Consider the following 55973-nt stretch of genomic DNA (forward strand, 5'->3'; position numbering starts at 1 on the left):
CCCGTCTCGTCCGTGGTCTGCACCTTCACCACACCATCGAGCAACAACAACACATGAGTGTCTTTCGCGTCCTGCTCCATCACCTCGCGGTCGGCCGTGTAGCGCACGACCGTCCCGATCTCCAGCAGTTCCTGCCTCGTGCTCTCCCGGAGCCGGCCCAGCAGGCTGTTGCCGGGCCACGACACACCCCGGCCCAGCGCCGCGGTCGGCGCCGGCAGCGGACCGGTGGCGCCCGCGGTCCGCGCCGCGCGGCCGGCGCCCCGGGCGGGGGGTTCGGTCGGCGGGTACGCCGCCGCGCCCGGCTGCTCCACCCGGCCCGTGATCGCCTCGGCGGGCCCGCGACCGCGCGGGTCGCGGGCGCCGGGCGGGAACCCCTCGACGAAGCCCTCGAACGCGGCCCGCCCCCTGCGGATCGGCTCAGGCATGGTCACCCCCCTCCCGGTTCGCGCGGCCGGCGTTGTGCCGGTGGCGCTGGAGCGCGCCCTTGACCGCGCCGTGCGTGGTGTTCAGCGGTTCCGCCGTCCCGGCGACGCCGCACCCGAGTGCGTGGACGACCGGCGCGGCGGAGGCGGTGGCCACCGGTTCCGCCGGGCCCGGTAATCGGGTGGGTTCGCGGGCGCGGCGCGCCGGCGGCGCCTTCCGCCGGACGTCGTCCACCGCGTTGACCGGGGTGTCGCCGGTGAGGCTGATCAGGCCGTCCTCCTCCCCGTGCGGCGGGGCCTGCCGCAGCCGGCACCCCCGGTCGACCACCCGGTCACGCATCCTGGTGCCCACCCGGCGGCGCTCTTCCCTGTCGTCCACGTCATCCACGGCGTACAAATCGCAACTCCCCGAGGCGCAGGTCGGCCAACGACTCGTTCTATGTCGGCTGTGGAGGCCCGCGGCACGAGGGCCCCCGCTCCCGACTACTTCGGTTCCGGTTCAGGTTCCGGTTCCGCCAACGGCGCCTGCCGCGCGGTCGGCAGTCCCGTCGGCAGCCCGGTGGGCAACCCCGCCGACCGCGCGGTCGGCAGTCCCGTCGGCAGTCCCGTCGGCAGTCCGGTCGACCGCACCGTCGACAGCCGGGGGGACACCGGTTCCCCGGTGTCCAGGCCCGCCGCCATCGCCACCGCCCGGTCCCACTCCGGGTCGGAGGCGTAGTCCGCGTGCCGGTTCACGCCGGGCGCCCAGCGGCGACCGGGGAACGGCCCCCGCTGCGGGTCGGGCAGCCAGTGGTCGCCGCCGAGCACCAGCGCGCCCGTCGGCCCCCGCCGCGCGGGCGGCAGCGCCCCGGTCGTGCCGTCCGCCCGGAAACCCACCCCGAGCAGCGCCTCGTCGAACACCTGGCGGTCCCACGTGGTCACCGCGCCGCCCAGCGCGTCGGTGCCCCGGCACAGCGCCCGCCACCGCCCGCCCAGCCGCCCGGAGAGCGAGGCCAGCGAGCTGTGCGGCACCACCGCCGGGAACGCCCGCGAGTACGCCCACTGGAGCTGGGAGCCCGCGGTGACCAGGCCCAGCCGCTCGGCCTGCTCCGGCGGCAGCTCCTCCAGCAGCCGGGCCGCCGCCACCGCGGTGAGCAGGCTGCCCTGGCTGTGCCCGGCGAGCACGACCCGGGTGCCGGGGTCGGCCAGGTGCTCCCGCACCCGCGCCACCAGCTCCGGCACCACCTTCAGCGCGTAGCAGGGCGGCACCACGGGGTGCGCCTCGCGCGGCCAGAACGCCGCCAGGTCGGCCAGCACCCCCACCTGCCGGGCCTTGTCCGGCCGCCGCGCGGCCAGGTGGACCGCCCGCAGCAGCGCCAGCGCCAGCAGGGCCAGCACCACCACGCCGAAGGTGGACACGGGCCGCGACCACTCCGGCGGGTCCACCTCCTTCAGCCGCAGGAACACCGCGGGCACCGCGCCGGTCACCAGCACGACCGCCAGCCCCAGCACGGCCTGGTGGCTGTGCCGCCGCTGCCACCGCGCCCACCACCAGGCGCGGGCCGCGCGCTTGACGTCCCGGGGACGCCCGGCGTGCAGCAGGGCCGCCTCGCGCGCCCACTCCTCCCGGCGCCGCAGCGAACTCCACCGCAGCATCCCGGTCGTCGCCGCGACCGCCAGCCCGGCGGCCAGCGCCAGCACCCCGGCCACGCCCCACAGCAGCACGATGTAGGAGTAACCGCGCGGCAGCCTGCCGAACCCGAGCACGCCCCGCAGCGCCAGCGCGAGCCCCGCGCCGAAGCCGCCGCCGAGCATCGCCGCCACCGCCACCACCGGCGCGGCCATCCAGCCGCCCGCCCACGGCCGCAGCCCGCGCGGCTGCGCCGACCAGGCGCGCCGGGCCAGCAGCGCGGCGGGCACCAGCAGCAGCCCGATCAGCAGGCACACCAGCGCCGCCAGCGCGGCCACCAGCTGCACGGACAGGTCCGCGCCGGGCAGCCGCGGCGGCAGGTCCGCGCCCTGGTGCCACGCGGGCAGCCTGACCAGCAGCGCGGTGGCGGCCAGGAGCAGCAGCCACGCGCCGGTGTGCAGCACCCGGCGCGGTTCCCGGCCGAGCGCGGCGCGCAGCCACCGCCCGCCCCGGTGCGGCGCGGCGCCGGTCGGGTCGTCCAGCAGCACCGCGCCCAGCGCCGCCACCGCGACCAGCGCGATCCCGGCCGCCCAGCACACCGCGATGGCGCGCCCGTGCCAGCCCGGCGCGGGCAGCGGCCCCGCCGGACCGCCCAGCGCGACCGCCACCCCCGTGCCCAGGCCCGCGACCAGGTGCAGCACCCGCAGCGCGGGCGTGTCCGGGTCGGCGGCCACCAGCGCGCCCGGCAGGCCGGAGGACGGGTCGGCCGCCGCGGGCGGCCCGGTGCGCCCGATCCGCCAGTCCACGCTCGACATCCGGTGCAGCACCAGCAGGACCAGCGCGATCGGGGCCGTGCCGACCAGCGCCCGCACCCACGGCGCCCCGCCCGCCCACGTCCGCCCCCACGGGCACCCCGAGCCGGGCGCGAGGCACTGCGCGGCCACCAGGTCCAGGCTGATCACCCCGAGCTGCGCCACCAGCAGCACGGTCAGCAGCAGCGCCGCCAACCGCAGCAGCGCGCGCAGGCAGGTGCCCAGCAGGCGCGCGGGCACGCTGCCGGCGGGCGTCGGCGGCAGCATCCAGTGCGCCACGTTGGCCAGCGCGAACGGGAACAGCAGCGCCCACGTCGCCTTGGCCAGGCCGCCGGAGGTCATGCGGCCCCACACGTAGCCCTCGACCACCCGCGAGACCGGCCGCCCGCCCGCCTGGAGCACCGGTCCGGGCGCGGGCCTGCGCAGCCGGTCGGCCGGGCGCACGACGCGGCCCAGCCCGTCGCCCGCCACGTCCACCGCCGCGACCGCGTCGACCAACGACTCCGGGGTGGTGCCCTGGACACCGTGCACCCGCAGTTCGACCACCCTCGTGTCGGGGCCGGGAATGAGCACCAAACCTCCAGCGAGCCTCAGGCCACCTGGCCATAGTGGTGCATCGGCCACACTTGGCGTCGACTTCCGGGGACCCGGCGTGGCGGGCGGTATGGTCGGACGAACCCGATATGGAGGAATCCACGATGACCGCCGAGAGGCTCCAACACCGCAACGGCGTCGACTTCGCCGTGGCGGACCTCTCCCTGGCCGAGTACGGCCGCAAGGAGATCCGGCTGGCCGAGCACGAGATGCCGGGCCTGATGGCGTTGCGCCGCGAGTACTCGGAGGTCTACCCGCTCAGGGGCGCGCGGATCTCCGGCTCGCTGCACATGACCATCCAGACCGCCGTGCTCATCGAGACGCTGGTGTCGCTGGGCGCCGAGGTCCGCTGGGCCTCGTGCAACATCTTCTCCACCCAGGACCACGCCGCCGCGGCCGTGGTCGTCGGCCCGCACGGCACCGTCGAGGAGCCGCGGGGCGTGCCGGTGTTCGCCTGGAAGGGCGAGACGCTGGAGGAGTACTGGTGGACCGCGGAGTCCATGCTGACCTGGCCCGACGGCACCGGCCCGAACATGATCCTGGACGACGGCGGCGACGCGACGCTGCTGGTCCACAAGGGCGTGCAGTACGAGAAGGCGGGGGTCGTCCCGGAGGCCGGGGCGGACGACCCGGAGGAGTGGCGGATCATCCTGGAGACGCTGCGCCGCTCGCTGGCGGCCGACCCGGGCAAGTGGACGGGGATCGCCGGGGGCATCCGGGGCGTGACCGAGGAGACCACCACCGGCGTGATGCGCCTGTACCAGCTGGCCGCCGCCGGCGACCTGCTGTTCCCCGCGATCAACGTCAACGACGCGGTGACCAAGTCGAAGTTCGACAACCGCTACGGCATCCGCCACTCGCTGGTCGACGGCATCAACCGCGGCACGGACGTGCTGATCGGCGGCAAGGTGGCCGTGATCTGCGGCTACGGTGACGTGGGCAAGGGCGCGGCGGAGTCGCTGCGCGGCCAGGGCGCCCGGATCGTGGTCACCGAGATCGACCCGATCTGCGCCCTCCAGGCGGCCATGGACGGCTACGACGTCCAGGTGCTCGACGACGTGCTCGACCGGGCCGACCTCGTCATCACCACCACCGGCAACAAGGACGTGGTGACCGCCGAGCACATGTCCCGGATGAAGCACCAGGCGATCCTGGGCAACATCGGCCACTTCGACAACGAGATCGACATGGCCGGCCTCCAGCGCTACCCGGGCATCCGGCGGATCAACATCAAGCCGCAGGTCGACGAGTGGGTTTTCCCGGACGGCCACTCGATCATCGTGCTGTCCGAGGGCCGCCTGCTGAACCTGGGCAACGCCACCGGCCACCCGAGCTTCGTGATGTCCAACTCGTTCTCCAACCAGGTGATCGCGCAGGTCGAGCTGTTCACCAAGCACGAGGAGTACGACCGGGAGGTCTACCGGCTGCCGAAGAAGCTGGACGAGAAGGTCGCGCGCATCCACCTGGAGGCGCTGGGCGGCCGGCTCACCAAGCTGACCAAGGACCAGGCCGAGTACATCGACGTGGACGTCGAGGGCCCGTACAAGGCGGACCACTACCGCTACTGACGCCGTCCGCTACCGACGCCGTCCGGGGCGGTCGGGACCCGCGGGTCCCGACCGCCCCGCCGCGTCCGCGCCCTCAGGTCCACTCGACGCCGATCCCGGCCACGCCGGGGCCGACGTCCTCGAAGTAGGCGCTGACGAAGCCGCCCAGCCCGCACACCAGCTCCTCCAGGTCCACCGGCGGGGACGCGGCGTCGGGCCGGAACTGCTTGGTGCACCGGGCGGGCAGGGTGCGGCGGCTGAAGGCGACCTGGAGCAGGTAGCCGCGGCACGCCCCGCGGAACGTGCGGTGGTGGCCGGGGGTGGGGCCGCCGGTGTCGTCGACCACGGTGAAGCTGAAGACGTGCTCCTCGCCCTCGGCGAGCCTGCGGTCGAACAGCAGCTCGAACGCGAGCCCGCGGGCCGAGGGCTGCCGCCGCGTGCGGCCCAGCCGGCAGCCCTCGCCGGGGCGCACCAGCGCGTTGTCGACCAGGCTGCCCTCGTCGCCCCGGTGTACGGCCAGGAACCGGTCGGGCCCGGCCTTGGCCGCGCGCACCACGAGCCGCGTGGTGATCGACCGCTGCTCCCGCTCGGGCCCGACCAGCACGGTGTCGTGCACGGACAGCACGTCCAGGTCGGTGTTGGCGCCGATGTCGGTGACGGCCGCGAACTCGGCCGGCAGCGGCGCGGGGGACAGCCACGTCGGCCGGGCGGGCCGGGGTTGGGGGCGGTGGCCGACGAGCGCCACCAGGGACTCCGGCGGCAGCTTCAGCACGGTCTCCAGCGCCCGCACGGTGGCGATCGCGCGCGGCACCTCGGGGTGTCGCAGGCCGCGCTGCCAGTAGCTGAGCGTGGACTGCCCCACCTGCACGCCCTGCTGCTCCAGGTGGGCGCGCAGCCGGGCCAGCGAGAGCCCGCGGTGCGCGATGGCGTCGTGCAGGGCCCGGTGGAACGGCCCGTAGCGCAGCGTCTCGGCGAGCGCGTTCGGCAGGCCCCCGGTCGACAGCCCTCCGGTCGGCAGCCCTCCGGTCGACAGGCCCCCGGTGGGGTGGCCCCCGGCGGACAGGCCCCCGGTCGGGTGGCCCACCGGTTCGTCCACCGGTCTGGCGTGCCCGGAATCCGCGGTCACCGCGGCACCACCCTTTCGCGCAACCGGAAATGGGCTTCACCGTAGTCACTCGATCTGGTGATCGAAAGGATCTCTCATCACCCGACTGGGCGACATGATGCCGCCGAACGTGGAGGAGCACTGCCCCTTAGGGTGTTCTTCGTGGGAAAACTCGTCGTGATCGAGGGCCTGGACGGCGCCGGCAAACGCACCCTCGCCAAAGCCCTCACCGACGCGCTGGACGCCCGCGGCCTCCGCGTCGCGACCGGCGCGTTCCCCCGCTACGAGCAGGACGTGCACGCCGAACTGGTGCGCGACGCGCTGCACGGCAGGCTGGGCGACCTGACCGACTCGGTGCACGGCATGGCCGTGCTCTACGCCCTGGACCGGCGGGCCGCGGCCGACGGCATCCGCGCCGACCTGCGCGGGCACGACGTGGTGCTGCTCGACCGGTACGCCGCCTCCAACGCCGCCTACGGGGCGGCCCGGCTGCGGCAGCCCGCGGACGGGGGGTTCGTCGAGTGGCTGCGGACCCTGGAGTTCGACCGCTTCGGCCTGCCGGTGCCCGACCTCCAGCTGCTGCTGCGCGTGCCCGCCGACGTCGCGGCGGACCGCGCCGCGCGGCGGGAGGCGGAGGAGGCCAGGGACCGCGACCTCTACGAGACCGACGGCGGCCTCCAGGCCCGCTGCGCCGCCGCCTACGACGAACTGGCCGCGGCGGGCTGGGTGTCGCCGTGGGAGGTGCTGGACGGCACCGCTGACCTGCGCGTGGACGCCCTCGTCGACCGCTGGTTCACCCGTTGGTCGGACGACGGGGGAGCGGTGTAACGAAACGTGACGGCCAGGCCGATGACCCGCTGAAGATCCGGGTTCGGCGAGGCGAGGCGGTCACGTGCAACGGCGACACAGAGTGGTCACGGACTGGACCCGTCCGGCGACCAGCGGCGATGACCACCGGTCGGTGCGGGGGCTGCCGGCCGTTAGTGGGACGATGTCGGGTATGAAGGCACGCGTGCTCGTCGTGGACGACGACCCCGCCCTGGCGGAGATGCTGACCATCGTGCTGCGGGGCGAGGGCTTCGACACCGCCGTGGTGGGCGACGGCGCCCGCGCCCTGCCCGCGCTGCGCGAGCTCAAGCCGGACCTGGTCCTGCTGGACCTCATGCTGCCCGGCATGAACGGCATCGACGTCTGCAAGGCCATCCGCTCCGAATCGGGTGTGCCGATCGTGATGCTGACGGCCAAGAGCGACACCGTGGACGTGGTGCTCGGCCTGGAGTCGGGCGCCGACGACTACGTGGTCAAGCCGTTCAAGCCGAAGGAGCTGGTCGCGCGCATCCGCGCCCGCCTGCGGCGCACCGAGGCCGAACCCGCCGAGGTGCTCCAGATCGGCGACCTGACCATCGACGTGCCCGGCCACGAGGTGCTGCGCGAGGGCAGGCCGATCCAGCTCACCCCGCTGGAGTTCGACCTGCTCGTGGCGCTGGCCCGCAAGCCGCGCCAGGTGTTCACCCGCGAGGTGCTGCTGGAGCAGGTCTGGGGCTACCGGCACGCCGCGGACACCCGCCTGGTCAACGTGCACGTCCAGCGGCTGCGGTCCAAGGTCGAGCGCGACCCGGAGCACCCCGAGGTGGTGCTGACCGTGCGCGGCGTCGGGTACAAGGCGGGTCCTCCGTGATCGGCGGCGCGCCGACCGGGTGCGGATGACCCGGCCCGCCCGGCGCAGGCTGCTCGACCCCGTGGTGCGCGAGGCGCGCCGCGCGGTCGAGCGCGCCCGCCGCCGGGCGGTCGCGTTCGGCGAGCTGTGGCGCCGCTCCCTCCAGCTGCGGGTCGTGGTCAGCACCCTGGCGCTGTCCTCGGCCGTGGTGTTCGTGCTGGGCATGGTGCTCCAGGTGCAGATCACCGACCAGCTGCTCCAGGACAAGATCCAGGCGGCGGTCCGGCAGACCGACGCCAGCGCGGCGGCCATCCAGCCCGAGATGGCGGGCCTCAACCCCGGCCCGGACAGCGTCAAGGCGCGCTTCACCCTCGCCCTGACCAAGCTCACCAGCTCCGGCGTCGACCTCGACCCCGCCGGCTCCGGCGCGGGCGCGTTCGAACCCGTGCTGTGGGACCCGGAGCAGGTCGGCGCGGACGGCCTGCCGGTCGCCGTCGGCCCCTACCGCGAGGTGCCGCGCGGCCTGTTCGACATGCTCGGCGAGGCCAGCACCGGCTACCAGATCACCACCGTCGAGCGGGAGACCGGGCCGACGACGTTGCTGGTCGTGGGCAAACCGGTGAGCACCTCGTCCCGCGCCATGCACCTGTACCTGCTGTTCCCGCTGACCGGCGAGCAGACCACCGCGGAGGTCGTGCAGAACACCCTCGTCGTCGGCGGCCTGGTGCTGCTCCTGCTGCTCGCCGTGATCGCGAACCTGGTCACCCGGCAGGTCGTGCGGCCGGTGCGGCAGGCCGCCGAGATCGCCGAGCGCTTCGCCGACGGCGACCTCGACGAGCGGATGCCCGTCATCGGCGAGGACGACGTGGCGCGGCTGGCCGAGTCCTACAACGAGATGGCCGCCAGCATCCAGCGGCAGTTCCACCAGCTGGAGGCGTTCGGGCAGCTCCAGCGCCGGTTCACCTCCGACGTCTCGCACGAGCTGCGCACCCCGCTGACCACCGTGCGGATGGCCGCCGACGTGCTGCACGCCTCCCGCGAGCAGTTCCCCGGCGGCCTGGCCCGCTCCACCGAGCTGCTGGTGGACGAGCTGGACCGGTTCGAGTCGCTGCTGGGCGACCTGCTGGAGATCAGCCGCCTGGACGCGGGCGTGGAGGAGCTGGCCGCCGAGCTGGTCGACGTGCGCGTGCTGGCCCGCCGCGCCCACGACGCGGTGCGCGCCATCGCCAACAGCAGCGGCTCGGCGATCGTGGTGGACCTGCCCGACCACGAGGTGCTCGCCGAGGTCGACGCCCGCCGGGTCGAGCGCATCCTGCGCAACCTGCTGGCCAACGCCGTCGACCACGGCGAGGGCCTGCCGGTCGAGCTGACCATGCGCGGCGACGACCACGCGATCGCGGTGACCGTGCGGGACCACGGCGTGGGCCTGCGGGCGGGCGAGGCGGACCTGGTGTTCAACCGCTTCTGGCGCGCCGACCCGTCCCGCAACCGCCGCACCGGCGGCACCGGCCTGGGCCTGTCGATCAGCCTGGAGGACGCCCGCCTGCACGGCGGGTGGCTGGAGGCGTGGGGCGAGCGCGGCCACGGCGCGGTGTTCCGGCTGACCGTGCCGTGCCGGCGCGGGCACGAGGTCACCGGCAGCCCGCTGCCGCTGGTGCCGCCCGGCCTGCCGGTGGTCGACCCGGTGCCGGAGGCCCCGGAACCGGTCGAGGAGGTCGAGCTGACCGAGGAGGAGATCACGTGGCAGCCCGCCCGGCCGGTCACCGGCGAACGCGAGGAGGTCCGGTGAGGCCGCGGCAGGCGCTGCTCGCGCTGCTCGTGCTGCTGACGGCTTCGGGCTGCGCGGCGATCCCCACCGCGACCTCCCCGATCGCGGTCAACACCTCCGCGGGCCGCGCCACCAAGACCGCCGCGATCCAGCCCGCCCGGGACATCGACCCGCTCACCCTGGTCCGCGAGTTCGTCAACGCCACCGCCGACCCCGAGGACGGCTACGCGGCGGCCAAGGCGTACCTCACCGACGCGGCCAAGGAGAGCTGGAACACCAGGAGCACGCCGACGATCATCGACCCGACGTTCAACACCGTGCCGACGGGGCTCGGCGCGGAGGACGACGACGGGGCCCGCACCGTGCTGCTCCAGGGCAAGAAGGTCGGCCGGCTCCAGCTGGAGGACAACTCGTTCGTCGAGCTCGTCGGCAACGTCGACACCGCCATCGGCGTCGCCCGCGACGCGGACGGACAGTGGCGCATCTCCCAGCCCCCCGACGGCATCTACGTGCCGCAGGGCGGGTTCAACCAGCACTACCGCCGGGTGACGCTGTTCTTCTGGAACTCCGACTTCAGCGTGCTCGTGCCCGACCCCCGCTACGTGGTGGTCGCGCCCTCCACGTCCATCCCCTACCGGGTGACGCAGTTGCTGCTCAAGGGGCCCGCGGTGGCCCTGCGCGGCGCGCTGGTGTCGGCCGTCCCGAACGGCGCCGAGCAGCGCAACAACACCACCGAGGCCGACGACGGGGCGCTGGAGGTCGACCTGACCAAGGTCGGCGACATCACCGCGGCGGTGCGCCGGAAGGCCGTGGCGCAGGTGGTGAAGTCGCTGACCGGGGTCAGCAGCAGCCGCATCCGGGTGCTCGTCGAGGGCCAGCCGATCCTCGCCGAGCGGGAGGAGTGGCGCTCCGCGGACGTGGACACCGGCGAGGCCCTCACCACCCCCGGCGCCGGCCTCACCGGGATGCTGCTGACCGGCGGTCGGCTGCGGCGGGTCAACGGCGAGCAGGTCGCCGGCCCCGCGGGCACCGGCGAGTACCAGGCCGTCAGCGCCGCCCAGTCCCTGGACGGCAACCGGCTGGCCGTGGTGGGCCGGGTGGGGGAGGGCTCGGTCCGGCTGCGCGTGGGCGGCGTGAACGACGGGCTGGGCCAGGTCGACCTGGCCGCCACCTCGATGACCAGGCCGACGTGGGTGCCCAGCGGGCAGCAGGACGAGCCCAGCGGCGAGGTGTGGACCGTCGTCGACCGGACCAACGTGGTGCGGGTGGTCGCCACCGAGACCGGGTGGACCGCGCGCACGGTCAACGCCTCCGAGCTGGCGCTGCACGGGCCGATCACCGAGCTGCGGCTGTCCCGCGACGGGACGCGGGTGGCGGCGGTGGCGGGCGGGCGGCTGCTCGTGGCGGCCGTGGTGCGCGGGCAGGACTCGGCGGTGACGCTGCGCTCGCCGCGCAACCTCCAGCCGTCGCTGGTCGGCGCGACCGCGCTGTCGCTGGACTGGCTGGCGCAGGACGTCCTCGTGGTGAGCACGTCGCTGGCGTCCTGGCCCATCGCGAAGATCACCGTCGACGGGCTGGGCATCGAGCGCTACAACACCTCGAACCTGACCGCGCCCGTCACCTCGGTGACCGCCGCGCCGGGGCGCAACGTGCTCGCGGTGGACCAGAGCGGGCTGTGGAGCGCCGGCGACGTGGCCGACGTGTGGCGGGCCTCGCCGACCGAGGTCGACCGGGCCACCCAGGTCTTCTACCCGGGCTGACCACCGCTTTTTTCACCCGATCGGGAACCGCCGGGGCGGCTCCCGACCCCCCTTTTCCGTCGGTGGTCGCCGGCACGCTCGTTCCATGCTGATCACCCTGCTGTTCCCGCCCCGCTGCCCCGGTTGCCGCGCCTGGGGCGCGCTCGTGTGCGCCCGCTGCCTGGCCTGGTTCGGCCCGCCCCGGCGCGTCCGGGTCGCCGGCGCCGGCCCACCCGTGTACGCCCTGGCGCCCTACGCGGGGGCGGCGCGCGAACTCGTGCTCGCCTTCAAGGAGCGCGGGCGGCGGGACCTGGCCGCCGTCTTCGGCGCCCTGGTGGCCGCCGCCGTACCCGCCCTGCCGCTGACCGCCCCTCCGCCTGCCCCCGCCTCTTCCCCCTCGCCTTCCCGCACGCGCGCCCCCACCTCAGCGACCCCTGCTCCCCCTCCCCTCTACCGCTCTCCTCCCACGTCCCCCTCGCCTCCCTCTCCGGTCTCGCCTCCCTCTTCTCCCTCTCTTCCCACTTCTCCCGCTTGCGCGCTGCCGTGGCTGGTGCCCGTCCCGTCCCGATCATCGGCGGCCAGGGCCAGGGGCGGTTCCCACGTGCTGAGAATGGCACGCGCGTCCGGCTTTCCCGTGGCCCCCGCACTGGGTTTCGCGAAAGGGGTTCGCGATTCGGTCGGGTTGGACCCGGCGGCCCGACGGGCGAATCTGGCGGGTCGCGTGCGGATCGTTCCGGGTGGGCTGCCACCGCCCGGAACAGCGGTTGTCCTGCTGGACGACGTGGTCACGACAGGTTCGACGGCACGAACCTGTATTTCGGTGTTGGAATCGGGCGGGTTCCGGGTATCCGGTGTACTCGTACTGACGACTGCGCGATGAAGCCACCCGGTCGAGTGATTCACGTCGGGAACCTCCCGACCCGCTCGTCCGTTAGGCGGATGTGAGGGCCATGCAGGGGCTGTTCGACGTAACCGCGCTGCCGGTGGATGTCCGCGACCGGCAGGGCCGTTCGGGTGAGCCGTTCTCGTTGTGGTGCCTCGAAGCGCCTGTCAGGCGCGCGGCCGGTGCCGATTTTTCGTCGCTCTGCGTCACCGCGGGAAAAACTTGGGTTTCCCCCGCCCCGGGGGGTGTCGCAGCGGCGAATACCGGGCTAACGTCCACCGCTATCAGCGTTCCCGGCACGCGGGGAGGAGGCGAACAGCCCATGTCCCCGGCGCCGGTGGGACGCTGGGGGGCAACCCTCAGCGACAAGTCCGCGAAGCAGATCGCGAAGTAGATCGCGTATCCGGTGCCGAACGATCCAAAGCCACAGCTCGCCCCTAAGCGAGGGAGTCGTGTATGGACATCGTCGTTAAGGGCCGCAACGTCGAGGTGCCCGATCACTACCGGGTTCACGTCGCCGAAAAGTTGGCCCGGCTTGAGCGTTACGACCGCAAGGTCATCCGCTTCGACGTGGAGCTCTTCCACGAACCGAACCCCCGGCAGGCGAAGAACTGCCAGCGGGTGGAGATCACCGGCAAGGGACGGGGCCCGGTGATCCGCTCGGAAGCCTGCGCGGGCGACTTCTACGCCGCGCTGGACCTCGCGGTCGCCAAGTTGGAGAGCAGGCTGCGCCGCTCCCACGACCGCAGGCGCGTGCACCACGGACGGCGCGGTCCCACCTCGGTCGCCGAGGCGACCAGCGGACTCGCGGCCGCCCTCACCGCCGACACCGACGGCGGACAGGCCCGGATCGCCTGGCCCGGTCGCACCGCCGTGCTCGACTCCGAGCCGGAACCGGACTTCGACGGCATGGCGGAACTGCCGTCGCAGCGCTGGGAAGACGGCGTGGAGGACAACGAGCCGGGCCGCGTCGTGCGGGAGAAGGAGCACCCGGCCAAGCCCATGACCGTCGACCAGGCCCTCTACGAGATGGAACTCGTGGGCCACGACTTCTACCTGTTCTCCGACGCCGACTCCGGCCGTCCGAGCGTCGTCTACCGCCGGAAGGGGTTCGACTACGGCGTGATCAGGCTGGCCTGATCCCCACCTGACCACGGTCCCCCCCACCACACGACCAACCCCCGGCGTCTCCGACGCCGGGGGTCCAAACCCGTCCCCACCGCGCGAGTCGTACGCTCAGACCCACCGTGTCGTACGTTCAGGACCCCCGAGTTCAACGTTCGCGACCCCCGAGTTCAGTGTTCAGGACCCCCGAGTTCAGTGTTCAGGACCCCCGAGTTCAGTGTTCGGGCTCCCAGGTTCACTGTTCGGGATCGTCGAGTCGATCGTTCGGAGTCCTGAGTTCGGCGTTCGAGCCCTCGGGTGGGCCGTTCGGGCCCCCGGTCCGCCGCCCGGGCCCCTGGGTCAGCCCTCAGGCCCCGGGTTGGCCCATTGAGAGCCCAGGTTCGGCGTTCGATCCCCGGGCCCGACGTCCGAGACCCATGAGCCGGGCGTCCAGGGCCCGGCGGCGTCCTGGCCGGAGCATCGCGTGTCGCCCGACCGGGCGTACCTCGCGTCCTCCGGGCGGCGTCCACCGGATCACCGCGCGTCCTCCACCCCGGCACCGCGCGGCCCCCGACCGGCCCGCCACCCGGCCTTCCGGCCCCGCCGCCGCAGGTAGATCAACTACTCGTCCGGGGTCCGTCACGGGGTGTTTCGCACCCCTTCCTACCTGTGTCTGTGCACACACCTTCACGACTTGCCTACGATGGCAGTCGGTGAGGGCTCGCCATGCCGTGACGAGCCGCTGGAAGGCGCCCGCCCCGGGCGCTCGCGATGAGGTAATGAGGTCGACCCGGATGGTGCTGTCCCGACTGCTCCGCGCTGGCGAGGGCAAGATGCTCAAGCGCCTGCGCAACATCGCAGCGCACATCAACGCCCTCGAAGACGACGTCGTCGACCTCTCCGACGCGGAGTTGCGTGCGAAGACCGAGGAGTTCCGCCGCCGCCACGCCGACGGCGAGTCGCTCGACGAACTGCTTCCCGAGGCGTTCGCCGTGGTCAGGGAGGGCGCCACGCGCACCCTGGGCCAACGGCACTTCGACGTCCAGCTGATGGGCGGCGCTGCGCTGCACCTCGGCCAGATCGCCGAGATGCGCACCGGTGAGGGCAAGACCCTGACCTCGGTGCTGCCCGCCTACCTGAACGCCCTCGCGGGCAAGGGCGTGCACGTCGTCACCACGAACGACTACCTGGCCCGACGTGACGCGGAGTGGATGGGCCGCATCCACCGCTTCCTGGGCCTGACCGTCGGCGCGATCCTGTCGGAGATGACCCCCGAGCAGCGGCGGGTCTCCTACAACGCCGACATCACCTACGGCACGAACAACGAGTTCGGCTTCGACTACCTGCGCGACAACATGGCGTGGAGCCGGGACGAGATGGTCCAGCGGGGCCACTTCTTCGCCATCGTCGACGAGGTCGACTCGATCCTCATCGACGAGGCCCGCACCCCGCTGATCATCTCCGGCCCCGCCGACCAGTCGTCCCGCTGGTACGTCGAGTTCGCGCGCCTGGCCACCAGGATGCGCCGCGACGTGCACTACGAGGTGGACGAGCGCAAGCGCACCATCGGCGTCACTGAGGCCGGCGTGCAGTTCGTCGAGGACCAGCTCGGCATCGACAACCTGTACGACTCGACCAACACCCCGCTGGTCGGCTACTTCCAGAACGCGATCAAGGCCAAGGAGCTCTTCGCCAAGGACAAGGACTACATCGTCCGCAACGGCGACGTCATGATCGTCGACGAGTTCACCGGCCGCGTGCTCGCCGGTCGCCGCTACAACGAGGGCATGCACCAGGCGATCGAGGCCAAGGAAGGCGTCGAGATCAAGGCCGAGAACCAGACGCTGGCCACGATCACCCTCCAGAACTACTTCCGCCTCTACGAGAAGCTCGGCGGCATGACCGGTACCGCCGAGACCGAGGCGGCGGAGTTCCACCAGACCTACAAGCTCGGCGTGGTCCCCATCCCGACCAACCGCCCGATGCAGCGCAAGGACGAAGCCGACCTCGTCTACAAGACCGAGGAGGCCAAGTTCGAGGCGGTCGCCGACGACATCGCCGAGCGGTACGAGAAGGGCCAGCCGGTCCTGGTCGGCACGACCAGCGTCGAGCGCTCCGAGTACCTCTCCAAGCTGCTCGTCCAGAAGGGCATCCCGCACGAGGTGCTCAACGCCAAGCAGCACGAGCGCGAGGCGCTGATCATCGCCAAGGCCGGCCGCAAGGGCGCCATCACCGTCGCCACCAACATGGCGGGCCGCGGCACCGACATCGTCCTGGGCGGCAACCCCGACATCATCACCGACCACGAGCTGCGCGAACGCGGCCTCGACCCGGTGGAGGCGCCCGAGGAGTACGAGGCCGCCTGGGCGAAGCTGATCGAGGACATCACCACCGAGGTCAAGTCCGAGGCGGAGGAGGTCCGCGAGGCGGGCGGCCTCTACGTGCTGGGCACCGAGCGGCACGAGTCGCGGCGCATCGACAACCAGCTGCGCGGCCGCTCCGGCCGGCAGGGCGACCCCGGCGAGTCCCGCTTCTACCTGTCGCTGAAGGACGAGCTCATGCGCCGCTTCAACGCGGCCATGGTCGAGACCGTCATGACGCGGCTCAAGGTGCCGGACGACGTGCCGATCGAGCACAAGATGGTCACCCGGGCCATCCGCAGCGCCCAGACGCAGGTCGAGCAGCAGAACTTCGAGATCCGCAAGAACGTCCTCAAGTACGACGAGGTCATGAACGAGCAGCGCAAGGTGATCTACGCCGAGCGCCACCGCGTGCTCGACGGCGAGGACCTGCGCGACCAGGTGACCCACATGATCACCGACGTGGTCGGCGAGTACGTCGACGGCGCGACCTCCGAGGGCTACTCCGAGGACTGGGACCTCGACAAGCTGTGGACGGCGCTCAAGACGCTGTACCCGATCACCCTCGACTACAAGAAGCTGATCGAGGCCGACGACGACGTCACCCGCGAGTCGCTGAAGGCGCTGCTCCAGGAGGACGCCCTCGCCGCCTACGAGGCGCGGGAGTCGGACATCGACGGGCGCGTCGGCGAGGGCGCCATGCGCGAGCTGGAGCGCCGCGTCCTGCTCTCGGTGCTCGACCGCAAGTGGCGCGAGCACCTGTACGAGATGGACTACCTCAAGGAGGGCATCGGCCTGCGGGCGATGGCCCAGCGCGACCCGCTGATCGAGTACCAGCGGGAGGGCTTCGACATGTTCAACTCCATGTTGGAGGCCCTGAAGGAGGAGTGCGTCGGCTTCCTGTTCAACCTCCAGGTCGAAGCGGCCGAACCCGAGCCCGCGCCCGAGCCGCCGGTCCAGGTCTCGATCGCCAACGGCGGCCCGCTGGCCGGCAGCCGGGCCCGCGCCCGAGCCGCTGCCGCCGCGGCGGCCCAGCAGGAGGCGGAAGCCGCCAACCAGGCCCCCGCCGGCCCGGCCCTGGCCCAGCTCCAGAGCGGCAACGCCATCCCGCCCGCCCTGCGCGGCAAGGGCCTGGAGGGTCAGGAGCAGCAGGGCCTGACCTACTCGGGTCCGTCGGAGAGCGGTGACACGCAGACCAAGGGCGGCGGCGGTCCGCGCCAGGGTGGCGGTGGCGGTGGCGCCGGCGGTGCCACGCGCAAGGAACGCCGCGCGGCGGCCCGTGCCCAGGCCAAGGGGCAGCGCAAGCAGCCGTAACACGCGGCGACGCGTACGAGCACGCACGGGAAGCGGGGCACCGGCCGAGGCCGGTGCCCCGCTTCCGGCGTTTTGCCAGTTCGTGCTTCGCGATCACCGTGCTTTGCGATCGCCGGGCTCCGCGATCACCGCGAACCCGCGGCCCGCACGGCGCCCGCACGGTCGCCGGGCCCTGATCCGCGACCTCAGGCGAACTCTCAGGCTGCGCCGGGCAACGCTTCGGGTGTGCCGGGCAACCGCCGAGCAACGCTTCGGGCTGCGACTTCGGTCCCGGCTTGGTCATGACCTGACCAGGGCTGCGGGTGGCGGAGCCTGCGGGCGGTGGTGCGTTGCCGGTGGGGCTGGCAGGGCGTGGTCAGTGGGGCGGTCGGCTGCGGGGCAGGGCGTGGCCGGGTCCATGGATTTTGGGGCGGCCAGGGGCGGCGGTGGGGGCTCCGGGGCGGCCTTTGGTCACGTAGCTCCCGTGGGGGCGCGGGCGGGGTCGGTGGCGGGTCTGTGGCTGGGTCTGAGCTGTTCGTCACGGGCGGCTGGGGCGGCTGGGGCGGCTGGGGCGGGTTGGGTACGGAGTGGGGTGGTTGCTCGGGCGTCCATTTCATCAACCGATGGCCGTAACGGTGTTTCCGTACATGGTTGGGGTGGTGATCACCCGATCGTGTGGCGGGAGTCGGTGGGGACCGGGGGTGCGGGCAAGAGGCGAGGGGCAGGGGGCAAGAGGCGAGGAGCAGGGGTCGGCGAGGGGTCAGGGCAGCAGGTGGAACTCGGTGCACCGCCAGCGGTCGCCCTGGCGCTCCACCCTCGCCGCGAAGGCGCGGGTCCGCGTGGGCATGTGCAGGGTCCCCGCCAACTCGGCCGCGTCCGACGACACCCGGCACAGCCGGTAGCGGCCGAGGCGGGTCCGGCCTTTCGTCACCGCCCCCGCCAACGCGGACACCGCCGGTGGCGCGAAGGTCTTGGCCAGTTGGCTGGCCGGGCGGCGGCCGCACAGGGCTTCCAGGGCCGGGATCAGGAAGTGGCGCGCGTCCAGGGTGGTCGGGCGGGCCGCCGGAGGCGTCGGGGCCGCCGGGGCGGGCGGCGGTGCGGAGGGTCCCCACGACGGGGGCAGCGTGCGCAGTTGAGGTGGCATGCTGAACCGAGTGGGGAACCCCGCCGTACGTACCAAGATCACCTGATGGAGGCAGCGGGTGCGCGGACTGGTGCTCGACTTCGGCGGCGTGCTGACCGACCTCGGCGACGACCACACCGCCGCCGAACCGCCCCTCGTCACGGCCACCCGCCGCCTGCGCCGCGCCGGCGTCCGCACCGCCGTGCTCTCCAACGCCGACGGCCTGTGGCGACCGCCCACCGCCTGGTCACCGCTGTTCGACGTCGTCGTCACGTCCGGTGAGGCCGGCATCGCGAAGCCCGACCGGCGCGCCTACCTGCTCGTCGCCGAGCTCCTCGGGCTCCCACCGGACGAGTGCGTCTTCGTCGACGACCTCGCGGTGAACGTCCGCGGCGCCGTCGCGGCCGGCATGGTCGGCGTCCACCACCGGTCCGTCGACGCCACCCTGGAGGAGCTCGACGTCCTGCTACCGGGCTGACCTCCGCGCCACCTCGAAGCACAGCACCGCCGCCGCACTGGCCACGTTCAGCGACTCGACCCCCGCCGCCATGGGGATGGACAGCCACGCCGTCACGTGCGGCCGCACGTCCGCCGACACCCCCGCCGTCTCGCTGCCCAGCACGAACGCCGCCCGCTCGGGCAGGTCGAACCCGTACACGGTCCGCGGCGCGCCGGCGTCGAGCGCGTAGATCGGGTAACCCTCCGCGACCAGCGCCGCCACCGCCTCGGCGGCCGTCGCGCACTTGAGCACCGGGGCCCGGAACGCCACCCCCGCCGACGCCTTCACCACCAGCGGGTCGATCGAGGCCACGCCGCGGCGCGGCACCACGATCCCCTCCACGCCCGCGGCGGTCGCGGTGCGCAGGATCATGCCGACGTTCGCCGGCGTGGTGATGCCGTCCAGCACCAGCACGTGCCGGGGCCGCGAGCGCAGCCCCACCTCCAGCGGCAGCATCCGCGGCGCCACGACGTCCGCCAGCACGCCCTGGTCGTGCCGACCGTTGCCCGCCAGCACCTTCACCCGCTGCGCGGTGGCCCGCTGCACCCGCACGCCCCGCCTCGCGGCGGCGTCCAGGATCTCCCTGGCCGCGGGCCCGCGCGCGGTGTCGGCCAGCACCACCTTGTCGACCTCCAGCCGCGCGTCGTCCAGCGCTTCGAGCACCGGCTTGCGGCCGTAGACGGTGACGAACTTGTCCTTGGGCGAAACATCCACGGGAGCAGTGTCCTCCACCCGTTCGGGCCTTGTTTCTCCGCCGACAACCATGATGATCGTCACATGGCACCGCGCGACGAGGCGCACCGTCTGCTGGCTTCCGGTCAGGAGGCGGACGTCTACCTGCGTTCCGACGGCCTGCTGGTCAAGCGCAGCCGGGCGGGGCGCGACGCCCGACCCGAGGCCGAGCTGATGCGCTACCTGCGCCGGCACGGGCTGCCCGTGCCCCGGGTCGCCGCGTCCTCGGGAACCGACCTGGTCATGGAGTACGTGCCCGGCCCCCGCATGTCCGAGGAGGTCGACGCCAAGCCGTGGCGGGCCGGCGCGCTGGGGCGGGAGCTGGCCGAGCTGCACCGCAGGCTCGACGACGTGCCCCCGCCGGACTTCCTGCCCGGTGAGGGCGGTCTGCTGCACCTGGACCTGCACCCCGGCAACGTCGTGCTCGGCCCGGAGGGGCCCGTGGTGGTCGACTGGACCAGCGCCGGGCGGGGCGACCGCCGGGTCGACGTGGCGCTGAGCTGGCTGGTGATGGCGGTGGCGCCGCTGCGGCCGTTCAAGCGGCTGGCCCGGTCCCGGCTGCTCAAGGGCTTCCTGTCCGGCGTCGACGGCGGGGTGCGCGCGGCCATGCCCGCCGCCGCCGCGATCCGCCTGTCCCGGCGCCAGCGCGACGAAGCCGAGGTCAGCGCCGTGAGGCGGCTCGTCGCGGATTGCAGCGGCTAGCCTGGTCGGCATGCCCGACCGCCTGTCCGCGCTGGACGCCTCGTTCCTGTACCTGGAGGACTCCACGACGCCCATGCACGTCGGCGGGGTGGCGGTGTTCCGCCGGCCGCGCTCGGGCTTCGACTACGACCGGCTGGTCGGGCTCATCGAGGAACGGTTGTCGCTGGCGCCCCGCTACCGGCGGAAGGTCGTGCCCGTGCCGGGGCGGCTCGCGCGGCCCGTGTGGGTGGACGACCCGGACTTCGACGTCACCTACCACGTGCGGCGGTCCGCGCTGCCGAGACCGGGCAGCGACCAGCAGCTGCACGACCTGGTCGCCCGGCTGATGTCCCGCCCGCTGGACCACGCGCGGCCCCTGTGGGAGGTCTACCTGGTCGAGGGGCTCGCCCGGAACCGGATCGCGGTGGTCACCAAGACCCACCAGGCCGTGGTCAGCGGGCTGGGCGCGCCGGAGATCGGGCAGGTCATCCTGGACGTGTCCGCCACGCCGCGCCCGCCCGTCGAGTCGCTGTGGATGCCCTCGCCCGAGCCGAGCGGCCTGCAACTGGTGGCCGACGCGGTGGCGGAGGCCGTGCAGCGGCCCGGCGAGGTGGTGGAGAACGCCCGCTCGGCGGCCATGGACACGGTCGCCACGGTCCGCAAGGTGGTCGGCGTGTTCGGCGGCCTGGCCTCGGCGGTGCGCACGGCCGCGAACCCCGCGCCCGGCAGCCCCCTCAACGTGCGGATCTCGCCCCAGCGGCGGTTCGCGGTGGCGCGGGCGCGGCTGGACGACTTCCGCGCCGTGCGGCGGGCGCACGGCGGCACCGTCAACGACGGCGTGCTGGCCGTGCTGTCGGGCGCGCTGCGGACGTGGCTGCTCTCGCGCGGCGAGATCGTCACGGCCGGGACGACCATGCGGGCGATGGCGCCCATGTCGGTGCGCGACGACGAGGCGGGCGTGGCCGCGTACTTCGTGGACCTGCCCGTCGGCGAGCCGAACCCGGTGGTGCGGCTGCACCACGTGTCGCACGCGATGCGCGCCCACCAGGAGTCCGGGCAGTCGGTCGCGGCGCAGACGCTGGTCCGGTTCACCGGCTTCGCGCCGCCCACCCTGCACGCGCTGGGCGCGCGGGCGGCCTCGTCGTTCTCGCGGCGGCTGTTCAACGTGGTGGTGACCAACGTGCCCGGACCCCAGGTGCCGCTGTACGCGGCGGGGGCGAGGATGATCGAGATGTTCCCCGTGGTGCCGCTGGCCAAGACCCAGGCGCTGTCGATCGGGGTGACGTCGTACGACGGCGGGGTGTACTTCGGCTTGAACGCCGACCGGGACGCCATGTCCGATGTGGACGTGCTCGCGGCGATGGTGGAGGAGTCGGTGGAGGAACTGATGGGAACGGTGTCCGCATGAGGGTGTACCTCCCTGCGACCGTCGCGATGTTGCGCGACCTGGTGGACCAGGGGCAGTTCGTCCCGGTGGGCGGCACGGGGTTCGCGCTGACCCCCGCGCTGCGCGAGTCCTACGCGGCCGGTGACGCCGAGGAGCTGGAGTACGCGGCGATGCTCGACGCGGCGCGGGCGTCGCTGCGGCTGATCGCCGGCGACGACAAGGCCATGCCCCGGCGGGCGGTGGTGTCGGTCGACGTGGAGGGCGTGAAGCTGCGCCCGGACCTGGACTTCTCGGTGGTGAAGCTGTCGGGGCCGGTGCCGGTGAAGCAGGTCGCGGCCGTGCACCTGGACACGCAGGAGGCGGAGGACGACGTGCGCGCGGCGGCCGAGGTGATCGACGCGGCCGACCTGGGCGACCCGGACGCGGAGTTCACGCTGGGTGGGGCCGAGGACCACGAGCTGGCCTGGTACGCGTTGCAGGAGCTGCCGTTCCTGCTGGAGCTGATGTAGGTCCGGCGGGGTTCGGCGGGGTTTCGGCGGGCGGGCGGGGTTCGGCGCGGTCGGGAGCACCGGCCGGAAATTGTCGGACCCCGCCGGCAAGATAAAAGCAGGGGTCCCCTGGGCGGGGACTCCTGCGAAGCGCGCGCCCCGGGATCGTCGGACCCCGCCACCGCCCTCACATGCCCGGCGCCGGCTCCCACAGCTCGATCCGGTTGCCCTCCGGGTCCACGCACCACCCGAACCGCCCGAACTCCGACTCCTCGGTCTGCGGCAGCACCTCGACCCCGTTCGTGCGCAACCGCTCCAGCAGCAGCACCAGGTCGTCGACCCGGAAGTTGAGCATCGCCCGCTGCCCCGGCTCCCCGAGGTAGTCCGTGTCCTGCGCGAACAGCGCCAGCGTCGTGGTCTCCAACCCGTCCCAGTGGAACGTCACCGCGCCGCCGTCGCTCATCGGCACGCCCAGGGTCCTGCGGTACCACTCGGCCAGCCGCGCGGGGTTGCGGGCGCGCAGGAACACGCCGCCGATGCCGGTCACCTTCGCCACGGCTGCGCACCGTACTACCGCCGACCACCCCCGCCCGAGCGGGTGACGCTAGTCGTACTCCTCCAGCTTCCCGCGCGACTCCAGCAGCCTGCGCAGCGACGCCAGCCGCCCCGGCGACGCCGCACCGGTCTCCACCAGCGTGTCCAGCATGCAGTCCGGGTCCTCCGGCGCGCCCAGGTGCCCGCAGCCCGACGGGCACTCCTCGGCCATCGCCCCCATGCCCGGGAACGCGCCCACGATGTCGTCCGGCGTGATGTGCGCCAACCCGAAGGAACGGATGCCCGGCGTGTCCACGGCCCACCCGCCGCCGGGCAGCGGCAGCGCCACCGCCTGCGTGGACGTGTGCCGCCCCTTGCCGACGCCGCTGACCACGCCCACCGCCCGGTTGGCGTCCGGCACGAGCTTGTTGACCAGCGTCGACTTGCCCACCCCGGAGTGCCCGATCAGCGCCGACAACCGGTCGGTCAGGCGCTCGCGCAGCTCCGCCGGGTCCTCGTCCGACCGCGTCACGACCACCGGCAGGTCCAGCTCCGCGTACGCCGCCAGCAGCTCGTCCGGCGACGCCAGGTCGCTCTTGGTCAGGCACAGCAGCGGCCGGAGCCCCCCCGCGTACGCGGCGACCAGGCAGCGGTCGATGAACCCGCGCCGCGGCTGCGGCTCGGCCAGCGCCGACACGATCACCAACTGCTCGGCGTTGGCGACGACCACCCGCTCGAACGGGTCGGTGTCGTCGGCGGTGCGCCGCAACACGCTGCGCCGCTCGTCGACGCGCACGATCCGGGACAGCGTGTCCGGCTCGCCGGTGGTGTCGCCGACCAGTCCCACACGGTCGCCGACCACCACCGGGGTACGGCCCAGCTCCCGCGCGCGCATCGCCGTGACCAGCAGTGACGGGTCATCCTCCACCGCGCACGTCCACCGGCCGCGGTCCACGCCGACGACCATCGCGGGCACCGCGTCCGCGTGCTCGGGCCGGCGCTTGGTGCGCGGCCGGGTGCCCTTGCCCGGCCGCACCCGCACGTCCGACTCGTCCAGCCGCCGCCAGTCGCCGCGCGCCACGTCAGCGCGCTCCGAGCAGGGCCGCCCACATCCCCGGGAAGTCCGGGATCGTCTTCGACGTCGAGCCGACGTCGTCCACGGCCACCCCCTCGACCACCAGCCCGATGATCGCCCCCGCGGTGGCCATGCGGTGGTCGGCGTAGGCGCGCCACGGCCCGCCGTGCAGCGGCCGCGGCGTGATCACCAGGCCGTCCTCGGTCTCCTCGACCGCCCCGCCCAACCGGTTGATCTCGGCGGCCAGCGCGGCGATGCGGTCGGTCTCGTGGCCGCGGATGTGCGCCACGCCGCTGATCCGCGTCGGCCCGTCCGCCAGCGCGGCGAGCGCCGCCACGGTCGGCGTCAGCTCGCTCTCGTCGCGCAGGTCCACGTCGACGCCGGTCAGCCGGTCCGGGCCGGTCAGGGTGAGGCCCTCGGCGGTCAGCTCCACCCGGCACCCCATGCGCTCGAACAGCTCCCGCACCGCCCCGCCGGGCTGCGTGGTGCGCTCCGGCCAGCCGGGGACGGTCACCGAACCGCCCGTCACGGCCGCCGCCGCCAGGAACGGGGTCGCGTTGGACAGGTCGGGCTCCACGTGCCGGTCGCGGCCCGCGATCGGGCCCGGCGCCACCCGCCACACGTCCCGGGTCGAGTCGTCCACGTCCACCCCGGCCTCGCGCAGCATCGACACGGTCATCTCGATGTGCGGCAGCGACGGCACCGGCCTGCCCGAGTGCCGCACGGTCACCCCGCCGTCGTAGCGGGCGCCCGACAGCAGCAGGCCGGACACGAACTGGGACGACGCCGACGCGTCGATGGTGACCTCCCCGCCCGGCACCGCCCCCGTGCCGCGCAGGGTGAACGGCAGCGCGCCGCCCTCCACGTCCGCGCCCAGCGCGCGCAGCGCGTCCAGGATCGTGGTCATCGGCCGCACCCGCGCGTGCTCGTCGCCGTCGAACGCGACGTCGCCCACGGCCAGCGCCGCGGCCGGCGGCAGGAACCGCATCACCGTGCCCGCCAGCCCGCAGTCCACCCGGACCGGGCCGCGCATCGGCCGCGGCGCGACCAGCCACGACCCGTCCGGGCCGTCGTCCACGCCGATGCCCAGCGACCGCAGCGCGGCGGCCATCAGCAGCGTGTCGCGGCTGCGCAGCGGGGCGTGCACGGTGGACGGCCGGTCGGCCAGCGCGGCCAGCACCAGCGCCCGGTTGGTGATCGACTTGGAACCGGGAACGGGTACCGTCGCGTGCACGGGACCCTCGGCGGTGGGCGCGAACCACTGCTCAGTCATGCGCCGATGATCCCGCATGGGCTCCCGGACGGCTCGCACCGGGCCTTCCGACGTGCGACGATGACCGGCGGAACTGATCGTTGTGGGGTGATGGGTCGTGTGCGGCAGGTACGCCTCCACCAAGAACCCGGCGCTGCTGGCCGCCGAGTTCGACGCGGTGGACGGGACGGAGGGCGACGAGCCCGGCCCCGACTACAACGTCGCGCCCACCAAGCGCGTGCTCGCCGTCGTCGAGCGCCACCCGCGCGACGACGAGGGCACCCCCGACCCGGACACCCTGGAGCGCAGCGTCCGCGTCATGCGCTGGGGCCTGGTGCCGCACTGGGCCAAGGACACCTCCGGCGCCGCCAAGATGATCAACGCGCGCTCGGAGAGCGTGCTGACCAAACCCTCCTACCGCGACTCGGCCGCCAAGCGCCGCTGCCTCATCCCCGCCGCCGGCTGGTACGAGTGGCAGCCCGGCGAGGGCCGCAAGCAGCCCTACTTCATCAACCCCGGCGACGACTCCAGCCTCGCCATGGCCGGCATCTGGTCGGTGTGGTGGCAGCAGGAGGGCGACGAGCGCACACCGGTCATCACCTGCGCGGTGCTCACCACCGACGCCATCGGCGAGATGACCGCCGTGCACCACCGGATGCCGCTGGTGCTGCCGCCGGACCGCTGGCACGCGTGGCTCGACCCCGACCTGACCGACCCGCGGGAACTCCTCGCGCCCGACCCCGCCCTGGTCGACGCGCTGGAGCTGCGCCCGGTGTCGATGCGGGTCAACAGCATCAAGAACAACGACCCGTCCCTCGTGGACGCGGTCGCCCTGGGGGAGTCCGAGAAACCGGAGCCCACCTTGTTCGAACTGTCATGACCTCCCGGGTGGTCGAGACCCCCCACGGCCCGGCACGGGCCGAACTGCACTGCGCGCCCGGCGGCCGGGCGGCGCTGCTGCTCGGGCACGGCGCGGGCGGCCTGATCACCGCGCCCGACCTCGTGGCCGCCGCGCGGGCCGCCGTGGACGTCGGGGTGCACGTGGCCCTGGTGGAACAGCCCTACCGGGTGGCGGGCAGACGCGCCCCCGCGCCCGCCGTGCAGCTCGACGCGGCGTGGCTCGCCGTGGTCGAGGACCTGTCCGCCGGCTGGTTCGACGACCTGCCCCTGGTGTTCGGCGGGCGCTCGTCCGGCGCGCGGGTGGCCTGCCGCACCTCCGCCGAGGGCCAGGCGGTCGCCGTGCTGTGCCTGGCGTTCCCCGTGCACCCGCCCGGCCGGCCGGAGAAGACCCGCCTGCCCGAGCTGGACGCCGTCGAGGTCGCCACGCTGGTGGTGCAGGGCGAGAACGACCCGTTCGGCCGCCCGGCCGCCGCGCACCACCGCGAACTGGCGCTGCTGCGCGGTGATCACAACCTCAAGGCCGACCTGGAGGGCGTGCACCGCGCGGTGGGGGAGTGGCTGGACCGCGTGCTGCGGCCGATGGGGTGAGGGCCGGCGGATCGGGGGCCGGTGGTCTGGTGGTTGCTGACCTCCTGACCCGGGGTCAGCCCGCGATCGGGGCCACCACCGCCTGGGTCAGGCGCACCAGGTCCGCCGGCGCGAGCTCGACCTCCAGCCCGCGCCGACCGGCCGAGCAGTACACGGTCCCGAAGGACTCGACCGAAGCGTCCACCACCACCGGCAGGCGCTTCTTCTGCCCCAGCGGCGAGATGCCGCCCGCCACGTACCCGGTGGCCCGCTCGGCCGCCGCCACGTCGGCCATCCTCGCCTTCTTGCCCTTCAGCGCCGCCGCCAGCGCCTTCAGGTCCAGCTGGCCGGTGACCGGCACCACACCCACCGCCAGCCTGCCGTCCACCTCCGCCACCAGCGTCTTGAACACGCGTTCGGGTGAGATCCCGAGCGCTTCGGCCGCCTCCAGCCCGTAGGACTCGTGCCGGGGGTCGTGCTCGTAGGTGTGCAGCTCGTGGGCCACCTTCTGCTTGTCCAGCAACGCGGTGGCGGGCGTCCCGCGTCCGGCCATGATCGCGCACCCTAGTGGAGGGAATGCCCGCCGAGGCGCCCGCGTTGCTCGGGACGTGGCTACCGAGGTGAAGGACCAGCGGGTCGGGCAGTCGGTCGCGGCACGACCGACCGGCGGACGGGTGGACGTCGGGCGACCGGGGAAGGCGCGCCCGCCGCGTGGTTCGGCTCACTGCCGTCCCACCGCCCGCCGCGTATCCTCGAACGCGTCCCAGACGACGTCCACCGCGCTGACCGGCAGGTGGGAAGGGAGCGCGGTGCCAGCCACGCGAACGCAGGTCCCGCCTAGCGACGAGACCTCGGCCGAGCGCGCAGCCAGGTTCGAACGCGACGCCATGCCGATGCTCGACCAGCTGTACTCGGCGGCCCTGCGGATGACCCGCAACCCGGCCGACGCCGAGGACCTGGTGCAGGAGACCTTCCTCAAGGCGTACGCGGCGTTCCAGTCGTTCGCCGAGGGCACCAACCTCAAGGCGTGGCTGTACCGCATCCTCACGAACACCTACATCAACGGCTACCGCAAGAAGCAGCGCCAGCCGCTCCAGCAGCCCACCGACGAGATCACCGACTGGCAGTTGGCCCAGGCGGAGAGCCACACGTCGTCCGGGCTGCGGTCGGCCGAAGTGGACGCGCTCGACCGGCTGCCCGACTCGGACGTCAAGGACGCCCTCCAGAGACTGCCCGAGGAGTTCCGGATCGCGGTCTACCTCGCGGACGTCGAAGGCTTCGCGTACAAGGAGATCGCAGACATCATGGGCACCCCGATCGGCACCGTGATGTCCCGGTTGCACCGGGGCCGCAGGCAGTTGCGCGAGCAGCTGGCGGACGTCGCGCGCGAACGCGGCTTCCTCCGCGACGGCAGCCGGGAGGTGGCGGGACGATGAGCTGCGGCGAACCGCACGAGACCGACTGCTCCGAGGTCCTGTCCGAGGTCTGGCTGTTCCTGGACCACGAGTGCGACCAGCGGCGCAAGGAACTCCTCCAGTCCCACCTGGACGAGTGCCACCCGTGCCTGGAGCAGTACGGCATCGAGGAGCACCTGAAGGCGCTGCTGGCCCGCAAGTGCGGCGGCGAGCTCGCGCCCGAGGAGCTGAAGCGGCGCCTGCGCGCCCACCTGTTCCAGACGACCGGCGAGGGCACCGTCGAGGTCGAGGTCGAGATCACGACGACCACCCGGGCCGCCGCCGCGCCGTCCTCGTCCCGGTCCTCCCGGTCCTCCTCGGACTGACGCGAGCCCGCGGAACGGCGCCGGACCCCTCGTGGTCCGGCGCCGTTCGCGTCACCGGTGGGCACCCGGAAACCCCGGTGCGCGCGGACGCGGCCCGTTGCCACGGTCGCGCGGCCGACCCCGGGAGGGCCGATGCCGCGGTTCTACGTGACCACCTCGCACCTGGACCCCGCACGGGCCGAGGTGGCGGCCGACGTGCTGGCCCGCCACCACCGCCTGCGGGGCGACCGGGTCCGCTTCCTGCTCGTCTCACCCGATCGTGGCACCAGGGACCTGCTGGCCCTGTCGTCCACCGACACCGTCACCCCGGAGGACCCCGCGCACCACGCCGGCGTGGTGCGCCTGTGGCGCGCGTGCGCGGCGGCGGGCGACCTGAGCCGCGGGCCGGGCGACGAGTGGTCGTTCCGGCTGTCGCGGCACACCGGGCGGCTCCGCGAGCTGATCGCGGCCGGTGAGCTGCGGATCGCGCCCGCCGCCCGCCGCGACGAGGTGCTGGAGCTGCTCGCGGCCGGGCTGCCGGACGTGCGCGCGGCCGGCTCCGCCGGTCGGGGCGTGCCGGTGCCCGACCACCCCGGCCTGGCGCTGGAGCGGTGGTGGGACGTGGCGACCGGCGTGACCGGCCTCGGGTACGGCGCGGACGGCCCCAACCACCGCCGCTGGTGGCTGGAGAGCGACCGGCGGGTGCACGTGGTCGGCGCGGACGGGTTGCGGCTGCACGCGGTGCTGTGGCCTGCGGTGCTGCTGTCGGCGGGGTTACCGCTGCCGACGGACGTCTACGCCCACGAGCCCGCAGGTGGGCTGGGGCTTCCCGGGCTCGACCCGCCCGGCCTCGGGCTGACCGGCACCGACCCGAGCGGCCCCAGCCCGGCCGGCCTCAACCCGCCCGGCCCCAGCCCGGCCGGCCTGGACCTCGCCGGCCTGGCCGAACACCACGGCGCCGACGCCGTGCGGTGGTGGCTGCTGCGCACCCCGCCGGGCGCCACCACACCGAACCCCGCCACACCGAACCCCGCCACACCGAACCCCGCCACACCGAACCCCGCCACACCGAACCCCGCCACCCACCTGCCGACAACACCCGACGGCCCGCCCACCCCCACCGGTCCCGCGACCGACCACCCGACACCCCCAGCCGCCGACCACCCGACGACTTCCGCGGCCAACCGCTCGGTCACCCTCGCCAACGATGACCTGGCCACCGCCCTCGGCGCCCTCGTCGACCGCGTCACCACCATGGTCCACCGCTACCGCGCCGGCCGACCGCCCGTCGCCGACCCGCCGGCGGACGCCGAGCCCCTGCTCGCCGCCTGCCGCGCCGCGCCCGAGCAGGTCCGCGAGGCGCTGGCCTCGTTCGACTTCCGGCGGGCCACCGACGCGGTGTGGCGGATCGTCGAGCAGGCCCGTCGCTACGCCGACCGCGCCCGCCCGTGGGACCTGGCCCGTGCCGACCGCGCCGGTGACCGCGACGCCCGTGACCGGCTCGACGCCGTGCTGGCCGCCCTGCTCACGGCCTGCCGCGTGCTGGCGACCGAGCTGACGCCGTTCCTGCCCACGCTCGCCGCCGGCATCGCGGGGCAGTGCATCACGCTCACCGACTCGCTCGCCGCGCCTCGATCCCTGTTCCCCCGGCGGTGAGGGTGCGCGGGGTGAAGTGAGCGCGGTGAGGGTGCGCGGGGCGGGGCGGGGTGAGCGGAGTGCGGGGTGCGTGGGGCTGGGGTGCGTGGGGCTGGGGTGCGTGGGGCTGGGGTGCGTGGCGAGCGGGGTGGTTGCCCGGGACTCCATTTCATTGACAACCGATGGGCATAACAGCGTTTCCGTACATCTCCGGGGTCTGCTTCACCCGGTCGTGCGACAAAGTCGCAGGGTCCGGCGCCGCCCGACCCCTAACGCGCCCCTACCCCGCCCGGCCATCCAACCCACCGACCCCCAGAAAACCGAAGGCCCCGAGAGCCGCAGCTCCGGGGGCCTTCGCGACACCACACCGCCGAACGACGGGTCAGGCGTTGGGGCGCTTCCCGTGGTTGGCGCCGCCCTTCTTGCGGTCGCGGCGCTTGCGGGCACGCTTCGACATGGGGTTCTCCTAGTGCTCGAACTACCTCACGTCAGTGTGTCACGACCCCTGATCCGCCCATCACCGGGCCTGAACCGTGGTTGGATTGCACCCGAGCGAAGGAGGGCCATGGCCGAGGAGATTCGCGCCGAGATCGTCGCCAACGTGGCGCAGATCTCCGTCCAGGAGGGCGACGAGGTCGACCACGAGACCACCGTGGTGGTCCTGGAGAGCATGAAGATGGAGATCCCGGTCCTCCCGGAGGGCTCCGGCAGGATCACCCGCATCGCGGTCGCGCCCGGCGACGTGGTGCAGGAGGGCGACCTGATCGCGGTGGTGGAGTAGCTGTCCACGCTCACCGACCTGCTCGCCGAGCACACCAAGCTCTCCGGCGCCGCCGTCGACCACCTCCAACTGGTGGTCGCGGAGTGGCAGCTGCTCTCGGACCTGAGCTTCGCGGACTTCCTGATGTGGGTGCCGCTGGACGACCGCGAGTTCCTGTGCGTCGCCCAGGCCCGGCCGACCACGGCGCCGACGGCGCACCCCGAGGACGTCGTGGGGAGCACGGTCGACGTCGACGAGCACCCGCAGCTGCGGCGCGCCATCTCCGAGCGGCGGATCTGCCGCGAGGAGGACCCGCGCTGGCACCTGGGCGTCCCGGTGCGCCGCGAGGCCATCCCGGTCAAGCGGAACGACGAGGTCATCGCGGTGCTCAGCCGCAACACCAACCTGGCCGTGCCGAGGGTGCCGAGCCCGCTGGAGATCTCCTACCTGGGCGGCGCCGCCGACCTGTGCCAGATGATCTCCGACGGCACGTTCCCGACCACCGAGCCCTCACCGGACGTGCACACGAGCCCTCGCGTCGGTGACGGCCTGATCAGGCTCGACGCGTCGGGCGCGGTGGTGTTCGCGAGCCCCAACGCGCTCAGCGCCTACCACCGCATGGGCCACGCCTCGGACCTGGTGGGCGTGCACCTGGCGCCGTTGACGCGGTCGCTGATCGGGGACCCGTTCGACGCCACCGAGGTCGCCCAGCGCATCCGGTCGGCGCTGGACGGCCAGCCGTCGATGCGCATCGAGGCCGAGTCGCGCCGGGGTGCGGCGGTGCTGTTCCGGGCGCTGCCGCTGCGGCCGCGGGGCAGTGCGGCGGGTGCGCTGGTGCTGTGCCGGGACGTCACCGAGGTCCGCCGGCGGGACCGGGCGCTGATGTCCAAGGACGCGACGATCCGCGAGATCCACCACCGGGTGAAGAACAATCTCCAGACGGTGGCCGCGCTGCTGCGCCTCCAGAGCCGCCGGACCAGCAGCGAGGAGGCCCGCGAGGCGCTGGCCGAGTCGGTGCGCCGGGTCACCTCGATCGCGCTCGTGCACGAGACGCTGTCGATGTCGGTGGACGAGCGGGTGGACCTGGACGAGGTGGTGGACAGGGTCATCCCGATGATGTCCGACGTCGCGGCCACCGAGTCCCAGGTGGTGGTGCGCCGGGACGGGCCGTTCGGCATCGTGCCCGCCGAGCTGGCCACACCGCTGGTGATGGTGCTGACCGAGCTGGTGCAGAACGCCTTCGAGCACGCGTACGCGGCGGGTCAGCGCGGCGAGGTCGTGGTGCACGCCGAGCGGTCGGCGAAGTGGCTGGACGTGGTGATCTCCGACGACGGCCGCGGCCTGCCGCAGGGCTTCTCGCTGGAGCGCACCGACCGCCTCGGGTTGCAGATCGTGCGGACACTGGTGGAGTCCGAACTCAGGGGCTCCTTGAGCTTGCGGCGTCGCCCCAAAGGCGGTACAGAGGCGGTCCTGCGCGTGCCCCTCAGAGCGCGGCGTTAGACTGCTCCCCGTGCACACGTGACAACCTGCCTCAGCGGGGTCACGTGGTCATGCGGGAGGGTGTGCAACACAAACGAAGGGCCCGACACCTGGCACGGTGTCGGGCCCTTCGCTGCTGTGTGTTGTCGGCTCAGGCGTTGCTGCGAGCCCGGGTGCGAGCGTTGCGGCGCTTGAGGGCGCGACGCTCGTCTTCGCTCATCCCGCCCCACACGCCGGCGTCCTGGCCGCTCTCCAGTGCCCACGAGAGGCAGTCGGAGACGACGGGGCAACGGCGGCAGACGGTCTTCGCCTCGGCGATCTGCAGGAGCGCAGGACCGCTGTTCCCAACGGGGAAGAACAGCTCGGGGTCCTCGTCGCGGCAGATCGCGCGGTGGCGCCAGTCCATTGGAACTACTCCTCAGCTAGGCGCGCAAAGGCGCGCCGGTCGTCAGCGGTCGGTTTTGGGGTGCTTGTGAATGCTTTCACGAACGGCCGGGATGTCAAGGGGTTAGCACTAACCCGGTGAGTGAACTCACCCGAAAGATCGACTGAGTTCACCTGTGGTTTCACGCAGAGGCATCACCGCAGGCCACAACATCGCGGATCGATCGCGTGACGGTCACGCGTCGGTCACACGAACGTGGTCACACCGCCACGGTCAGCGCACCCGGCACACCCGTGAACTCCACCTCGGTGCACTCCCCGAGCAGGTCTCCGTCCACCTGCAGGTTGACAGGCTCCCGGGTCGTCACCCGGACGTACTCGACGTCGTCACGCCGGAGCAGGTTCGCGCCCCTCGGGTTCCCATCCGTGGCCAAAAGATGCGCGACGTAGCGCAAAACTGTGGGCAAACCCATCCCGTGCAGGGCGAACAGGCCCAGACCGCCGTCGAACGACGTGCTCGGGTTGAGCCGGATCGCCTTGTCGCCGAGGTAGGTCCACGGATCGGTGTTCGACACGAAGGCCAGCCGCACGTCCTCGAACGGCGGTTCGTCCGGGACCTGCACGGTCAGGCTGGCGGGCTGCCGGCGCTGGGTGAAGTAGCCGGCCAGCGCGGTGCGCGCGTAGAGGCCGGGCGACGCCTGGAGGCCCCTGGCCCGCTGGTGCTCCACCTCGGCGACCACGTCGGCGTCCCAGCCGACGCCCGCGTTGAAGGTGAACCAGCGGTCGTGGTCGAGCTCCCCGCCCGAGGAGGCGACCTTGCCGAGGCTGACCCGGCGGCTGGTGCCGTGCTCGATGGCCTGGAGCAGGCGGTAGGTCGCCTCGACCGGGTCGCGGGGCAGGCCCAGGGCGCCCGCGAAGACGTTGGCCGAGCCGCCGGGGACGACCCCGAGCAGCGGCAGCCCCGGTCGCGCGCCACCGCGCAGCACGCCGTTGACGACCTCGTTCACCGTGCCGTCGCCGCCGTGCGCGACCACCAGGTCGTACCCGTCCACGACGGCTCCCGCGGCGGCGTCCGCCGCGTGCCCCCGGTAATCGGTCTCGACGACGTCGAGCTTCACCTCGCTGGCCAGTGCGTGCGCCAGCACGTCCCGACCGCCGGGCGTTGTCGCCGTCGCCTGCGGGTTGACCACCAGAAGTGCGCGCACCACCCCAGGGTAAGACAGCGCGTGACCTGAGGCAGATCGCGCTTTCCCCGGTAGGGAGGTTCAGGATGCCCGGAAGTGGGCAGGCTCTCCTTTCCCGCAGAGCGCTGCGGAGCCTCGTGACCAGCATCCGCGACAAGTGCACCCCGGCCCGACCGCCGGCTCGCCGAAGACTCCCTTGATCTTCGCCCCTGGCGCGGCCGAAGGGGACTCGCCAACCGGGTGGCCTACGATGCGTGACGAGTACTCACGGTGAGGAAAGGCCCAGCGTGTCGAACCGGAATGGGGTACCCGCGGCGGTCCGGGTGGCCGGCGCGCTGACCGCCCTGGAGGCGCTGGCCGCGCTGGCGTTCGCGGTCGCCCTGGTCGTGCGGTCGTTCAGCGTCGAGGACGCGGGGGCGGTGCTCGGCGAGGCGGCGTACTTCGCCGTGCTCGGCGGCGGGGTGCTCGCCGCCGCGATCGGGCTGCTGCTGGGCAGGCACTGGGGACGGACGCCGGCCGTCGTGCTGCAACTGCTGCTCCTGGGCGTGGCCTGGTACACCTACGGGCCCTCCGGGCAGCAGCTGTGGGGCGCGCTGGTGGGCGTCTACGCGGCGGTGGCGCTGTACCTGCTGTTCACCAACCCCGTGCGCCGCTGGGCGCTGGGTGTGGACGAACAGGACGATTAGGTCTTTTGGCCCCAGACCATGGTCTGGACGCTCGCCTACTAACGGCGGGTGGTCCCGCTCACTCCAACGAGTGACGCTGTGGGTGGTGAATTCACCACTCCCTGCGTTCGTTGAGGTGACGAATCCATGCGACTCACTCGCGCCCTGTCCGCGGCCGTCGGAGCCACCGCCGCAGTGCTGTCCGCGCTGGCCCTGACGGCGGTCGCGCCGACGGCCTCCGCCCAGGAGGCCGACGGCGTCCAGCCGTACATCATCGGCGGCGGCACGGCCAGCAACGCGCCCTGGGCGGCCCGGCTGTTCCGCAACGGCCAGCAGAACTGCTCGGCCACCATCATCGCGCCGACCTGGGTCCTGACCGCGCAGCACTGCGTGGCGTCCTCGGGGACCTACACGTTCCGCATCGGCAGCCTGGACCAGACCACCGGCGGCACGGTGGCCACCGCCACCCAGATCATCCAGCACCCGTCGGTCGACCTGGCGCTGGCGCGGCTGGACCGGTCCGTCTCGGCCACCTACGCGCCGCTGGGCACCACCACCGCGGTGGCGGTCAACCAGACCGTGCAGCTCTACGGCTGGGGCGCGACCTGCACCAACCAGCCGGAGATCAACTGCCAGGCGCGCTACCTCAAGTACGCCGACACCCGGGTCACCTCGGTCAACGGCAGCGACTACCGCGGTGGCGTCGCCATCTCGGTGACCCGCGTCAACGGCATCGCCGCCGGCGGTGACTCGGGCGGCCCGATGTTCGCCACCAGCCCGGTCGACGGCCGCCGCTACCAGGTCGGCGTCGCCTCCACCTCCGACCGCTCCACGCGGTCGAACTACACCGCCGTCACCCGCTACCGCGACTGGATCCGCTCCTACGCCGGCGTCTGACCGCGAGTCTCCCGACCGGGGGGCAGGACATATCCCGTCTTCCCCTGCGCCGCCCCCCGGTCGGGGTACCACCCGGGCCGTTCCGGCCCACCCACCAGTTCCAATCACCCTGCGTGTTCACGATTGGCGGATGGACACGAACGGAGTAGCCAGATACGGTTCTGCAGGCGTTCACGCCACTCCGGGTGCCGTGCAGGGTGAGGTGCGCAGTGCAGAACCCCCCGAGATGGGTGTCGACGAACGACGACGTCGAACGGCCCAACGTGGCCCGGCTCTTCGACTACTACCTCGGCGGGGCGCACAACTTCGCGGTCGACCGCAGGTTCGCCGAACTGGCCATGCCGCAGATCCCGACCGCGGAGATCATCCAGCACACCCGCGCGTTCCTGCGCCGCACGGTGCGCGTGTGCGTGGCCGCGGGCATCCGCCAGTTCCTCGACCTGGGCTCCGGCATCCCGACCGCGGGCAACGTGCACGAGGTGGCCCAGCAGGTCGACCCGACGTGCCGCGTGGTGTACGTGGACAACGAGGCCACGACCGTCGCCCACAGCCGCGCCATGCTGCGCGACAACCCGGGCGCGTCGATCGCGGAGGCCGACATCCGGGACGTGGGCGCCGTGCTGTCCGCCCCCGAGGTCCGCGGGCTGATCGACCTGTCCCAGCCGGTGGCCGTGCTCATGGTCGCGATCCTGCCGTACCTCGGCGACGCGGACCGGCCCGCCGAGCTGGTCGCCCGCTACCGGGACGCGGTCGCGGACGGCAGCTACCTGGTGATGAGCCACCTGACCGCCGACGAGCAGCCGGAGATGGTGGAGCAGCTGGTCGGCGTGACGGCCGAGTCGCTGTCCCCGATCGTGGCGCGGTCCAAGGCGGAGCTGGAGCCGCTGTTCGCGGGCTACGAGCTGCTGGAGCCGGGGCTGGTGATGGCCACCCGGTGGCGCGGCGAGGGCGAGCCGGAGAGCGGCGCGGAGGCGGTCGCCTACGGCGCGGTGGGGGTGAAGCGCTCGTCCGCCCGGGGGCGGTGAGTTCCGTGGCGCGTCGGCTCACCGCGGCCCGGGTGAGCGCCCCTCGGTGAGCCGCCGCGTCTGCTCCCCGAGCACGTCGACGGTGCGGGCCACCCAGTCCCCGATGACCCGCTGCTCCTCGGGCGTGTAACGGGCGGAGAGCTCCGCCATCGCGGCGCTCAGGCCCGCGAAGACCTGGCCGAACGCGCCGGGGACCGCGGTGATCACCACGCGCCGGCGGTCCTCGGGGTCGGGTTCGCGGCGGACCAGGCCCGCGCGTTCGAGCCGGTCGGCCACGCCGGTCACCGCACCCGGCGTCAGGTTGATCTCCCTGGCCAGGGCGCCCGCGGTCATCGGGCCGCGGCCGGCGATGAGGGCCAGCGCCCGCTGGTCGACCGCGGTCACGCCCAGGTGCGCGCCCACGGCCTCGTGGAAGGCCACCACGGCGGTGCTCAGCTCGCGCCCCTGGTCACGCGCCTCGTCCCGCGTCCCGGCCTGCTCTTCGCCCCGCGCCTCGCTCCCCTCGCCCATGCCCGGCACTTTACCGCTGCTGATATTTCAGTACACTAAACTAAAATATTCGTGGACAGGGGGGTTGTTCGGTGTCCGAGTTGCGCTTGGCGCTGGAGGTGCCGAGGTGGGCGGCGCGGTTCTGCCTGCGGCACTGGCCGGTGGTCGTCGGCCTGTCGCTGGTCGCGTCCGTGCAGCGGCTGGTGGCGGTGAACCGGGGCCTGCCCGGAGTCGCGGGGGTCGCCTCGGAGGTGGTGGTGCTGGCGGCGAGGGTCGCGCTGGTGGTCGTGGTGTGGCGGCTGGCCGTGCGCGGCGAACGACCGAGGTGGGCCGCCGCCCGCGCGTTCGCCTCCCGCCACCGGCGGTCGCTGCTGTGGCAGGGCGCGCTGCTGACGGCGGCGTTCCTGGTCTTCGACGTCGGCCTGGAGTCGCTCGGCTCCTCGCCGACCTACCTGGCCGTGCTGCTGTTCGTGAAGAACCCGACCGTCATCGCGTTCACGGTCGTGTGGTGGGTCGGGATCGCCCGGCAGGCCGCCGTCAGCCGTCCCGTCCCAGTCGGGTGAGCGCGTCGTCGGTGAGGCGGAAGACGGTCCACTCGTCCATCGGGACCGCGCCGAGCGACCGGTAGAAGCCGATCGCCGGGTCGTTCCAGTTGAGCACCGCCCACTCCAGCCGGGCGTAGCCCTGCCGCGCGCACTCCTCCGCGAGGGCCTGGAGCAGCGCCCGCCCGAGGCCGCCGCCGCGGTGGTCGGGCTGCACGAAGAGGTCTTCGAGGTAGATGCCGTGCGTGCCGCGCCAGGTGGAGAAGTTGAGGAACCACAGGGCGACGCCGACGACCCGACCGTCCACTTCGGCCACGTGGCCGAACAGGGAGGCGTTCGGGCGGAACAGGACGTCGTGCAGCTGCCCGGTGGTCAGCCGGCACTCGTGGCGGGCGCGCTCGTACTCCGCCAGCTCCTCGACCAGGGCCACGATCGCCGGCACGTCGTCCGGGCGGACGCGGCGGACGCGCGGGTCAGTCAACGTCGACCTCCCAGGCCGGCACGTTCAGCCGGCGCACCTGGGGGTCGCCGCGCTCGTCGCCGAGCACCGCGGTGCCCGCCGGGTCGAGGCCGAAGTGCACGCCCTGGTCCGGGGGCAGCTCCAGCCAGGCGGCGATGAGCACGCGGCTGAAGTGCCCGTGGCCGACGAGGACCACGTCACCGCCCCGCAGGGCCCGGCGGACGCGGTCGAGCACCGCGGTGGCGCGGCGGTGCACCTGCTCGGCGGTCTCGCCGTTGGGGGACGGGTGGGTCCACACGGTCCAGCCGGGCACGGTCTCGCGGATCTGCGGGGTGGTGAGGCCCTCGTGGTCGCCGTAGTCCCACTCGCCCAGGTCCTCGGTGCGCTCCACCTCGTGGAGACCGGCCAGCTCGGCGGTGCGCCAGGCGCGTTGCCGCGGGCTGGACAGGACCAGGGCGGGCGGCCGGTCGGTGCCGCGCAGGCGGGCGAGGACGGCCCCGGCGCGGCGGGCCTGCTGCACGCCGACCTCCGTCAGCGGGATGTCGGTGCGGCCGGTGTGGCGACCGGTCTCCGACCACTCGGTCTGGCCGTGCCGGAGGAGGTAGACGTGTGACGTCACGTCGTCGATCTTACGGTCGGCGGGGTCGGGTCGCCGGGGTCGGGCGCGATCGGGTTCGTGCCGCTGGTCACGGCGGTGACGACGAACGGCGCCGACCGGGCGTGGTTCCGCCGGGTCGGCGCCGTTCGCGCGAGGTGGATCAGGCCGCGGCCTTGGTCTCCCAGAAGATCTTGTCGATCTGGGCGATCAGGTCGAGCAGCTCCTGCCCCTTGGCCGGGTCCATGGAACCCTTGGCGCCCGACGCGCCGGCGGCCTTGGTCGCCTTGTTGAACAGCTCGTTCAGCTCCGGGTACTTCTCGAAGTGCGGCGGCTTGAAGTAGTCGGTCCACAGCACCCACAGGTGGTGCTTCACGAGCTCGGCGCGCTGCTCCTTGATCAGGAGAGCGCGGGTCCGGAACTCCGGGTCCTCGTTCGCCTGGTACTTCTCCTGGATCGCCTTGACCGACTCCGCCTCGATCCGGGCCTGAGCCGGGTCGTACACACCGCACGGGAGGTCGCAGTGCGCGGTGGCCTCCGGGAGTGGGCGGCGGAGTGAACGGATGCGCGACAGAAGTCGCATCTTTCCTCCCTGACAGTGGATGCTCCGACGTGCGGAACCCTACTCCGGGGGCGTCGCGCGGGCAGGCGGAGGTGATCGTTGGCACCGGACGGGCGTGGTGCGGAGGTCAACCCGTTGCCGCTGGTTCGGGTGGTCGGGCCGTCGATGGCGCCGACCCTCCGCGGCGGGGACGTCGTGCTGGTCCGGTACGGGGGGCGGCCCCGGCCCGGTGACGTGGTGCTGGTCAGGTGGGCCGCGCGGCCCGCGCGGCTGTCGGTCAAGCGGGCGGTTCGCGAGGTCCCCGGCGGGTGGCACGTGGAGGGGGACAACCCGTTCGCCTCGACCGACTCGCGCGAGCTGGGCGCGGCGGAGGTGGTGGGCGCGGTGCGGTTCCGGCTCTGGCCCCGGCCGCGGCGGCTTCGTCGACGCCCCGGCTGACGCTACTGGCTGACGCTCCTGGCTGGCGCGCCCGGCTGACGCGCCGGACCCCGGTGGCCCGGTCTCAGCCCTTCAGCTGCGCGTACCACGCCTGGCAGGCGTCGTACGAGGGCAGCAGGCCCGCCGCCCGCGCCTCCTCCAGGGTCGGCGCGGCCGCGTCCTTCGGCGACAGCACCGGCTCGATGCCGGCGGGCCACGGCAGCTCCACCGACAGCGGGTGGACGCCGCGCTCCGCCTTCGGGTTGAAGCCCTCCGAGCACAGGTAGGAGGCGACCGACCCGTCCTCCAGCGACATCAGCGCGTGGCCCAGCCCCTCGGGCAGGTACACCGCGTTGAACCGGTCGGCCGACAGCTCCGCGGCGTCCCACTCGCCGAACGTCGGCGACCCGACCCGCAGGTCGTACATCACGTCCAGGAGCCGCCCGCGCGAGCAGTGGACGTACTTGGCCTGGCCCGGCGGCACGGTGGCGTAGTGCAGCCCCCGGACCACACCGCGCCGGGACTCGCTGTGGTTGGTCTGCGCGACCCGCAGCGGGTGGCCCACGGCCTCCTCGAACGCCTCCGCCTGGAAGGGGGCGACGAACAGCCCTCGGTCGTCCGGGAACACCGAAGGGGTGAACTCGAACGCCCCGGGAATTTTCAGCTCACGTGCCTTCATGCCGGACACCCTAGGGCCCGGCGATTCTTGACCGATCCTGCCTGCGAAAACTGACCGGTCGGTTCAGAAAACCGGACGTACGTCTCGTGAAAATGGCCTCTGACCTGCGAAAAGACTGTGATCCCCGTCGCAGACAGCGATCGTCCGCGCTGCCATGCTTGCCCGCACACCGCCTTCCAGGGCGGCCCCGCGACCGCGTGGGCCGACCCGCAGCCAGGCCCCGTCGACCCGCGTGACCACGCCGGTCCCGGTGCGCCACCGCCATTCGCGCACCGCAGGAGGGACTTCCGTGACCGCAGTCAACGAGCCGCTCACGACCGAGCTGACCGACGACGAGATCTTCGCCGCGCACGAGGGCGGCAAGCTCGGCGTCGGCACCACCGCCTCGCTGGCCGACCCCCGCGCCCTGTCCATCGCCTACACGCCCGGCGTGGCCCGGGTCAGCCGCGCCATCGCCGACGACCCGGCCCTGGCCGCCCGCTACACCTGGGCGCACCGCCTGGTCGCGGTGGTCAGCGACGGCACGGCCGTGCTCGGCCTGGGCGACATCGGCCCCCGCGCCTCCCTCCCGGTCATGGAGGGCAAGGCCGCGCTGTTCAAGACCTTCGGCGGCCTGGACTCGATCCCGCTGGTGCTCGACACCACGGACGTGGACGAGATCGTGGAGACGCTGGTCCGGCTGCGCCCGTCCTTCGGCGCGGTCAACCTGGAGGACGTCGCCGCGCCCCGCTGCTTCGAGCTGGAGGCCCGGCTCGTCGAGGCCCTGGACGTGCCGGTCATGCACGACGACCAGCACGGCACCGCCGTGGTCGCGCTGGCGGCCCTGCGCGGCGCCAACGCCGTGCTCGGCAAGCGCGTCGGCGACCAGCGGGTGGTCATCTCCGGTGTGGGCGCGGCCGGGGTGGCCTGCGCGAAAATCCTGCTCGCGGCGGGCGTGGGCGAGGTGACGCTGGTCGACTCGCGCGGCATCGTGCACGCGGGCCGCGACGGGCTGAACCCGGTCAAGGCGGAGCTGGCCGAGGTCACCAACGCGAGCGGCCTGCGCGGCGGCATCGCGGAGGCGCTGCGCGGCGCGGACGTGTTCGTCGGCGTGTCCTCCTCGCGGGTGGAGGAGGAGCTGATCGCGGCCATGGCGGGCGACGCGGTCGTGTTCGCGCTGTCCAACCCCGACCCCGAGGTGCACCCGGAGGTCGCCGGGCGGCACGCGGCCGTGGTCGCGACCGGGCGCAGCGACTTCCCCAACCAGATCAACAACGTGCTGGCCTTCCCCGGCATCTTCCGGGGCGCGCTGGACGCCGGCGCCCGCCGGATCACCGAGGGCATGAAGCTCGCCGCCGCGGACGCCATCGCCGCGGTCGCCGCCGACGACCTCGCCGTCGACCGGATCGTGCCCAGCGCGCTGGACCCCCGGGTCGCGCCCGAAGTGGCCGCCGCGGTGGCCTTGGCAGCCCGGCAGGACGGGGTAGCCTGACCGGAGTCGGAGTTGGGAGAGCTCCGGCCGCATCCGTCCGTACCCCTCGATTGACAACGAAACCGCCAAGGTGTTGTTTCGTTAACCCGTTGAGGGGTGGGCGATGACGCTCCGAAGCGCTACCGTCCCTCTCCTCGGGTGAATATTGCCCGTGGAGAGGGACGCCGTTTTCGGGTGCGGTCGGGCCGGTCATCCCTGCCGTAGACACGGGAAGGTGGGACCGTGCCCAAGCGGGTTGGACGCGCTCCGGTGGTGCTCGACCCGGCCCGCCCGCCGAACGGCGAGGTGGAGCTGGGAGGTCTCGCGCTGCCCGAGGCGCCCGCGCTGCTGTGCGACCCCAAGGGCGTCGTCATGCGCGCCAACCCCGGCGCGGTCGCGCTGTGCCGGGCCCGCTCCGCCGACGACCTCGTCGGCCGCGACCTGACCGACCTGCTGCTCGGCGACGCCGACGACCTGCGCCTGCGCCGGGTCGACGGCGTGCTGCTGCCGGTCCGCGTGGTGCGCACCCACGTGCCGGGCACGGGCCTGCACGCCGTGCTCATGGTGGACGTCTCCGACCTGGCCAGGGCCGCCGAGGACCTGCGCGACGAGCAGCGGCGGCTGCGCACCGTGCAGCGGGTCGCCCAGATCGGCTCCTGGGAGTACGACCCGGACACCGGCGTCACGGTCTGGTCCGAGTCGCACTACGAGATGATGGGCGTCGAGCCCGGCGAGGTGGTCCCCGGCGCGCGGGCCGTGCTGGACGTGGTCCACCCCGACGACCACGAGATGGTCGCCAGCTACTGGGCCAACCGCGCGCTCGACGGCAGCCCCATCGACATCGTCTACCGGATCGTCCGGCCCGACGGCGGCCTGCGCTGGATCCGCGGCGTCGCCGAGGCCAAGGTCAGGTCCGACGGCCGGACCCAGTTCATCACCGGCTACATCCGCGACATCACCGACCAGTGGCGCTCCGACCGCGCGCTGGAGACCGAGCGCGCCCGCCTGCTGGAGGCCCAGCGCATCGCCCGCATGGGCAGCTGGAGCTACGAGTTCCCGACCAGGGCGGGCCGGCCCGGCACCGTGCACCGCAGCGAGGTGCTGCTGGAGATGTACGCCGAGCTGGGCGTGGTCCCCGACGACGACCTGCTGTGCGGCGTGCGCGCGGAGGACCGGGCCCTGCTGGAGGACCTGCGCCGCCGGCTGCTGCGCGGCGGCGACGGCGAGGACGGGCCCGACGGCCGCACGCTGGAGGCCGAGGTGCGCGGCGGGCTGGGCGACCGCGTGTACGTGTGCCGGGCGCGGGCCGAGGCCGAGGGCGGCCGGGTCACCCGGCTGCACGGCACCGTCCAGGACGTCACCGAGGCCCGCGCGCTGGAGCGGCAGCTGCGCGCCGACCGCCGCCGGCTCGCCGACGCGCAGCAGGCCGCCCAGCTGGGCGTCTGGGAGTGGAACCTCCAGACCGGCGAGGTGATCTGGTCGGACATGATGACCGAGCTGTTCGGCGTGCCGCGCGAGGAGCACACCCACTACCAGACCTACCTGGACCTGGTGCACCCCGACGACCGGGGCTGGGTGGACGACCTGTGGCAGCAGCTGGCCGGCGAGGAGGTCCCGATCCAGCTGGAGCACCGGCTCGTGCGCCGCGACGGCAGGGTGCGCGTGTTCCGCTGCTACGGCGTGGTGGTCAAGGGCCCGGACGGCAGGCCGCTCGCGGTCGGCACCGCCCAGGACATCACCGAGCAGCGGGCCACCGAGACCCGCATGAAGCGGTCCAGCCAGCGCTTCGCCGACCTGGTGTCGCTCACGCCCGTGGGCATCGGCCTGTTCGACGAGGGCGAGCGGCTGGTGGACGCCAACGACGCGCTGTGCGACCTGCTCGGCATGGACCTGGAGCAGCTGCGCGGCATGACCGCGGGGCAGCTCACCCACCCCGACGACAGCGGCAACCCCCTGCCGCCGATCGACGAGATGTCCGCGCCGGGCGCCGAGCGCTCGTTCAAGATCCCGCAGCGCATCCTGGTGCGCCGCGACGGCGTGCAGGTCTACTGCGAGCTGCACATCGCGCTGTCCGTGCAGGACGACGGCCGCCGGTTCTGGCTGATCGTGTTCCAGGACATCACCGAGCGCCGCCGCACCGCCGAGGCGCTGCGCCACCAGGCCACGCACGACGAGCTGACCGGCCTGCCCAACCGGGCGCTGGTCAAGGAGATGCTGGCGGACCTGCTGGCGTCGCCGGGGCGGGCCAAGGTCGCGGTGCTGTTCTGCGACATCGACAACTTCAAGCGGGTCAACGACTCGCTCGGCCACGACGCGGGCGACGAGCTGCTGGTGGCGCTGGCCCGGCGGCTGGAGGGCGGCCTGCCCGGCAGCTGCACCGCGGCCCGGCTGTCCGGCGACGAGTACGTGATCATCTGCGAGGACCTCGACGAGGTGGGCGGCGTGGACAAGCTGGCCACCACGGTGGCGAGCCTGCTGCGCACGGCCGTGCCGGTGCACGGGCAGCTGGTCCGGGTGTCGGCGTCGATCGGCGCGGCCGTGCCCAACGGGTCCCGCGTCACCGGCAACGACCTGCTCCGCTTCGCCGACGCGGCGATGTTCGAGGCCAAGCGCGCCGGCGCGGGCCGGGTGTCGCTGGCCAGCGCCGCGCTGATCGCCTCCGCCGACCGGCAGGTCCACCTGGAGGGCCAGCTGCGCGAGGCGCTCCAGCACGACGGGCTGACGCTGCACTTCCAGCCGGTGGTCGGCGTGGACGGGACGGTGCTGACCGCGGAGGCGCTGGTGCGCTGGCCGCACCCGGACCGCGGGCTGCTGCCGCCGGACATCTTCCTGCCCGTGGCCGAGCAGGGCGACCTGCTGCGCGAGCTGGACCGGTGGGTGCTGCGCACGGCGCTGAAGGAGGCGGCGGGCTGGCCGTCGCCCGGCGGCCGGGCGGTGTCGGTGGCGGTGAACCTGGCCGGGCTGGTGCCGGGCGACCCCGAGTTCGTCGACATCGTGGCCGACGCGATCGCCGAGGCGGGCATCGAGTGGGACCGCGTGGTGCTGGAGCTGGTCGAGACCGCGCTGGTCGACCTGCCGTCGCGGGTGCGGCAGTCGATGGACGAGCTGGTGGGCCGCGGCATCCGGTTCGCCGTCGACGACTTCGGCACCGGGTACTCGTCGCTGGCCCGGCTCAAGGACCTCCCGGCGCAGATCATCAAGGTCGACCGGCGGTTCGTCTCGGGCGTGGGCAACGACTCGTCGGACTTCGCGGTGGCCAAGGCCGTGGTGGACATGGCGCGGGCGATGGGCCGCGAGTGCGTGGCCGAGGGCGTGGAGACCGCCACCCAGTTCCACGTGCTGCGCGGGGTCGGCGTGGACGCGTACCAGGGCTGGCTGTTCTCCCGGCCCGTGCCGCCCAGGGAGTTCCGGGCGGTGCTGGCGCTGGGACCCTTGCACATCCCCCGCGCCGGCTGATTCGGGATACTCCACGATCGGGTGACTACGTGGAGCGGGGGCGGTGCGGTGGACCAGGCACGGATGATCGCCGACCTGGAGGCGAGGGCGCGTGACCTGGCCCGGCGTTCGCGGGAGGTGCGGGCGGGCATCCGCGCGGCGGAGGCGGTGGTCGGCTCGCCCGACGGGGTGGTGACGGCGACCGTCGCGCCCAACGGGGCGCTGCGGGACATCCGGTTCGCGCTGCCCGCCGAGGGGGTGTCGGACGCCCGGCTCGCCGAGGTGGTGATGGAGACGGTCCGGCGGGCGCAGGCCGAGGTGGCGCGGCGGGTCGCGGAGGTCGTGGAGGTCGAGTTCGGGGGGACCGAGGCGATGGAGTTCCTCACCGGGTTCCTGCCGGAGGGGGCGCCGGAACCGGTGCGGCGGGTGGCGTTCGTGACGCCGGTGGAGCGGGTGGACGCCGGGTCGCCGGTGGAGGTCGTGGCGTCGGTGGAGCCGCCGCCCGCGCCGGTCGAGGTGCCCGGGTTGCCGTTGCCGCGCAGCCTGTGGTGCCCCGAGGACGGCGGTGAGGCGGCGCGGTGAGCGGTCTCGACCTGCGGTCCGGCGTCGACCTCGGCGGGGACGCGTTCGGCGTGCTCCTGAGGCCCTTCGCCGACGCGGCGGCGCGGGCGGTGGAGGACGTCCGGCGCGCCGGACCGGACGTCGGGGTGGGTGAGCCGTCCCGGGCCGCCCGCAGCCGCGGGCTGGCCGCCGCGTGGCTGGACACGCTCGGCGCGGTGCTCGACCCGCTGGCCGCGTTCGCCGAGGCCGACGTCGGCTGGCTGGTCGAGCACGTCGCCTTCCTGCGCGCCCCGCTGGACTGGCTGGCCGGCGACGGCGAGCGGGTCAAGGACGCGGTCGCCCGGTGGCGGCAGGCGTCGATCGACCTGGACCGCCTCGCCCGCGAGCGGCGCGACGAGGTGGAGGTGCAGGTCGCCGGGTGGGCGCCGCGCGCGGCGGAGGCGTTCCGGCACGCGCGGGCGGCGTGGGTGGAGGAGGCGCTCGCCGCCTCGCGCCGGTGCGGGGCGGTCGCCGACCACGTGTCGATGGCGGGCACCGCCGTGGCGGCCGTGCGCGGCGTGGTGCGCGACCTGGTCGTCATGTTCGCGCGCGAGGTGGTGCGCAACGCCGCCGTGGCGCTGGCCGCGGCCGAGGCGAGCGGCGGGGCGTCGGTGGCGGAGTTCACCGCGTGGGCGGTCGGCCGGGCGGCGGCCGTGCTGGCGCGGATCACCGAGCAGGTCGCGAAGCTGCTCGGCGCGGTCGCGCGCATCCTGGGGCGGCTGGAGGAGCTGGCCCGCCCGGTGTGACGGAGCCGACCCCCGCGGTCAAGCCCCTTCGCGGTCAAGCCCCCGCCGCCGGCCCCGCGCCCAACCCTCCGCGCCCAACCCTCCGCGCCCAACCCTCCGCGCCCAACCCTCCGCGCCCAACCCTCCGCGCCTACCCCCCGCAGCCACCCCCGCGGCAGCTCGGGATCAGCCCGCCGACTCCCTGACCAGCGGCAGCAGCGCGGCGATGCGGTGCCGGGGCAGGTCGATCAGCCTCAGCTCCAGCTCGTCCTCGTCCTCGACGCGCCCGTCGACCCGGTCGCGCGCCTCGCGCTTGGTCAGCTGCCCCCGCGACGCGGTGACCAGCGCCTCCCGCCACACGTTGCCCAGCTTGCCGTGCGCCCGCGACAGCACCTCGCGCACGGCCAGGCCGCCCGCGTCCAGCGTGCCCGCCAGCACCTGGTCCGCCACCACGACGCAGTGCTTGCCGTCCGGGGTGGACCGCAGGAACCTCAGCGCGAACCTGGTGCCCACCAACGACGTCAGCGCCCGCTGCCCCTTCTCGGAGGCGACGTCCGGGTGGTTGTTCGGCACCAGCGCGGCCATCCGGCCCGGCGAGCACGCCAGCAGCGTCCGCAGCAGCCACGGTCCCGGGTCGCCGGACAGGTCCACCGCCAGGGACGCCGCGCCCTTGCCGACCGGCTCGGCCCACCCCGGCCGGCGCGGCTTCGGCGGCGGCGAGGACTCCGGGCGCGGGGCCAGGTCGACCAGCGCCTCCAGCGCCCGCGAACCCGGGCCGGACGCCTCCACCGACTGCGGGCCGTGGGTGTAGATGGCGGTCTTCGGCGGCGCGCCCGCCGAGCGGCGGGTGGTGGGCCGGCACACGTACAGGTCCGCCGCGCTGCCGATGGCCTGCGCGCCGTCGAACCGGTGGAACGCGGGCAGGACCGCCTCGAACAGCAGGCCCAGCATCTGGAGCTCCTGCTGCACCTTGAGCCCGAGCGCGGGGGTGCGCTCGCTGGACCCGTGCGCCAGCAGGACCCGGCCCCGGCCGAGGTCGGCCAGGCACTCGATCGCCCGGGACGCGAACAGCGCCATGCCCTCCGGCGTGTAGGGCGGGTCGCTGAACACCAGGTCCGCCGACTCCAGCGCGGCGGGCGGCAGCCCGAACCGGAAGTCCGCGTGCAGCGCGCGCACCGACCACCCGCGCTCCCCGGCCAGGGTCGCGACGTGCTCCAGCAGCCGGTCGTCCACGTCGACCACCACGACCGACACCGCCGGGTTCACCGCGCACACCGCCAGCGAGGTCAGGTCGTGGTCGCCCAGGCACAGCAGCGTCCGCCCGGCCAGGTCGTAGGTCGCGTCCAACCACAGCGCCCGCCGCAGCGCGGTCTCCGGCGTCGCCTGCACGTGGTCCAGCGCGGCCAGCGGCGGCGGCACGGCGGCGATGTCGGCCCGGATCGACCGCAGCCGCCCGGCGTGCCCGCGCACCAGCTCGTCCAGCGGGTCGGGCAGCTCGCCGCCCGCGCGGAACTCGGCGTAGTCGGCGGCCTTCGCCGGGGTCACGCGGTGGCGGTCACCGCTGGTCTCCAGGTCGTCACCGATCGCGGTCAGCAGCTCCTGCACGGTGCGCCGGGGCACTGCGGGAAGCCGCACCAGCTCCGCGAGCGGGTGCCAGTCCTCGATCAGCAGGTCCAGCACGCGGCGGAGCTTGCGCGCGTGCACGCCTCGTGCGGCCAGCAGGGCGCGCACCGGTTCGGTTGCCACAAACGGTGCAGCGTACTGACCGGATGGTGGAACGCCGTGCCCCGGTCCGGGTGACGGGCTAGGGTCGTTCGACGCTTGGCGCCCATCGGCAGGAGGAGCACGGGTGATCGAGTTCCGCGACGTGACCAAGCGGTTCGGCGACGGCACCACCGCGGTCGACGGCCTGGACCTGGTGGTCGAGGCCGGCACGATCACGGTCTTCGTCGGCCCGTCCGGGTGCGGCAAGACCACGTCGCTGCGCATGGTGAACCGGATGCTCGACCCGACCTCGGGCACCGTGCTGGTGGACGGCCGCGACGTCATGGCCGTGGACCCGCCGACGCTGCGGCGCGGCATCGGGTACGTCATCCAGCAGGCCGGCCTGTTCCCGCACCGGACGGTGCTGGACAACGTGGCCACCGTGCCGCTGCTCACCGGGTGGACCCGGCGGCGGGCGCGGTCGCGGGCCGCCGAGCTGCTGGAGCTGGTGGGCCTGCCCGCCGAGCTGGGCCGGCGCTACCCCGTGCAGCTGTCCGGCGGGCAGCAGCAGCGCGTGGGCGTGGCGCGGGCGCTGGCCGCGGACCCGCCGGTGCTGCTGATGGACGAGCCGTTCAGCGCCGTGGACCCCGTGGTGCGCGAGGGGTTGCAGGACGAGCTGCTGCGGCTCCAGGCCGAGCTGGACAAGACGATCGTGTTCGTCACCCACGACATCGACGAGGCGGTGCGCATCGGGGAGAAGGTGGCCGTGCTGCGCGTCGGCGGCGTGCTCGCGCAGTACGCGCCGCCGGCCGAGCTGCTGGCCCGCCCCGCCGACGACTTCGTGGCCGGGTTCGTGGGCAAGGACCGCGGCTACCGCAGCCTGTCCTTTCTGGACGCTTCCGGGGTGGAGGTCGCCGACGCGCCGACCGTCGCGCCCGCCGACGGCCACGCGCCCGGCGACGGCTGGCGGCTGGTGGTCGGCGCGGACCGCAGGCCCAGCGGCTGGGTCGCGCCGGACGGCGCGCTCGTGCCCGGCGGCTCGCTCTACGAGGTGGGCGCGCCGGTGCGGGGCGCGCTGGACTCCGCGCTGTCCTCGCCGTCCGGCCTGGGCGTGGCCGTGGACGCCGAGGGCAGGCTGGCGGGCGTGGTCACCGCGCGGCAGGTCCTGGACGTGATCGAGCGCGGCCGTGGGTGAGCTCGGGACCTACCTGGCCGACGCGGGCACGCGGGCGGCCCTGGTGGACATGCTGCTCGACCACGTCTACCTGTCGCTGGTCCCGCTGCTGGTGTCGGTGGCGCTGGCGGTCGTGCTCGGCCTGCTGTGCCACCGGTTCCGGCGGGTGCGGTCGGCGCTGGTCGGGCTGTCCAACGTGGTCTACACGATCCCGTCGCTCGCGCTGTTCGCGATCATCCCGGCGATCGCCGGCACGCGGGTGCTCGACCCGCTCAACGTGATCATCGCGCTGACCGCCTACACCACCGCGCTGCTCGTGCGACCGGTCGCCGACGCGCTGGACGCGGTGCCCGAGCACATCACCGCCGCCGCCACCGCGATGGGCTTCCGGCCGCTGCGCCGGTTCCTGGCGGTGGAGCTGCCGCTGGCCGTGCCGGTGCTCGCGGCGGGCGTGCGGGTCGGGTCGGTGAGCAACATCAGCCTGGTCAGCGTCGGCGCGCTGATCGGCACCGGCGGGCTGGGCGCGCTGTTCACCGACGGGTTCCGCCAGCGCTACCTCGCGCCGATCATCGTCGGCATCGTGCTGACGCTCGTGCTCGCGCTGGTGGTCGACCTGCTGCTGGTGCTGCTGCGCAACCTGCTGACGCCGTGGGCGAGGCTGGAGAAGCCATGATCTTCGCGGACGCCTTCGCGTGGCTCGTCGACCCGGTCAACTGGACCGGCTCGAAGTCGATCCCGGTGCGGGTCGGCGTGCACCTGCTGTACTGCCTGGGCGCGGTGCTCGGCGCGGCCGCCGTCGCGGTGCCGCTGGGCCTGTACGTCGGGCACACCGGGCGCGGCGGCGTGGTGCTGGTGGGCGCCGGCAACGCCCTGCGCGCGCTGCCCACGCTGGGCCTGGTGACGTTCCTGTACCTGGTCGCGGGCGGCGGCGCGGTCGGCGTGCTGATCGGCCTGGTGGTGCTGGCCGTGCCGCCGATCCTGGCGGGCACGTACGCGGGCATCCAGGACGTGGACCGCGGGGTGGTGGACGCCGCGCGCGGCATGGGCATGACCGGCGCGCAGCGGCTGTGGCGGGTGGAGGTGCCCAACGCGCTGCCGCTGCTCGTCGGCGGCCTGCGCAACGCCACGCTCCAGGTCGTCGCGACCGCCTCGGTCGCGGCGTACGTGGGTATCGAGACGCTGGGCCGTCCGCTGCTGGACGGCCTCCGGGTGCTGGACTACGGGCAGTTCGTCGGCGGCGCGGTGCTCATCGCGCTGCTGGCGGTCGTGCTGGACGTCCTGCTCGCGGGGCTGGGGCGACTGGTCGTCCCGGCCGGGTTGAGGCTGCGGACGCGGCCGGGTCGCCGGGAGAAGCCGGTGACCGTCGAATCGGGAGGAAGCACGGCATGAAGCGCACGTGGGCCGTCATCGCCGCGGCGGCCGCGCTGGTCGTCACCGGCTGTGGGTCGCAGGACGACCTGAGCGGGGCGAACCAGCAGGCGGCGTCCGGTGAGGTCGTGGTCGGTTCGGCCGACTTCACCGAGAACAAGATCCTGGCCGAGATCTACGCCGGCGCGCTGCGGGCGACGGGCGCGACGGTGTCGGTCAAGGCCGGCATCGGCGCGCGCGAGCTGGTGGTGAAGGCGTTGCAGGACAGGTCGCTCGGCGTGGTGCCGGAGTACAGCGGCAACCTGCTCAACTACTTCGACAAGACCAACACCACGACCGGGTCCGAGGAGGTCTACGAGGCGCTGAAGGCCAAGACGCCCGAGGGGCTGGAGGTGCTGGCGCAGTCGTCGGCGGAGGACAAGGACGTCCTGGTGGTCACCGCGGAGACCGCGGCCGGCGGCGTGAAGTCGATCGCGGACCTCGGCGCGGGCAAGTACGCGCTCGGCGCGGCCGGCGAGTGGGCGCAGCGCTGGGAGTCGAAGGTCGACGAGCTGTACGGGGTGAAGTTCACCGAGATCAAGACCACCGACGCGGGTGGGCCGGTGACCGTGGACGCGCTCAAGAACGGTGAGGTGCAGGTGGCCAACCTGTACACCACGTCGGCCGACATCGCGGCCAACGGGTTCGTGCAGCTGGAGGACCCGAAGACGATGTACCCGGCGCAGAACGTGGTGCCGCTGCTGCGGTCGGACGCGGTCGACGCCAAGGGGCGGGAGGCGCTGGACGAGGTGTCGGCGGCGCTGACCACCGAGATCCTGGCGGACCTGGTCAAGCAGGTGGACGTGGACAAGAAGACCATCGCCAACGTGGCGGCGGACTTCCTGAAGAACGTGTCGTCGTAGGTCTTCAGGTCGGCTTCGACGGCCCGGTTCCCGGTGGGAGCCGGGCCGTCGCGCTGTTCCGGGTGTGGAACTCAGCCGTCCTGAGCGTTCGACACGGTGGGTCTGGGTGTTCGACTCGCGGACTGAACGTGTAGTTCGGGGGGTCTGGACGTGTAACTCGGGGGGTCTGGGCGTACGACTCGCGGGGTCTGGAGGTACGACTCGCGGGGGTGGGTGGGCGGGGGTCAGGTGCGGCCGTCGATGCGGGAGGTCAGCTCGTCGGCCGCCCGCCGGACCTCCGTCGCCAGGTCGGGCCAGGTCTCGCCGCACTCCGCCGCGCACTCGTGCCGGAAGGTCACCGTGACCGCGGCGATCGGGCGCCGGCCGTGGTCGAACACCGGGGCCGCCACCGAGGCGAACCCGGCCGTGACGTAGCCGTCCTCCACGGCCCAGCCGCGCCGCCGCTCCACGGCCAGCAGCCGCCGCAGGGCGGGCAGGTCCGCCGGCCCCCGCCCGGTCCGGTCCACGAACGAGGCCGCCCCCGGGAACAGCGCCCGGACCTGCGCCGCGGGCAGCCGCCCCAGCACCGCCCGGCCCGACGCGGTCAGGTGCGCGGGCAGCCGCACGCCCACGTCCGACACGATCGTGGTCGGCTGCCGGGGCTGCTCGCGCACCAGGTAGAGCGACTCGGCCCCGTGCAGCACGCCCAGGTGCGCGGCGCGGCCGGCGGAGTCCACCAGCCGCCGCAGCACGGGCCCGGCCAGCCGCTCCAGCGGGTCGTGCCGCAGGTAGGCCGACCCGAGTTCGAACGCGGCCACGCCCAGCCCGTAGCGTCGCTCCTCGGGGAAGTGGGTCGCGAACCCGGCCGCCGCCAGCTCCGCGAGCAGGTGGTAGGTCGTCGACCGGGGCAGGGACAGCTCGCGGGCCACCGCCGCCGCCGACAGCGGTCCCGGCCTGCTCGCCAGCAGCCGCAGCACGGCGAGTCCCCGGCGCAGCGCCGGCACGTCGCTGCTGGCTCCCACGGGACCCATTCTCAACAACTCGGCGGTCGCGCGCAGTGGAGGGTCGTGACGACGAGCTCCGAGGAGTTCGCCGCGGCTCAGGTCCCGCTGACCGGCGTGGACCCGCCCACCCCGGACCCCACCGGGCACCACGACGAGCGCGAGGCCATGCTCCAGCGCATCGACGCGCTGCCGCGCGAGCAGAAGGCCGCCGTGGTCCTGCGCTTCTACGAGGGGTACGACGACGAGGAGATCGCCGCCACCCCGGGCTGCTCCCGGGGCACGGTCCGCAGCCACATCTCCCGCGCGCCGGCCACCCCGCGCGCGGCCGAGAAGGTGAAGGAGGCGCTGTGAACGACACCGAGGAGCTGGTCGCGGAGGCCCTGCGGCTGCGCGCACCCCGCCACCTGGTCCCGTGCTCGCCGCCCTGCGCCGCCCGCGCCGCGACCGCAGGCCGCTGTTCCTGGTCCTGGGCACCGCCGGCGCGGTCGCCGCGGCCGTCGTGGTGGTCACCACGGTCACCGGGCCCCCGCCGCCGAGCAGGCGCCGCCGGCGGTGTCGATCCCCACGACGGCGGTGGACCCGGGCCCGACCGTGCCGACCGTGCCGCTGGAGTACAGCCCGACGTGGCTGCCCGAGGGCTTCACCGAGTGGCGGCGCGGCACCTCCCCCCACGGCTCGGAGCGCTCCTACCCGCGGACCGGGGCACCCGACTCCGTCGCGTCGCTGATCGGGTTCAGCGTCCGCCAGGACGACATCGCCACGCGCACCGCCTCGCTGGAGGCGTCCGCCGACCGGGTCGCGGTCCGCGGCGCGCCCGGCTACTTCGTCGGCGGCGACCTCCACCGGCGGGTGCGCGAGGACCGGTTCCTCGTCGTCACCACGCAGGCGGTGCCCGACGCGCGCGCCACGGCGCTGCGGGTGGCCGAATCCGTCCAGCCGGACGACCGGGTGGTGCGTGCCGGTGTCCGTCGACGGCTCGACCGACTTCACCGTCTCCGCCCTGGGCGAGGAGGGCTGGACCGCCTACGTGAACGTGACGCGGGACGGGCACCGCTACCTCGTCTCCCTACCTGGCCAACGCGGTGCGGGAGGTGACGGCGCGGGACCGTCCCGCGCAGTACTACGAGGTCAGCGGCGGGCTGCTCAACGTGGACCTCGGCGGCGGGCGGTACCTCGGCGTGTCGAACTCCGCCCCGACCGGCCCGTTGGCGCCCCCCCCGAGGTGCTGGTGGGGATCGCCGGGCGGGTGGTGGTGGACCCGCGGCCCCAGGTCAGGTGGTAGCCGGCCCGGCCGGAGGGGCAGCCGTCTGGGGTACCAGACGGCATCGCGGGTTCCCGGGTCGTGCGGACCCGGCCGCCGGGGTGGGATGGGCACATGCAGCAACCCGTGCAGCTGGGTCCGAAGCCCCTGACCCGAGCCGACGTCCACGCCGTGGCCCGCGAGGACGCGCGGGTGGAGATCACGGACGCGGCGCGCGAGGCGGTCACCGCCGCCCGCGCGCACATCGACCGCCTGGCCACGGCCGACGAGCCCACCTACGGCGTGTCCACCGGGTTCGGCGCCCTCGCGGTCCGGCACATCCCGCCGGACCGCCGCGCCGCCCTCCAGCGGTCCCTGGTCCGCTCGCACGCGGCGGGCGCGGGCCCGGAGGTGGAGCGCGAGGTCGTCCGCGCGCTGGTCCTGCTCCGCCTCAAGACGCTGACCAGCGGCCACACCGGCATCCGGCCGGGGACCGCCGGGGCGATGGCCGCCATGCTCAACGCGGGCATCACCCCGGTGGTGCGCGAGTTCGGCTCGCTGGGCTGCTCCGGCGACCTCGCGCCGCTGTCCGCCGCCGCCCTGGCGCTGATCGGCGAGGGCGAGGTGCGCGACGCCGCCGGTCACCTGGTCCCGGCCGCCGACGCGCTGGCCGCGGCGGGTATCGAGCCCGTCCGGCTGGCCGAGAAGGAGGGCCTGGCGCTGATCAACGGCACCGACGGGATGCTGGGGATGCTGGTGCTGGCGATCGAGGACCTGCACCGCCTGCTGGACGTGGCCGACCTGACCGCGGCGATGAGCGTGGAGGCCCTGCTCGGCACCGACCGCGTGTTCGCCGCCGACCTCCAGGCGCTGCGCCCGCACCCCGGCCAGGGGCACTCGGCCCGGCGCATGGCCGCGTTCCTGGCGGACTCGGAGATCGTGGCCAGCCACCGCGGCCCGGACTGCACCCGCGTCCAGGACGCCTACTCGCTGCGCTGCTCGCCCCAGGTGCACGGGGCCGCCCGCGACACCGTGGCCCACGCCGAGACCGTCGCGGACCGCGAGCTGGCCGCCGCGGTGGACAACCCGGTGGTGCTGGCCGACGGCCGGGTCGAGTCCAACGGCAACTTCCACGGCGCGCCGCTGGCCTACGTGCTGGACTTCCTGGCCATCCCGACCGCGGACGTGGCGAGCATCGCGGAGCGCCGCACCGACCGGATGCTCGACGTGCACCGCTCGCACGGCCTGCCGCCGTTCCTGGCGCACGACCCGGGCGTGGACTCCGGCCACATGATCGCCCAGTACACCCAGGCCGCCATCGTCGGCGAGCTCAAGCGGCTCGCGGTCCCGGCGAGCGTGGACTCCATCCCGAGCAGCGCCATGCAGGAGGACCACGTCTCCATGGGCTGGTCCGCCGCCCGCAAGCTGCGCAGGGCCGTGGACGGGCTGCGGACCGTGCTGGCGATCGAGCTGGTCACCGCCGCCCGCGCCCTGGACCTGCGCCACCCCCTCAAGCCCGCACCCGCCACCGCGGCGGCCGTCGCGACGCTCCGCGAGGTCGTGCCGGGCCCCGGCCCGGACCGCCACCTCGCCCCGGAGATCGCCGCCGCCGAGGAACTGATTCGAAGTGGAGCGATCTGATGGTCCGCGCCAACCGAGGAACCGAGCTGACCGCCCGCAGCTGGCAGACCGAGGCCGCCCTGCGGATGTTCCACAACAACCTGGACCCGGAGGTCGCGGAGCGCCCCGACGACCTGGTGGTCTACGGCGGCACCGGCCGGGCCGCCCGCGACTGGCCGAGCTTCCACGCCATCACGCGCGAGCTGACCGACCTGGCCGACGACGAGACGCTGCTGGTGCAGTCCGGCCGCCCGGTGGGCGTGCTGCGCACCCACGAGTGGGCGCCGCGCGTGCTGATCGCGAACTCCAACCTGGTGCCGGACTGGGCGAACTGGCCCGAGTTCCGCCGGCTGGAGGCCGAGGGCCTGACCATGTACGGCCAGATGACCGCCGGCTCGTGGATCTACATCGGCACCCAGGGCATCCTCCAGGGCACCTACGAGACGTTCGCCGCGGTCGCGGACAAGCGGTTCGGCGGCACCCTCAGGGGCACCCTCACCGTCACCGCCGGCCTCGGCGGCATGGGCGGCGCGCAACCGCTCGCGGTCACCATGAACGAGGGCGTCGCCCTGTGCGTCGAGGTCGACCCGGCCCGCGCGCGCCGCCGCGTGGAGACCCGCTACCTCGACGAGGTCGCCGACGACCTGGACGACGCCGTGGCCCGCGTGCTCAGGGCCAAGGCCGAGGGCCGCGCGCTGTCGGTGGGCCTGATCGGCAACGCCGCCGAGGTGCTGCCCGAGCTGCTGCGCCGCGACGTGCCGGTGGACGTGGTCACCGACCAGACCTCCGCCCACGACCCGCTGGCGTACCTGCCGAAGGGCGTGGCCGTGGAGGACTGGGCCGACTACGCGGCCGGGAAGCCCGACGAGTTCACCGACCGGGCCCGCGAGTCGATGGCCGAGCACGTGGGCGCCATGGTCGGCTTCCTGGACCGCGGGGCCGAGGTGTTTGACTACGGCAACTCGCTGCGCGGCGAGGCCCGGCTCGGCGGCTGCGAGCGGGCGTTCGACTTCCCCGGCTTCGTGCCCGCCTACGTCCGGCCGCTGTTCTGCGAGGGCCGGGGCCCGTTCCGGTGGGCCGCGCTGTCCGGCGACCCGGCCGACATCGCC

The 55973-nt window shown here is 73.8% G+C and carries 54 protein-coding genes and 1 pseudogene (1 of these 55 running past the window's edge); 35 read left to right on the forward strand and 20 right to left on the reverse strand.

The genetic code is table 11. The features are described 5' to 3' along the window. The 3 genes and pseudogenes from ACFP3R_RS12865 to ACFP3R_RS12875 all read right to left on the reverse strand — a co-directional run. A pseudogene (locus tag ACFP3R_RS12865) lies at positions 1-425 on the reverse strand (hypothetical protein); the annotation flags it as partial. Next, a complete protein-coding gene (locus ACFP3R_RS12870; RefSeq protein ID WP_380635841.1) occupies positions 418-801 on the reverse strand; it encodes a hypothetical protein in 384 nt (127 codons plus the stop codon). The pseudogene ACFP3R_RS12865 and the gene ACFP3R_RS12870, both read right to left, overlap by 8 nt. 104 nt (positions 802-905) lie before the next feature. Further along, positions 906-3416, reverse strand: coding sequence for a hypothetical protein (locus ACFP3R_RS12875; RefSeq protein ID WP_380635842.1), 2511 nt, complete (start codon positions 3414-3416; stop codon positions 906-908). Positions 3417-3541: 125 nt separating this feature from the next. Here ACFP3R_RS12875 and ahcY point away from each other — a divergent pair, with 125 nt between their 5' ends. After that, positions 3542-5005, forward strand: coding sequence for an adenosylhomocysteinase (ahcY, locus tag ACFP3R_RS12880; RefSeq protein WP_380635844.1), 1464 nt, complete (start codon positions 3542-3544; stop codon positions 5003-5005). Positions 5006-5078: 73 nt separating this feature from the next. Here ahcY and ACFP3R_RS12885 read toward each other — a convergent pair whose 3' ends face one another. After that, positions 5079-6080, reverse strand: coding sequence for a hypothetical protein (locus ACFP3R_RS12885; RefSeq protein WP_380635845.1), 1002 nt, complete (start codon positions 6078-6080; stop codon positions 5079-5081). A gap of 171 nt (positions 6081-6251) precedes the next feature. Between ACFP3R_RS12885 and ACFP3R_RS12890 the strand changes: the two genes are divergently transcribed. The 6 genes from ACFP3R_RS12890 (at position 6252) to secA (ending at position 16914) form a co-directional block, all read left to right on the forward strand. Further along, positions 6252-6917 (forward strand): dTMP kinase, encoded by a 666-nt coding sequence (locus ACFP3R_RS12890; RefSeq protein WP_380635847.1) that lies wholly within the window; start codon positions 6252-6254, stop codon positions 6915-6917. Positions 6918-7089: 172 nt separating this feature from the next. Next, positions 7090-7767, forward strand: coding sequence for an MtrAB system response regulator MtrA (gene mtrA, locus ACFP3R_RS12895; RefSeq protein ID WP_033429120.1), 678 nt, complete (start codon positions 7090-7092; stop codon positions 7765-7767). Between the two features lie 25 nt (positions 7768-7792). Beyond that, a complete protein-coding gene (gene mtrB, locus ACFP3R_RS12900; protein ID WP_380635849.1) occupies positions 7793-9535 on the forward strand; it encodes an MtrAB system histidine kinase MtrB in 1743 nt (580 codons plus the stop codon). Then, positions 9532-11274 (forward strand): LpqB family beta-propeller domain-containing protein, encoded by a 1743-nt coding sequence (locus ACFP3R_RS12905; protein WP_380635850.1) that lies wholly within the window; start codon positions 9532-9534, stop codon positions 11272-11274. Before mtrB ends, ACFP3R_RS12905 begins: the two co-directional genes overlap by 4 nt. A gap of 1318 nt (positions 11275-12592) precedes the next feature. Continuing rightward, the gene (hpf, locus tag ACFP3R_RS12910) at positions 12593-13276 is read left to right on the forward strand and encodes a ribosome hibernation-promoting factor, HPF/YfiA family (RefSeq protein WP_380635852.1); all 684 of its coding nucleotides are present in this window, start codon (positions 12593-12595) and stop codon (positions 13274-13276) included. A 758-nt stretch (positions 13277-14034) separates the two neighbouring features. Next, on the forward strand, positions 14035-16914 hold the full coding sequence (secA, locus tag ACFP3R_RS12915; RefSeq protein ID WP_380635854.1) for a preprotein translocase subunit SecA: 2880 nt from the start codon (positions 14035-14037) through the stop codon (positions 16912-16914). 739 nt (positions 16915-17653) lie between these two features. On the opposite strand, the gene ACFP3R_RS12920 is transcribed toward secA, so the two are convergent. Further along, positions 17654-18037: an Rv3235 family protein gene (locus tag ACFP3R_RS12920; protein WP_380635856.1), complete on the reverse strand. Its 384-nt coding sequence runs from the start codon at positions 18035-18037 to the stop codon at positions 17654-17656. A gap of 58 nt (positions 18038-18095) precedes the next feature. Between ACFP3R_RS12920 and ACFP3R_RS12925 the strand changes: the two genes are divergently transcribed. Next, positions 18096-18494 carry an HAD-IA family hydrolase gene (locus ACFP3R_RS12925; protein WP_380635857.1) on the forward strand — a complete coding sequence of 133 codons (399 nt, stop codon included), beginning with the start codon at positions 18096-18098 and terminating at the stop codon, positions 18492-18494. Here ACFP3R_RS12925 and ACFP3R_RS12930 read toward each other — a convergent pair. Next, positions 18483-19280 carry a TrmH family RNA methyltransferase gene (locus ACFP3R_RS12930; protein WP_380636126.1) on the reverse strand — a complete coding sequence of 266 codons (798 nt, stop codon included), beginning with the start codon at positions 19278-19280 and terminating at the stop codon, positions 18483-18485. The genes ACFP3R_RS12925 and ACFP3R_RS12930 overlap by 12 nt on opposite strands. A gap of 12 nt (positions 19281-19292) precedes the next feature. Here ACFP3R_RS12930 and ACFP3R_RS12935 point away from each other — a divergent pair, with 12 nt between their 5' ends. From ACFP3R_RS12935 to ACFP3R_RS12945, 3 genes are read left to right on the forward strand one after another with little or no spacing between them, the layout of a single operon-like run. Next, complete coding sequence (locus tag ACFP3R_RS12935; protein ID WP_380635858.1) at positions 19293-19949, forward strand: phosphotransferase; 657 nt, start codon at positions 19293-19295, stop codon at positions 19947-19949. A gap of 10 nt (positions 19950-19959) precedes the next feature. Further along, positions 19960-21336: a WS/DGAT/MGAT family O-acyltransferase gene (locus ACFP3R_RS12940; RefSeq protein WP_380635859.1), complete on the forward strand. Its 1377-nt coding sequence runs from the start codon at positions 19960-19962 to the stop codon at positions 21334-21336. Then, the gene (locus ACFP3R_RS12945; protein ID WP_380635861.1) at positions 21333-21824 is read left to right on the forward strand and encodes a DUF6912 family protein; all 492 of its coding nucleotides are present in this window, start codon (positions 21333-21335) and stop codon (positions 21822-21824) included. Before ACFP3R_RS12940 ends, ACFP3R_RS12945 begins: the two co-directional genes overlap by 4 nt. A gap of 166 nt (positions 21825-21990) precedes the next feature. Here ACFP3R_RS12945 and ACFP3R_RS12950 read toward each other — a convergent pair whose 3' ends face one another. The 3 genes from ACFP3R_RS12950 to aroA are packed head-to-tail and all read right to left on the reverse strand — an operon-like array spanning position 21991 to position 24685. After that, complete coding sequence (locus ACFP3R_RS12950) at positions 21991-22359, reverse strand: VOC family protein (RefSeq protein ID WP_380635863.1); 369 nt, start codon at positions 22357-22359, stop codon at positions 21991-21993. Between the two features lie 48 nt (positions 22360-22407). Then, positions 22408-23418, reverse strand: a complete 1011-nt coding sequence (rsgA, locus tag ACFP3R_RS12955; protein ID WP_380635865.1) for a ribosome small subunit-dependent GTPase A — start codon at positions 23416-23418, stop codon at positions 22408-22410. Position 23419: 1 nt separating this feature from the next. Beyond that, on the reverse strand, positions 23420-24685 hold the full coding sequence (gene aroA, locus ACFP3R_RS12960) for a 3-phosphoshikimate 1-carboxyvinyltransferase (RefSeq protein WP_380635867.1): 1266 nt from the start codon (positions 24683-24685) through the stop codon (positions 23420-23422). 97 nt (positions 24686-24782) lie between these two features. Between aroA and ACFP3R_RS12965 the strand changes: the two genes are divergently transcribed. Together ACFP3R_RS12965 and ACFP3R_RS12970 are read left to right on the forward strand one after the other, a co-directional pair. Continuing rightward, on the forward strand, positions 24783-25544 hold the full coding sequence (locus ACFP3R_RS12965; protein WP_380635868.1) for an SOS response-associated peptidase: 762 nt from the start codon (positions 24783-24785) through the stop codon (positions 25542-25544). Beyond that, the gene (locus tag ACFP3R_RS12970; protein ID WP_380635870.1) at positions 25541-26152 is read left to right on the forward strand and encodes an alpha/beta hydrolase family protein; all 612 of its coding nucleotides are present in this window, start codon (positions 25541-25543) and stop codon (positions 26150-26152) included. Before ACFP3R_RS12965 ends, ACFP3R_RS12970 begins: the two co-directional genes overlap by 4 nt. A 55-nt stretch (positions 26153-26207) precedes the next feature. Here ACFP3R_RS12970 and ybaK read toward each other — a convergent pair whose 3' ends face one another. Continuing rightward, positions 26208-26684 (reverse strand): Cys-tRNA(Pro) deacylase, encoded by a 477-nt coding sequence (ybaK, locus tag ACFP3R_RS12975; RefSeq protein ID WP_380635872.1) that lies wholly within the window; start codon positions 26682-26684, stop codon positions 26208-26210. Between the two features lie 256 nt (positions 26685-26940). Between ybaK and ACFP3R_RS12980 the strand changes: the two genes are divergently transcribed. From ACFP3R_RS12980 to ACFP3R_RS12990, 3 genes are all read left to right on the forward strand, one after another. After that, complete coding sequence (locus ACFP3R_RS12980; RefSeq protein ID WP_380635874.1) at positions 26941-27567, forward strand: sigma-70 family RNA polymerase sigma factor; 627 nt, start codon at positions 26941-26943, stop codon at positions 27565-27567. Beyond that, the gene (gene rsrA, locus ACFP3R_RS12985; RefSeq protein WP_380635876.1) at positions 27564-27911 is read left to right on the forward strand and encodes a mycothiol system anti-sigma-R factor; all 348 of its coding nucleotides are present in this window, start codon (positions 27564-27566) and stop codon (positions 27909-27911) included. Before ACFP3R_RS12980 ends, rsrA begins: the two co-directional genes overlap by 4 nt. Positions 27912-28043: 132 nt before the next feature. Next, entirely contained in the window at positions 28044-29546 is a 1503-nt protein-coding gene (locus ACFP3R_RS12990; protein WP_380635878.1) for a class I tRNA ligase family protein, read from the forward strand. A gap of 361 nt (positions 29547-29907) precedes the next feature. On the opposite strand, the gene ACFP3R_RS12995 is transcribed toward ACFP3R_RS12990, so the two are convergent. Continuing rightward, positions 29908-29982 carry a 50S ribosomal protein bL37 gene (locus ACFP3R_RS12995; protein WP_096498094.1) on the reverse strand — a complete coding sequence of 25 codons (75 nt, stop codon included), beginning with the start codon at positions 29980-29982 and terminating at the stop codon, positions 29908-29910. A 108-nt stretch (positions 29983-30090) separates the two neighbouring features. Here ACFP3R_RS12995 and ACFP3R_RS13000 point away from each other — a divergent pair, with 108 nt between their 5' ends. After that, a complete protein-coding gene (locus ACFP3R_RS13000; RefSeq protein ID WP_380635880.1) occupies positions 30091-30306 on the forward strand; it encodes a biotin/lipoyl-binding carrier protein in 216 nt (71 codons plus the stop codon). After that, complete coding sequence (locus tag ACFP3R_RS13005) at positions 30307-31785, forward strand: sensor histidine kinase (RefSeq protein ID WP_380636128.1); 1479 nt, start codon at positions 30307-30309, stop codon at positions 31783-31785. A 130-nt stretch (positions 31786-31915) separates the two neighbouring features. Here ACFP3R_RS13005 and ACFP3R_RS13010 read toward each other — a convergent pair whose 3' ends face one another. Both ACFP3R_RS13010 and ACFP3R_RS13015 read right to left on the reverse strand, forming a co-directional pair. Beyond that, positions 31916-32170: a WhiB family transcriptional regulator gene (locus ACFP3R_RS13010; protein ID WP_053719541.1), complete on the reverse strand. Its 255-nt coding sequence runs from the start codon at positions 32168-32170 to the stop codon at positions 31916-31918. A gap of 238 nt (positions 32171-32408) precedes the next feature. Next, positions 32409-33353: a diacylglycerol/lipid kinase family protein gene (locus ACFP3R_RS13015; RefSeq protein ID WP_380635883.1), complete on the reverse strand. Its 945-nt coding sequence runs from the start codon at positions 33351-33353 to the stop codon at positions 32409-32411. Positions 33354-33619: 266 nt separating this feature from the next. Here ACFP3R_RS13015 and ACFP3R_RS13020 point away from each other — a divergent pair, with 266 nt between their 5' ends. The 3 genes from ACFP3R_RS13020 to ACFP3R_RS13030 all read left to right on the forward strand — a co-directional run bounded on the left by ACFP3R_RS13020 (position 33620) and on the right by ACFP3R_RS13030 (position 35919). Then, entirely contained in the window at positions 33620-34018 is a 399-nt protein-coding gene (locus tag ACFP3R_RS13020) for a hypothetical protein (RefSeq protein ID WP_380635885.1), read from the forward strand. 126 nt (positions 34019-34144) lie between these two features. Next, positions 34145-34894, forward strand: coding sequence for a S1 family peptidase (locus tag ACFP3R_RS13025; protein WP_380635886.1), 750 nt, complete (start codon positions 34145-34147; stop codon positions 34892-34894). 230 nt (positions 34895-35124) lie between these two features. After that, positions 35125-35919: an SAM-dependent methyltransferase gene (locus ACFP3R_RS13030; RefSeq protein WP_380635888.1), complete on the forward strand. Its 795-nt coding sequence runs from the start codon at positions 35125-35127 to the stop codon at positions 35917-35919. 18 nt (positions 35920-35937) lie between these two features. Here the strand turns inward: ACFP3R_RS13030 and ACFP3R_RS13035 are convergent, their stop codons facing one another. Further along, entirely contained in the window at positions 35938-36429 is a 492-nt protein-coding gene (locus ACFP3R_RS13035; protein WP_380635890.1) for a MarR family transcriptional regulator, read from the reverse strand. A 71-nt stretch (positions 36430-36500) separates the two neighbouring features. Here ACFP3R_RS13035 and ACFP3R_RS13040 point away from each other — a divergent pair, with 71 nt between their 5' ends. Next, positions 36501-36971: a hypothetical protein gene (locus ACFP3R_RS13040; RefSeq protein WP_380635892.1), complete on the forward strand. Its 471-nt coding sequence runs from the start codon at positions 36501-36503 to the stop codon at positions 36969-36971. Here ACFP3R_RS13040 and ACFP3R_RS13045 read toward each other — a convergent pair. From ACFP3R_RS13045 to sodN, 3 genes are all read right to left on the reverse strand, one after another. Next, positions 36946-37431, reverse strand: coding sequence for a GNAT family N-acetyltransferase (locus ACFP3R_RS13045; RefSeq protein ID WP_380635894.1), 486 nt, complete (start codon positions 37429-37431; stop codon positions 36946-36948). The two genes, ACFP3R_RS13040 and ACFP3R_RS13045, sit on opposite strands and share 26 nt — an antisense overlap. Continuing rightward, positions 37424-38029, reverse strand: coding sequence for a histidine phosphatase family protein (locus ACFP3R_RS13050; RefSeq protein ID WP_380635896.1), 606 nt, complete (start codon positions 38027-38029; stop codon positions 37424-37426). Before ACFP3R_RS13050 ends, ACFP3R_RS13045 begins: the two co-directional genes overlap by 8 nt. A 139-nt stretch (positions 38030-38168) precedes the next feature. Continuing rightward, positions 38169-38588: a superoxide dismutase, Ni gene (sodN, locus tag ACFP3R_RS13055; RefSeq protein WP_380635898.1), complete on the reverse strand. Its 420-nt coding sequence runs from the start codon at positions 38586-38588 to the stop codon at positions 38169-38171. A gap of 114 nt (positions 38589-38702) precedes the next feature. On the opposite strand from sodN, the gene ACFP3R_RS13060 reads away from it, so the two are divergent. After that, positions 38703-39005 carry a S26 family signal peptidase gene (locus tag ACFP3R_RS13060; RefSeq protein ID WP_380635899.1) on the forward strand — a complete coding sequence of 101 codons (303 nt, stop codon included), beginning with the start codon at positions 38703-38705 and terminating at the stop codon, positions 39003-39005. A gap of 64 nt (positions 39006-39069) precedes the next feature. Here the strand turns inward: ACFP3R_RS13060 and ACFP3R_RS13065 are convergent, their stop codons facing one another. Further along, positions 39070-39663 carry a dTDP-4-dehydrorhamnose 3,5-epimerase family protein gene (locus ACFP3R_RS13065; protein ID WP_380635901.1) on the reverse strand — a complete coding sequence of 198 codons (594 nt, stop codon included), beginning with the start codon at positions 39661-39663 and terminating at the stop codon, positions 39070-39072. A gap of 289 nt (positions 39664-39952) precedes the next feature. On the opposite strand from ACFP3R_RS13065, the gene ACFP3R_RS13070 reads away from it, so the two are divergent. The 4 genes from ACFP3R_RS13070 (at position 39953) to ACFP3R_RS13085 (ending at position 45894) form a co-directional block, all read left to right on the forward strand. Beyond that, positions 39953-41134 (forward strand): NAD(P)-dependent malic enzyme, encoded by a 1182-nt coding sequence (locus ACFP3R_RS13070; protein WP_380635903.1) that lies wholly within the window; start codon positions 39953-39955, stop codon positions 41132-41134. 222 nt (positions 41135-41356) lie between these two features. Next, positions 41357-44569 carry a sensor domain-containing protein gene (locus tag ACFP3R_RS13075; protein WP_380635905.1) on the forward strand — a complete coding sequence of 1071 codons (3213 nt, stop codon included), beginning with the start codon at positions 41357-41359 and terminating at the stop codon, positions 44567-44569. A 48-nt stretch (positions 44570-44617) separates the two neighbouring features. Next, complete coding sequence (locus ACFP3R_RS13080; RefSeq protein WP_380635907.1) at positions 44618-45130, forward strand: YbaB/EbfC family nucleoid-associated protein; 513 nt, start codon at positions 44618-44620, stop codon at positions 45128-45130. Further along, on the forward strand, positions 45127-45894 hold the full coding sequence (locus ACFP3R_RS13085) for a hypothetical protein (protein WP_380635910.1): 768 nt from the start codon (positions 45127-45129) through the stop codon (positions 45892-45894). The genes ACFP3R_RS13080 and ACFP3R_RS13085 overlap by 4 nt, the downstream gene beginning before the upstream one ends. 165 nt (positions 45895-46059) lie before the next feature. Here ACFP3R_RS13085 and ACFP3R_RS13090 read toward each other — a convergent pair whose 3' ends face one another. Further along, a complete protein-coding gene (locus ACFP3R_RS13090) occupies positions 46060-47619 on the reverse strand; it encodes a bis-aminopropyl spermidine synthase family protein (RefSeq protein ID WP_380635912.1) in 1560 nt (519 codons plus the stop codon). A gap of 103 nt (positions 47620-47722) precedes the next feature. Here ACFP3R_RS13090 and ACFP3R_RS13095 point away from each other — a divergent pair, with 103 nt between their 5' ends. From ACFP3R_RS13095 to ACFP3R_RS13110, 4 genes are read left to right on the forward strand one after another with little or no spacing between them, the layout of a single operon-like run. Then, complete coding sequence (locus ACFP3R_RS13095; protein ID WP_380635914.1) at positions 47723-48772, forward strand: ABC transporter ATP-binding protein; 1050 nt, start codon at positions 47723-47725, stop codon at positions 48770-48772. A gap of 49 nt (positions 48773-48821) precedes the next feature. Beyond that, positions 48822-49424, forward strand: a complete 603-nt coding sequence (locus ACFP3R_RS13100; protein ID WP_380636130.1) for an ABC transporter permease — start codon at positions 48822-48824, stop codon at positions 49422-49424. Next, on the forward strand, positions 49421-50140 hold the full coding sequence (locus tag ACFP3R_RS13105) for an ABC transporter permease (RefSeq protein ID WP_380635916.1): 720 nt from the start codon (positions 49421-49423) through the stop codon (positions 50138-50140). The genes ACFP3R_RS13100 and ACFP3R_RS13105 overlap by 4 nt, the downstream gene beginning before the upstream one ends. Beyond that, positions 50137-51021, forward strand: coding sequence for an ABC transporter substrate-binding protein (locus ACFP3R_RS13110; RefSeq protein ID WP_380635918.1), 885 nt, complete (start codon positions 50137-50139; stop codon positions 51019-51021). Before ACFP3R_RS13105 ends, ACFP3R_RS13110 begins: the two co-directional genes overlap by 4 nt. 224 nt (positions 51022-51245) lie before the next feature. Here ACFP3R_RS13110 and ACFP3R_RS13115 read toward each other — a convergent pair whose 3' ends face one another. Next, complete coding sequence (locus ACFP3R_RS13115) at positions 51246-52022, reverse strand: IclR family transcriptional regulator (protein WP_380635919.1); 777 nt, start codon at positions 52020-52022, stop codon at positions 51246-51248. Positions 52023-52067: 45 nt separating this feature from the next. Between ACFP3R_RS13115 and ACFP3R_RS13120 the strand changes: the two genes are divergently transcribed. The 4 genes from ACFP3R_RS13120 to hutU form a co-directional block, all read left to right on the forward strand. After that, positions 52068-52355 carry a sigma factor-like helix-turn-helix DNA-binding protein gene (locus ACFP3R_RS13120; RefSeq protein WP_380635921.1) on the forward strand — a complete coding sequence of 96 codons (288 nt, stop codon included), beginning with the start codon at positions 52068-52070 and terminating at the stop codon, positions 52353-52355. Between the two features lie 201 nt (positions 52356-52556). Continuing rightward, complete coding sequence (locus ACFP3R_RS13125) at positions 52557-53099, forward strand: hypothetical protein (RefSeq protein WP_380635923.1); 543 nt, start codon at positions 52557-52559, stop codon at positions 53097-53099. Between the two features lie 280 nt (positions 53100-53379). After that, complete coding sequence (gene hutH, locus ACFP3R_RS13130; protein ID WP_380635924.1) at positions 53380-54885, forward strand: histidine ammonia-lyase; 1506 nt, start codon at positions 53380-53382, stop codon at positions 54883-54885. Next, a protein-coding gene (gene hutU / locus ACFP3R_RS13135; protein ID WP_380635926.1) for a urocanate hydratase crosses the window boundary here: on the forward strand, positions 54885-55973 show its 5' portion. Its footprint extends 555 nt past the window's final position; the window shows 1089 of its 1644 coding nt (coding positions 1-1089); its start codon is at positions 54885-54887; the stop codon falls past the right edge of the window. Before hutH ends, hutU begins: the two co-directional genes overlap by 1 nt.

Origin of the sequence: Saccharothrix lopnurensis (genome assembly GCF_042658445.1) — a bacterium.
GTDB classification, from domain to species: Bacteria; Actinomycetota; Actinomycetes; order Mycobacteriales; family Pseudonocardiaceae; genus Actinosynnema; species Actinosynnema lopnurensis.

Excerpts from the sequence above, each read along its gene's own strand:
- ACFP3R_RS12945 (WP_380635861.1), top strand. The coding sequence starts at position 21,333 with ATGAGGGTGTACCTCCCTGCGACCGTCGCGATGTTGCGCGACCTGGTG.
- ACFP3R_RS12920 (WP_380635856.1), bottom strand. The coding sequence starts at position 18,037 with ATGCCACCTCAACTGCGCACGCTGCCCCCGTCGTGGGGACCCTCCGCA.
- sodN (WP_380635898.1), bottom strand. The coding sequence starts at position 38,588 with ATGCGACTTCTGTCGCGCATCCGTTCACTCCGCCGCCCACTCCCGGAG.
- ACFP3R_RS13105 (WP_380635916.1), top strand. The coding sequence starts at position 49,421 with ATGATCTTCGCGGACGCCTTCGCGTGGCTCGTCGACCCGGTCAACTGG.
- hutH (WP_380635924.1), top strand. The coding sequence starts at position 53,380 with ATGCAGCAACCCGTGCAGCTGGGTCCGAAGCCCCTGACCCGAGCCGAC.
- ACFP3R_RS12930 (WP_380636126.1), bottom strand. The coding sequence starts at position 19,280 with ATGGTTGTCGGCGGAGAAACAAGGCCCGAACGGGTGGAGGACACTGCT.
- ACFP3R_RS13010 (WP_053719541.1), bottom strand. The coding sequence starts at position 32,170 with ATGGACTGGCGCCACCGCGCGATCTGCCGCGACGAGGACCCCGAGCTG.
- ACFP3R_RS13065 (WP_380635901.1), bottom strand. The coding sequence starts at position 39,663 with ATGAAGGCACGTGAGCTGAAAATTCCCGGGGCGTTCGAGTTCACCCCT.
- rsrA (WP_380635876.1), top strand. The coding sequence starts at position 27,564 with ATGAGCTGCGGCGAACCGCACGAGACCGACTGCTCCGAGGTCCTGTCC.
- ACFP3R_RS13025 (WP_380635886.1), top strand. The coding sequence starts at position 34,145 with ATGCGACTCACTCGCGCCCTGTCCGCGGCCGTCGGAGCCACCGCCGCA.
- hpf (WP_380635852.1), top strand. The coding sequence starts at position 12,593 with ATGGACATCGTCGTTAAGGGCCGCAACGTCGAGGTGCCCGATCACTAC.
- ybaK (WP_380635872.1), bottom strand. The coding sequence starts at position 26,684 with ATGGCCGGACGCGGGACGCCCGCCACCGCGTTGCTGGACAAGCAGAAG.
- ACFP3R_RS12970 (WP_380635870.1), top strand. The coding sequence starts at position 25,541 with ATGACCTCCCGGGTGGTCGAGACCCCCCACGGCCCGGCACGGGCCGAA.
- ACFP3R_RS13110 (WP_380635918.1), top strand. The coding sequence starts at position 50,137 with ATGAAGCGCACGTGGGCCGTCATCGCCGCGGCGGCCGCGCTGGTCGTC.
- secA (WP_380635854.1), top strand. The coding sequence starts at position 14,035 with ATGGTGCTGTCCCGACTGCTCCGCGCTGGCGAGGGCAAGATGCTCAAG.
- ACFP3R_RS12940 (WP_380635859.1), top strand. The coding sequence starts at position 19,960 with ATGCCCGACCGCCTGTCCGCGCTGGACGCCTCGTTCCTGTACCTGGAG.
- ACFP3R_RS12990 (WP_380635878.1), top strand. The coding sequence starts at position 28,044 with ATGCCGCGGTTCTACGTGACCACCTCGCACCTGGACCCCGCACGGGCC.
- ACFP3R_RS12935 (WP_380635858.1), top strand. The coding sequence starts at position 19,293 with ATGGCACCGCGCGACGAGGCGCACCGTCTGCTGGCTTCCGGTCAGGAG.
- ahcY (WP_380635844.1), top strand. The coding sequence starts at position 3,542 with ATGACCGCCGAGAGGCTCCAACACCGCAACGGCGTCGACTTCGCCGTG.
- mtrA (WP_033429120.1), top strand. The coding sequence starts at position 7,090 with ATGAAGGCACGCGTGCTCGTCGTGGACGACGACCCCGCCCTGGCGGAG.
- aroA (WP_380635867.1), bottom strand. The coding sequence starts at position 24,685 with ATGACTGAGCAGTGGTTCGCGCCCACCGCCGAGGGTCCCGTGCACGCG.
- ACFP3R_RS13035 (WP_380635890.1), bottom strand. The coding sequence starts at position 36,429 with ATGGGCGAGGGGAGCGAGGCGCGGGGCGAAGAGCAGGCCGGGACGCGG.
- ACFP3R_RS13000 (WP_380635880.1), top strand. The coding sequence starts at position 30,091 with ATGGCCGAGGAGATTCGCGCCGAGATCGTCGCCAACGTGGCGCAGATC.
- ACFP3R_RS13100 (WP_380636130.1), top strand. The coding sequence starts at position 48,822 with ATGCTGCTCGACCACGTCTACCTGTCGCTGGTCCCGCTGCTGGTGTCG.
- mtrB (WP_380635849.1), top strand. The coding sequence starts at position 7,793 with ATGACCCGGCCCGCCCGGCGCAGGCTGCTCGACCCCGTGGTGCGCGAG.